This window comes from Nocardia sp. NPDC055050 (genome assembly GCF_053608345.1).
On record NZ_JBSGVG010000001.1, the window covers coordinates 171,876 to 229,546 of the forward strand.

49 protein-coding genes and 1 pseudogene (2 of these 50 cut by a window edge) are annotated in these 57,671 nt (G+C 67.9%); 24 read left to right on the forward strand and 26 right to left on the reverse strand.

What is annotated here, in order from left to right; genetic code table 11:
• A protein-coding gene (locus ACWGCN_RS00790) for an FAD-binding and (Fe-S)-binding domain-containing protein (RefSeq protein ID WP_452459678.1) crosses the window boundary here: on the reverse strand, positions 1–1,960 show its 5' portion. 854 nt of this gene lie to the left of the window's left edge; 1,960 of the gene's 2,814 nt are visible here — the first part of the coding sequence; it begins with the start codon at positions 1,958–1,960; its stop codon lies off the left edge, out of view.
• Positions 1,961–2,119: 159 nt separating this feature from the next.
• On the opposite strand from ACWGCN_RS00790, the gene ACWGCN_RS00795 reads away from it, so the two are divergent.
• Positions 2,120–4,003 (forward strand): ABC transporter ATP-binding protein, encoded by a 1,884-nt coding sequence (locus ACWGCN_RS00795; protein ID WP_452459677.1) that lies wholly within the window; start codon positions 2,120–2,122, stop codon positions 4,001–4,003.
• Between the two features lie 44 nt (positions 4,004–4,047).
• Here the strand turns inward: ACWGCN_RS00795 and ACWGCN_RS00800 are convergent, their stop codons facing one another.
• Positions 4,048–4,761, reverse strand: coding sequence for a GntR family transcriptional regulator (locus ACWGCN_RS00800; RefSeq protein ID WP_452459676.1), 714 nt, complete (start codon positions 4,759–4,761; stop codon positions 4,048–4,050).
• A gap of 287 nt (positions 4,762–5,048) precedes the next feature.
• Between ACWGCN_RS00800 and ACWGCN_RS00805 the strand changes: the two genes are divergently transcribed.
• The 7 genes from ACWGCN_RS00805 to ACWGCN_RS00835 are packed head-to-tail and all read left to right on the forward strand — an operon-like array spanning position 5,049 to position 13,190.
• The gene (locus tag ACWGCN_RS00805; RefSeq protein ID WP_378989299.1) at positions 5,049–5,969 is read left to right on the forward strand and encodes an ABC transporter permease; all 921 of its coding nucleotides are present in this window, start codon (positions 5,049–5,051) and stop codon (positions 5,967–5,969) included.
• Positions 5,966–6,838, forward strand: coding sequence for an ABC transporter permease (locus ACWGCN_RS00810; protein WP_452459675.1), 873 nt, complete (start codon positions 5,966–5,968; stop codon positions 6,836–6,838). Before ACWGCN_RS00805 ends, ACWGCN_RS00810 begins: the two co-directional genes overlap by 4 nt.
• The gene (locus ACWGCN_RS00815; protein ID WP_379314663.1) at positions 6,835–7,833 is read left to right on the forward strand and encodes an ABC transporter ATP-binding protein; all 999 of its coding nucleotides are present in this window, start codon (positions 6,835–6,837) and stop codon (positions 7,831–7,833) included. Before ACWGCN_RS00810 ends, ACWGCN_RS00815 begins: the two co-directional genes overlap by 4 nt.
• Entirely contained in the window at positions 7,830–8,822 is a 993-nt protein-coding gene (locus ACWGCN_RS00820) for an ABC transporter ATP-binding protein (RefSeq protein WP_452459674.1), read from the forward strand. The genes ACWGCN_RS00815 and ACWGCN_RS00820 overlap by 4 nt, the downstream gene beginning before the upstream one ends.
• A gap of 7 nt (positions 8,823–8,829) precedes the next feature.
• Positions 8,830–10,359, forward strand: coding sequence for an ABC transporter substrate-binding protein (locus ACWGCN_RS00825; RefSeq protein ID WP_452459673.1), 1,530 nt, complete (start codon positions 8,830–8,832; stop codon positions 10,357–10,359).
• A gap of 4 nt (positions 10,360–10,363) precedes the next feature.
• Positions 10,364–11,617 carry an amidohydrolase family protein gene (locus ACWGCN_RS00830; RefSeq protein ID WP_452459672.1) on the forward strand — a complete coding sequence of 418 codons (1,254 nt, stop codon included), beginning with the start codon at positions 10,364–10,366 and terminating at the stop codon, positions 11,615–11,617.
• Position 11,618: 1 nt separating this feature from the next.
• Positions 11,619–13,190: a chlorohydrolase family protein gene (locus tag ACWGCN_RS00835; protein ID WP_452459671.1), complete on the forward strand. Its 1,572-nt coding sequence runs from the start codon at positions 11,619–11,621 to the stop codon at positions 13,188–13,190.
• On the opposite strand, the gene ACWGCN_RS00840 is transcribed toward ACWGCN_RS00835, so the two are convergent.
• Genes ACWGCN_RS00840 through ACWGCN_RS00850 form a run of 3 tightly spaced genes read right to left on the reverse strand, consistent with a single transcriptional unit; the run spans position 13,144 to position 16,747 of the window.
• Entirely contained in the window at positions 13,144–14,586 is a 1,443-nt protein-coding gene (locus tag ACWGCN_RS00840) for an amidase (RefSeq protein ID WP_452459670.1), read from the reverse strand. The genes ACWGCN_RS00835 and ACWGCN_RS00840 overlap by 47 nt on opposite strands.
• Positions 14,587–14,639: 53 nt before the next feature.
• The gene (locus ACWGCN_RS00845; RefSeq protein WP_452459669.1) at positions 14,640–15,635 is read right to left on the reverse strand and encodes an acrylyl-CoA reductase family protein; all 996 of its coding nucleotides are present in this window, start codon (positions 15,633–15,635) and stop codon (positions 14,640–14,642) included.
• A gap of 44 nt (positions 15,636–15,679) precedes the next feature.
• Entirely contained in the window at positions 15,680–16,747 is a 1,068-nt protein-coding gene (locus tag ACWGCN_RS00850; RefSeq protein WP_452459668.1) for a DNA polymerase IV, read from the reverse strand.
• A gap of 72 nt (positions 16,748–16,819) precedes the next feature.
• Here ACWGCN_RS00850 and ACWGCN_RS00855 point away from each other — a divergent pair, with 72 nt between their 5' ends.
• Together ACWGCN_RS00855 and ACWGCN_RS00860 are read left to right on the forward strand one after the other, a co-directional pair.
• On the forward strand, positions 16,820–17,383 hold the full coding sequence (locus ACWGCN_RS00855; protein ID WP_452449700.1) for a TetR/AcrR family transcriptional regulator: 564 nt from the start codon (positions 16,820–16,822) through the stop codon (positions 17,381–17,383).
• Positions 17,384–17,424: 41 nt separating this feature from the next.
• A pseudogene (locus ACWGCN_RS00860) lies at positions 17,425–17,832 on the forward strand (PaaI family thioesterase); the annotation flags it as partial.
• Positions 17,833–18,054: 222 nt separating this feature from the next.
• Here ACWGCN_RS00860 and lon read toward each other — a convergent pair.
• Positions 18,055–20,541, reverse strand: coding sequence for an endopeptidase La (gene lon, locus ACWGCN_RS00865; RefSeq protein WP_378989310.1), 2,487 nt, complete (start codon positions 20,539–20,541; stop codon positions 18,055–18,057).
• A gap of 188 nt (positions 20,542–20,729) precedes the next feature.
• Here lon and ACWGCN_RS00870 point away from each other — a divergent pair, with 188 nt between their 5' ends.
• Both ACWGCN_RS00870 and ACWGCN_RS00875 read left to right on the forward strand, forming a co-directional pair.
• Positions 20,730–21,137 (forward strand): YciI family protein, encoded by a 408-nt coding sequence (locus tag ACWGCN_RS00870; RefSeq protein WP_378989311.1) that lies wholly within the window; start codon positions 20,730–20,732, stop codon positions 21,135–21,137.
• The gene (locus ACWGCN_RS00875; protein WP_452459667.1) at positions 21,134–22,276 is read left to right on the forward strand and encodes an RNA polymerase sigma factor; all 1,143 of its coding nucleotides are present in this window, start codon (positions 21,134–21,136) and stop codon (positions 22,274–22,276) included. Before ACWGCN_RS00870 ends, ACWGCN_RS00875 begins: the two co-directional genes overlap by 4 nt.
• A 100-nt stretch (positions 22,277–22,376) precedes the next feature.
• On the opposite strand, the gene ACWGCN_RS00880 is transcribed toward ACWGCN_RS00875, so the two are convergent.
• From ACWGCN_RS00880 to ACWGCN_RS00890, 3 genes are read right to left on the reverse strand one after another with little or no spacing between them, the layout of a single operon-like run.
• Positions 22,377–23,450: a DUF3068 domain-containing protein gene (locus ACWGCN_RS00880; protein ID WP_378989313.1), complete on the reverse strand. Its 1,074-nt coding sequence runs from the start codon at positions 23,448–23,450 to the stop codon at positions 22,377–22,379.
• On the reverse strand, positions 23,447–23,617 hold the full coding sequence (locus ACWGCN_RS00885) for a DUF2613 domain-containing protein (protein ID WP_082844323.1): 171 nt from the start codon (positions 23,615–23,617) through the stop codon (positions 23,447–23,449). Before ACWGCN_RS00885 ends, ACWGCN_RS00880 begins: the two co-directional genes overlap by 4 nt.
• A gap of 30 nt (positions 23,618–23,647) precedes the next feature.
• The gene (locus ACWGCN_RS00890) at positions 23,648–24,427 is read right to left on the reverse strand and encodes an Rv1157c family protein (RefSeq protein WP_378989314.1); all 780 of its coding nucleotides are present in this window, start codon (positions 24,425–24,427) and stop codon (positions 23,648–23,650) included.
• A gap of 83 nt (positions 24,428–24,510) precedes the next feature.
• Here ACWGCN_RS00890 and ACWGCN_RS00895 point away from each other — a divergent pair, with 83 nt between their 5' ends.
• Positions 24,511–25,128, forward strand: a complete 618-nt coding sequence (locus ACWGCN_RS00895) for a TetR/AcrR family transcriptional regulator (protein ID WP_378989315.1) — start codon at positions 24,511–24,513, stop codon at positions 25,126–25,128.
• 317 nt (positions 25,129–25,445) lie between these two features.
• Here the strand turns inward: ACWGCN_RS00895 and ACWGCN_RS00900 are convergent, their stop codons facing one another.
• From ACWGCN_RS00900 to ACWGCN_RS00915, 4 genes are all read right to left on the reverse strand, one after another.
• Positions 25,446–27,167: a protein kinase domain-containing protein gene (locus ACWGCN_RS00900; protein WP_449966655.1), complete on the reverse strand. Its 1,722-nt coding sequence runs from the start codon at positions 27,165–27,167 to the stop codon at positions 25,446–25,448.
• 30 nt (positions 27,168–27,197) lie between these two features.
• Positions 27,198–30,029 (reverse strand): hypothetical protein, encoded by a 2,832-nt coding sequence (locus ACWGCN_RS00905; RefSeq protein WP_452460239.1) that lies wholly within the window; start codon positions 30,027–30,029, stop codon positions 27,198–27,200.
• A complete protein-coding gene (locus tag ACWGCN_RS00910; RefSeq protein WP_452460238.1) occupies positions 30,029–31,825 on the reverse strand; it encodes an HSP90 family protein in 1,797 nt (598 codons plus the stop codon). Before ACWGCN_RS00910 ends, ACWGCN_RS00905 begins: the two co-directional genes overlap by 1 nt.
• A gap of 117 nt (positions 31,826–31,942) precedes the next feature.
• Positions 31,943–34,738, reverse strand: a complete 2,796-nt coding sequence (locus tag ACWGCN_RS00915; protein WP_452460237.1) for an AAA family ATPase — start codon at positions 34,736–34,738, stop codon at positions 31,943–31,945.
• Positions 34,739–34,860: 122 nt separating this feature from the next.
• Here ACWGCN_RS00915 and ACWGCN_RS00920 point away from each other — a divergent pair, with 122 nt between their 5' ends.
• On the forward strand, positions 34,861–35,196 hold the full coding sequence (locus ACWGCN_RS00920) for a hypothetical protein (RefSeq protein ID WP_378989320.1): 336 nt from the start codon (positions 34,861–34,863) through the stop codon (positions 35,194–35,196).
• A 106-nt stretch (positions 35,197–35,302) separates the two neighbouring features.
• On the opposite strand, the gene ACWGCN_RS00925 is transcribed toward ACWGCN_RS00920, so the two are convergent.
• Both ACWGCN_RS00925 and ACWGCN_RS00930 read right to left on the reverse strand, forming a co-directional pair.
• Complete coding sequence (locus ACWGCN_RS00925; RefSeq protein ID WP_452460346.1) at positions 35,303–36,160, reverse strand: hypothetical protein; 858 nt, start codon at positions 36,158–36,160, stop codon at positions 35,303–35,305.
• A gap of 44 nt (positions 36,161–36,204) precedes the next feature.
• Positions 36,205–37,080, reverse strand: coding sequence for a 3-hydroxyacyl-CoA dehydrogenase family protein (locus ACWGCN_RS00930; RefSeq protein WP_378989322.1), 876 nt, complete (start codon positions 37,078–37,080; stop codon positions 36,205–36,207).
• Between ACWGCN_RS00930 and ACWGCN_RS00935 the strand changes: the two genes are divergently transcribed.
• The 7 genes from ACWGCN_RS00935 (at position 37,073) to ACWGCN_RS00965 (ending at position 43,349) form a co-directional block, all read left to right on the forward strand.
• A complete protein-coding gene (locus ACWGCN_RS00935) occupies positions 37,073–37,603 on the forward strand; it encodes a zinc ribbon domain-containing protein (RefSeq protein ID WP_452460347.1) in 531 nt (176 codons plus the stop codon). The genes ACWGCN_RS00930 and ACWGCN_RS00935 overlap by 8 nt on opposite strands.
• A gap of 108 nt (positions 37,604–37,711) precedes the next feature.
• Positions 37,712–39,067: a hypothetical protein gene (locus ACWGCN_RS00940; protein ID WP_378653593.1), complete on the forward strand. Its 1,356-nt coding sequence runs from the start codon at positions 37,712–37,714 to the stop codon at positions 39,065–39,067.
• A 99-nt stretch (positions 39,068–39,166) separates the two neighbouring features.
• Positions 39,167–39,958, forward strand: a complete 792-nt coding sequence (locus ACWGCN_RS00945) for a TIGR03084 family metal-binding protein (protein WP_452460348.1) — start codon at positions 39,167–39,169, stop codon at positions 39,956–39,958.
• Positions 39,959–40,293: 335 nt separating this feature from the next.
• Positions 40,294–40,995: a hypothetical protein gene (locus ACWGCN_RS00950; protein ID WP_452460349.1), complete on the forward strand. Its 702-nt coding sequence runs from the start codon at positions 40,294–40,296 to the stop codon at positions 40,993–40,995.
• Complete coding sequence (lhgO, locus tag ACWGCN_RS00955) at positions 40,992–42,209, forward strand: L-2-hydroxyglutarate oxidase (protein ID WP_452460350.1); 1,218 nt, start codon at positions 40,992–40,994, stop codon at positions 42,207–42,209. The genes ACWGCN_RS00950 and lhgO overlap by 4 nt, the downstream gene beginning before the upstream one ends.
• A gap of 71 nt (positions 42,210–42,280) precedes the next feature.
• The gene (locus tag ACWGCN_RS00960) at positions 42,281–42,754 is read left to right on the forward strand and encodes an SRPBCC family protein (RefSeq protein ID WP_378989329.1); all 474 of its coding nucleotides are present in this window, start codon (positions 42,281–42,283) and stop codon (positions 42,752–42,754) included.
• Between the two features lie 10 nt (positions 42,755–42,764).
• The gene (locus tag ACWGCN_RS00965) at positions 42,765–43,349 is read left to right on the forward strand and encodes a ribonuclease H family protein (RefSeq protein WP_378989330.1); all 585 of its coding nucleotides are present in this window, start codon (positions 42,765–42,767) and stop codon (positions 43,347–43,349) included.
• A gap of 92 nt (positions 43,350–43,441) precedes the next feature.
• Here ACWGCN_RS00965 and ACWGCN_RS00970 read toward each other — a convergent pair whose 3' ends face one another.
• From ACWGCN_RS00970 to ACWGCN_RS01010, 9 genes are all read right to left on the reverse strand, one after another.
• The gene (locus ACWGCN_RS00970; RefSeq protein ID WP_378989331.1) at positions 43,442–44,200 is read right to left on the reverse strand and encodes a hypothetical protein; all 759 of its coding nucleotides are present in this window, start codon (positions 44,198–44,200) and stop codon (positions 43,442–43,444) included.
• Positions 44,201–44,329: 129 nt separating this feature from the next.
• Positions 44,330–45,508 (reverse strand): MlaD family protein, encoded by a 1,179-nt coding sequence (locus ACWGCN_RS00975; RefSeq protein WP_452458672.1) that lies wholly within the window; start codon positions 45,506–45,508, stop codon positions 44,330–44,332.
• The gene (locus tag ACWGCN_RS00980; RefSeq protein WP_378989334.1) at positions 45,505–46,593 is read right to left on the reverse strand and encodes an MCE family protein; all 1,089 of its coding nucleotides are present in this window, start codon (positions 46,591–46,593) and stop codon (positions 45,505–45,507) included. The genes ACWGCN_RS00975 and ACWGCN_RS00980 overlap by 4 nt, the downstream gene beginning before the upstream one ends.
• A gap of 8 nt (positions 46,594–46,601) precedes the next feature.
• Positions 46,602–47,705 (reverse strand): MCE family protein, encoded by a 1,104-nt coding sequence (locus ACWGCN_RS00985; protein ID WP_378989335.1) that lies wholly within the window; start codon positions 47,703–47,705, stop codon positions 46,602–46,604.
• Positions 47,702–48,697 (reverse strand): MCE family protein, encoded by a 996-nt coding sequence (locus ACWGCN_RS00990; protein ID WP_378989337.1) that lies wholly within the window; start codon positions 48,695–48,697, stop codon positions 47,702–47,704. The genes ACWGCN_RS00985 and ACWGCN_RS00990 overlap by 4 nt, the downstream gene beginning before the upstream one ends.
• On the reverse strand, positions 48,694–49,719 hold the full coding sequence (locus tag ACWGCN_RS00995; protein WP_452449722.1) for an MCE family protein: 1,026 nt from the start codon (positions 49,717–49,719) through the stop codon (positions 48,694–48,696). Before ACWGCN_RS00995 ends, ACWGCN_RS00990 begins: the two co-directional genes overlap by 4 nt.
• Positions 49,716–51,215, reverse strand: coding sequence for an MlaD family protein (locus ACWGCN_RS01000; RefSeq protein ID WP_379314141.1), 1,500 nt, complete (start codon positions 51,213–51,215; stop codon positions 49,716–49,718). Before ACWGCN_RS01000 ends, ACWGCN_RS00995 begins: the two co-directional genes overlap by 4 nt.
• A 7-nt stretch (positions 51,216–51,222) precedes the next feature.
• On the reverse strand, positions 51,223–52,086 hold the full coding sequence (locus tag ACWGCN_RS01005; RefSeq protein WP_378989340.1) for an MlaE family ABC transporter permease: 864 nt from the start codon (positions 52,084–52,086) through the stop codon (positions 51,223–51,225).
• A gap of 3 nt (positions 52,087–52,089) precedes the next feature.
• A complete protein-coding gene (locus ACWGCN_RS01010; protein WP_266294734.1) occupies positions 52,090–52,944 on the reverse strand; it encodes an MlaE family ABC transporter permease in 855 nt (284 codons plus the stop codon).
• Positions 52,945–53,433: 489 nt separating this feature from the next.
• Here ACWGCN_RS01010 and ACWGCN_RS01015 point away from each other — a divergent pair, with 489 nt between their 5' ends.
• Positions 53,434–54,102: a S1 family peptidase gene (locus tag ACWGCN_RS01015; protein ID WP_378989341.1), complete on the forward strand. Its 669-nt coding sequence runs from the start codon at positions 53,434–53,436 to the stop codon at positions 54,100–54,102.
• Between the two features lie 63 nt (positions 54,103–54,165).
• On the opposite strand, the gene ACWGCN_RS01020 is transcribed toward ACWGCN_RS01015, so the two are convergent.
• A complete protein-coding gene (locus ACWGCN_RS01020) occupies positions 54,166–55,614 on the reverse strand; it encodes an MFS transporter (protein ID WP_452458671.1) in 1,449 nt (482 codons plus the stop codon).
• A 38-nt stretch (positions 55,615–55,652) separates the two neighbouring features.
• Complete coding sequence (gene lppU, locus ACWGCN_RS01025) at positions 55,653–56,285, reverse strand: LppU family putative lipoprotein (RefSeq protein WP_378989343.1); 633 nt, start codon at positions 56,283–56,285, stop codon at positions 55,653–55,655.
• A 171-nt stretch (positions 56,286–56,456) separates the two neighbouring features.
• On the opposite strand from lppU, the gene ACWGCN_RS01030 reads away from it, so the two are divergent.
• Both ACWGCN_RS01030 and ACWGCN_RS01035 read left to right on the forward strand, forming a co-directional pair.
• Positions 56,457–57,635 carry a serine hydrolase domain-containing protein gene (locus ACWGCN_RS01030; RefSeq protein WP_452458674.1) on the forward strand — a complete coding sequence of 393 codons (1,179 nt, stop codon included), beginning with the start codon at positions 56,457–56,459 and terminating at the stop codon, positions 57,633–57,635.
• Positions 57,636–57,643: 8 nt separating this feature from the next.
• Positions 57,644–57,671, forward strand: partial view of a cytochrome P450 gene (locus ACWGCN_RS01035; RefSeq protein ID WP_452458670.1) — the start only. 1,310 nt of this gene lie beyond the right edge of the window; 28 of the gene's 1,338 nt are visible here — the first part of the coding sequence; the start codon lies at positions 57,644–57,646; its stop codon lies beyond the right edge, outside the window.

Consider the following 57,671-nt stretch of genomic DNA (forward strand, 5'->3'; position numbering starts at 1 on the left):
GGGCCGCGACGGCATTGGCCAGGCGTGGGAAGTGCTGGGCGATGGCGAGCCAGCGCGGGAGCCGGCCGAGCACGTAGTGATCCACCGGCCGTAAGCGTCCGCGGTAGCGCCGATACAGCGCCTCGGATTTGTAAGTGGCCATGTCGACGCCCGCGGGGCAGTCGGCGGCGCAGGCCTTGCACGAGAGGCAGAGATCGAGGGATTGCTCGACTGCCGGTGCACGCCAGTCGAGTTCGCCTCGAACGACTTCCTGGAGAACTCTGGCCCTGGCCCTGGTGGTGTCCTTCTCGTCGGCGGTGGCCAGGTACGAGGGACACATGAAGCCGCCGGAACCGCCGGTGTCCGCGCGGCACTTGCCGATTCCTACACATCTGTGCACAGCTGTGGACAAATCGCCGGAGTCCGCGGACAGGGCGAACCCCCGCGAGGGGACCGGCGTGAGCCCGGCCACCCGCAGGTCGGCGTCGACGGGGCTCGGGGCGACGAGGACGCCGGGGTTGAGCAGGTCGCCGGGATCGAACAGGGACTTGAAGCCCGCGAAGGCCGCGCGAGCGGCCGGTGAGTACATCACTTCGAGCAGCTCGGATCTGGCGCGGCCGTCACCGTGTTCGCCCGAGAGCGATCCACCGTGGCGCACAACGAGTTCGGCGGCGTCGAAGAGGAAGGTGCGAAAACGCCGGGGCGCGTCGGTGATCGGGAAGTCGAGGCGCACGTGGATGCAACCGTCGCCGATGTGTCCGTACAGCAGACCACCCACATCGTATTCGGCGGTGAGCGTCGCGAATTCGCGCAGATACGCCCCCAGATTCTCCGGCGGGACAGCGGCGTCCTCCCACCCGGGCCAGGCGGGCTTCCCGTCGGGGGTTCGTCCCGCCAGACCGGCGCCATCGGCCCGAATACGCCAGAGTGCCGCTGTGGCCACCGGATCGGTGACGATCCGGTGATCATCGGCGTGGCTCGCCGCGCACAGGCGCCGGGCCGCGGCCAGTGCCTCGGCCGGGCTCGCCCCCGCCGTTTCGACGAACAGCCAGCCACGACCTCGTGGCAACTCCGGCACGGTCCCCCGATGCGCGCGGACCACATCGACCAGTCCGGCATCGATGCCTTCGACCGCGATCGGCGCGCAGCTGGTCACCGCGGCGATATCGTCCGCGGCCGAGGCGATGTCGGGGTACCCGAGCACCGTGAGCACCGTCGCGGCGGGCACCGGCGTGAGCGCGACCTCCGCTTCCAGGAGTAGTCCACAGGTGCCTTCGGAACCGGCGAACGCCTTCGCCACCGACGAACCGCGTTCCGGCAGCAGGTGTTCCAGCCCGTAGCCGGATGCCTGCCGATCGAACCGTCCCAGCTCGGTGCGCAATATCGCCAGGTTCGTGGTGGTGAACTTCGCCAGGCCGGGCACCGCGGCCAGGTCGGTACCGAGTGTCCGCCGTTCCCCCGTGCCGTCGAGAACGCGCAGCTCACGCACCGTATCGGAGGTACGACCCCAGGCCAGCGCATGCGGTCCGCACGCGTTGTTGCCGATCATCCCGCCCAGGGTGCACCGGTCCTGCGTCGACGGGTCGGGCCCGAACCGCAACCCGTGCGGCCGCAGCCGCCGTTGCAGATCCGACAGCACCAGCCCCGGCTGCACGATCGCTGTTCGCGCCTCGAGGTCGACCGCGCGCACGGCGTTCATCTGCCTGCTGAAATCCAGCACGATGCCGGGTCCGATGGCGTTGCCCGCGACCGAGGTGCCCGCGCCGCGAGCGGTGATCGACAGCCCGTTCTCGCGGGCGAAGTTCACGGTGGCGGCGACGTCGTCCTCGCCACGGGGAAACACGACCACGGCGGGCCGGACGCGGTAGTTGGAGGCGTCGGCGGAGTACTCGACGCGTCTGCGCACCGACGCGTCGACCGGGCAGCCGGTCCGCGTGCGCAGTGCGTCGGCCAGCTTTTCCGAGCTCCGGTCGTCGTCCACCCGACCAGCCTATTCCGGTCACCTGGTGGTGATCGGAGGCTGGTTTTCGCTGTGCGCTGAACCCGGTGCGTCCGGAAAGTATTTGCAGTCAACCTTTGTTGAGGTTTTAGTGTCGGTGGGCAGGAGTTCAATGGGCGGGGAGCCTCGAGGAGAGTGGCAGTGAGTATCGAATCAGTGGCCTACAGCCAGATGTACCGGCGCGTGAACGCACCGGAGGAACAGCGCCCGTTCAGCATGGTGACAGCACGGCGGATCCTGCGCTTCGCCGAGCATCACCGGCGCCGGATCGGCGGGTTCCTGCTGCTCAGCGTGGTGGCGGCGGTGCTCGGTGTGGCCACCCCGGTGCTGGCGGGGCGGGTTGTCAACGGGATCGTCGACGGTGCGGCGCCGCGCACCGTGGTGCTGCTCGCACTCGCCATCGCGGCCCTGGCCGTCCTCGACGCGGCCCTCGGCATCGCCATCCGCTGGCTGTCCGCAAGGATCGGCGAGGGCCTGATCCTCGATCTGCGCACCGCCGTGTTCGATCACGTGCAGAAGATGCCCGTCGCGTTCTTCACCCGGACCCGCACCGGCGCGCTGGTGAGCCGGCTGAACAGCGATGTGATCGGCGCGCAGCGCGCGTTCAGCGACACTCTGTCCGGCGTGATCACCAACCTCGTCACCCTGGTGCTCACGCTCGCCGTGATGCTCAGCATCTCCTGGCAGATCACCCTGCTCGCCCTTGTCCTTCTCCCCGTCTTCGTGATCCCCGCCCGGCGCGCCGGCAACAAACTCGCCGCCATGCAGCGTGAGGCGGCCCAGCTCAATGCCGCCATGAGCACCCAGATGACCGAGCGTTTCTCCGCACCGGGCGCCACGTTGGTGAAGCTGTTCGGCAGGCCGAAGCAGGAATCGTCGGAGTTCGCGGAGCGCGCCACCCGCGTGCGCGACATCGGCGTACGCACCGCGATGCTGCAGACCACCTTCGTCACCTCGCTCACCCTGGTCTCCGCGCTCGCGCTCGCCCTGGTCTACGGCCTCGGCGGCTGGTACGCGCTGACGGGCAGCCTCGACGCGGGCTCGGTCGTCGCGCTTTCGCTGCTGCTCACCCGCCTCTACACCCCGCTCACCGCGCTGGCCAGCGCCCGCCTGGAGATCATGTCCGCGCTGGTGAGTTTCGAGCGTGTCTTCGAGGTGCTCGACCTGAAGCCGCTGATCGAGGACGCCCCGCACGCCACCTCGGTGCCCGACGGCCCGGTCGCGGTGGAACTGGACGCGGTGAACTTCGGTTACCCGTCGGCCGACAAGGTCTCGCTCGCTTCGCTGGAAGATGTCGCGACACTGGACCGCCGTGGCGGTATCGAGGTGCTGCACGAGGTGTCGCTGCGCGCCGAACCCGGACAGCTCATCGCGCTGGTCGGCTCCTCCGGCGCGGGCAAATCCACTATCGCCCAGCTGGTTTCGCGCCTCTACGACGTCGACTCCGGCGCGGTCCGCCTCAACGGGTCCGACGTGCGCGACCTGACCACCGAATCCATCCAGCGCACCGTCGGCCTGGTCACCCAGGACGGGCACCTCTTCCACGACACCATCCGCGCGAATCTCCTGCTGGCCCGGCCGGAAGCCACCGAAAACGAACTGTGGGACGCCCTCGGTCGCGCCCGGCTCGGCGACCTGGTCGATTCGCTGTCCGACGGTCTGGACACGGTGGTCGGCGAACGCGGTTACCGCCTCTCCGGCGGTGAACGCCAACGCCTCACCATCGCCCGCCTGCTTCTCAAGCAGCCGAGAGTCGTCATCCTCGACGAGGCGACCGCGTCCCTCGACTCCACCTCGGAGGCCGCGGTTCAGGAAGCCCTCACCGAAGCGCTGACCGGCCGCACCGCACTGGTCATCGCCCACCGCCTGTCCACCATCCGCGCCGCCGACCAGATCCTGGTCCTCGAGGACGGCCGCGTCGTCGAGCGTGGCACCCACGCCACCCTCCTCAACGCCGACGGCCGGTACGCCGAGCTCTACCGAACCCAGTTCGCCGACGACCCGGTGGCCCCTGCCACCGTCTGAGCGAACGGTCTGTTCAGCCCAGCTCCCCGATCGCGGGGGCTGGGCTAGCGGTCGTCGCCAGGAGCATGGTCATGGTCGGAATGCCGTAGCGCGGTGACGATCGTGAGGGTGGGGGTGCGACCTGCTTCGGTGTGGCTGAGCATGGCGTATTCGGCCAGGCGTTCGTCGCCCGAGGCGATCGCGTCGATGAGGTGCTGGTGTTCGTCGCGCTGTTCCTCGGTGTTGCGTTCGGTGGTGAGGAAGAACAGCCAGGCCATCCGGGCGAGGATGGTGCGCATCAGCTGAGTGAGCAGCGAGTTGCCGGACAGTTCCACGATGGCGCCGTGCAGCTTCGCGTTCGTCTCGGCGATGCGGAGCGGATCACCAGAATCGGTGGCCTCCTGCGCTTCTCGCAGCGCGGCCCGCAGGGGCGAGCTGTCGTGCCCCTGCCTGATCCGGGCAGCGGCGAGTCGGGCAGCCAGCGGTTCCAAACCGATGCGGACATCGAAGAGTTCTTCCACCGCGGTGGCATCCCAGGACCGCACGACCGCGCTGCGACGCGGCAGCGCGCTGACGATGCCGTCGAATTCGAGTAATGCCAGGGCTTCTCGCACCGGCAGGCGCGAGGTGCCGAGCATGGCGGCCAGGCGCGCCTCCGGCAGTTTCTCGCCTTCGCGGTACTCCCCCGTGATGATCGCGCGGCGCAGATCGTCGTATATCCGTCGCGTCTGCGAAGTGTCGTCGACGACTTCTACCGGCGGACGTAGGTTTCGGGCCACCCGAACAGTCTACGAAGCCGCGCCGATGGTGACGGCCGGCGATCGCGCAGTCTAGCGGCGGACCTACCGAATTCAATCCGGTAGACCAAATATATCTTTGTCCACCTCAGACCACCTGCAAACCAGCCTGCCCCGCGGGTCGCGTATGGCCCTTGACGAAGGCATTCCTGCCGGTTGGCAGCATCGAAATCATTCACGGACCCGAAACTTTCGGAACACAATGGGGATACACGGGAATCCAATTCTGTATACCGAATGACATTCTCGGCACACAGAGAGGATCAGTGTTGGCCGTCTATCTGATCCGCCGCCTCATCCAGGCGGTGATCACCGTGTTCGCCGTCATCTCGCTGGCGTTCCTGCTCGGCAGATCGACCGGAAGTCCCGTGGCCTCTCTCCTGCCGGAAACGGCGAGCGAGGCCGACATCGCGGCGCTGGAAGCCGAACTCGGCTTCGACAAACCGCCACTGACCCAGTACTTCGACTACGTGACCGGCGTACTGTCCGGCGATTTCGGTGACTCGTACCAGCAGACCGGCACCTCGTCGATGACACTGGTCCTGCAACGCCTGCCCGCTTCGCTCCAACTCGGTGTCGCGGGCTTCGCGATCGGTCTCGCACTCGCCTTCGCCGTGGTGCTCGCCATCCACCTGAGCGGCCGCTGGTCGCTACGCGGGGTAGCGCTCGGTGTCGGCGCGGCGCGACTGGCGGTGCCGGACTTCCTGTTCGGGCTGCTGCTGGTGCTGGTGTTCTCGGTGACGCTGGGCTGGTTGCCCTCGCTCGCCGGTGCCGACCCGCTCGCGATCATCATGCCCGCCCTCACCATCGCCACCGCGCAGTTCGTCGTCTACTCACGGCTGCTGGACAATTCACTGGTTGCCGAGAGCTCCCAGGACTATGTGCGCACCGCGTACGCGCGCGGCGAGCGCAGATCCTCGGTGCTCCTGCGCGATGTGCTGCCGAACGCGCTGCTGCCGGTGCTCACCATCTCCGGAATCACGCTCGGCACGCTGCTCGGTGGGCTGGTGATCGTCGAAAACGTCTTCGCCTGGCCCGGTTTGGGCACGTTGATGCTCGACGCGGTGTTCAACCGGGACTTTCCGGTGGTCCAGTCCGGGCTGGTGGTGATCGCGACCATCTTCGTGATCGTCAACTTCGGGATCGACGTCCTCTACGGCGTCATCGATCCGAGAGCGAGAGTCCGATGATCCGTCCCCGCGACTACGCCACGATCGCGGGCGTCGCCATGATCCTCGCAGTCGTGCTGTTCTCCCTGCTGTATCCCCTCTTCCCCGGTTACGACCCCTACGGGCAGGACCTCGCGGCCGCGTTCTCCGCGCCGTTCACCACCGGGAACTACCCGCTCGGAACCGATTCGCTCGGTCGCGATCTGGCGAGCAGGCTGGCGCTGGCCGGACGGATCACACTCGGGTTGGTCCTGGTTATCGTGCTGGTCAACGCGGTGATCGGCATGACGGTCGGCACCGTGTCGGGCTACTTCCGCGGTGTCACCGACAGCGTGCTGATGGGTGTCGCCGATGTGCAGCTCGCGGTCCCGATGACGCTGGTGATCATGGCGGTGTCGGCGATACGCGGGCCGAGTACCGCGCTGATGGCGACGATCCTCGGCGTCACCTTCTGGGTCGGCTATGCCAGGGTGGCGCGCTCGGTCGCGCTCGGGCTGTCCGGTCGCGATTTCGTGATCGCGCCGAAACTGCTCGGCGCGCGCTCTGGCTGGGTGATGCGCAAGCACGTCGTCGGGCACGTCACGGTCCCTGTGCTGATTCTGGCGACCGCCGATCTCGGCAATGTGCTGATCATGATCTCGTCGTTCGACTATCTCGGCCTCGGCGTGCAACCACCTACTCCCAGTTGGGGATTGATGATCACCGACGGACAGAAGTACCTGCGCCAGGCGCCCTATCTGACGATCGTTCCGGCGGTGGCACTGCTGCTGGTGATCGGCGGAACCCTGTTGGCCAGCCGGCGATTCACCGATGAAGGCCAGGGGTTGCGCCGAGTTCGGCGGGCACCACGCGCTCGCCGCGGCGCTCTCGCGAAAGAGGGTGTGGCATGAGCCCATTGCTGGAGATCACCGATCTCACCGTCGGCTACGAGACAGCCGCGGGCGACCGTGTGGTGCTCGTCGACGGGGTGAGCCTGCGCCTGGAGGAGGGCGAGGTGCTCTGTCTCGTCGGCGAATCCGGATCGGGCAAGTCGGTGACGATGCTCGCCGCCCTCGGCCTGCTCCCCCCGGCATTGACGATCTTCTCGGGCAGCGTGCGTTTCCGCGGCGACGAACTCGTCGGCGCCGACGACGAAACCCTGCGCCGCCTGCGGGGCGCCGAACTCGGCATGGTCTTCCAGGACCCGATGACCACCCTCAATCCGGTGCGCCGGGTCGGCACGCAGATCGGTCGCGCGCTGGCGGTGCATCAGCGGCTCGACGCAAGGAAACGCAAGCAGCGCGTAGTCGAACTCCTTGCCTCCGTGGGTATCCCACAACCGGCCGAGCGGGCGCGCGCCTATCCCCACCAGTGGTCGGGTGGTATGCGCCAGCGCGCGGTGATCGCCATGGCGATGGCCAACGATCCGGCGGTGCTCATCGCCGACGAGCCGACCACCGCGCTCGACGTGACCATCCAGGCCCAGCTCATGGAGGTGCTGGCACAGGCTCGCGCCCGCAGCGGCGCGGCGATGGTGTTGATCACCCATGATCTCGGGTTGGTCGCCCAGTACGCCGATCGGGTGGCGATCATGTACGCGGGCCGGGTGGTCGAGACCGGCACGGTGTGGCAGATCTTCGACGACGCCGCCCACCCGTACACCCGTGGCCTGCAGGGCAGTCTGCTCGGGCAGGCGGGCGCGGGCCGCGCCTACGCCATCCCCGGCTCGCCGCCGTCACCGACGAAACGTCCGGCCGGGTGCGGGTTCGCCCCGCGTTGCGAGTTCGCGGGCAAGAGCCGCGAATGCGACACAGCCCCACCACCTCTCGTCGCCACCGGCGACGGTCGCGCGCTCGCTTGCCCGCCCGCGCTCGCCGCCCCTCTCCGAGAGGACATTTCGGCATGACCGTGATCGATACCGCAGAGGAAGTGATCCGGGTCGACGGCCTCGAGGTGAGCTTCACCAGCAGGCGCGGTCTCACCGGCAAGCGCAGACTGCGAGCCCTCGACGGCGTGAGCTTCGGGGTCGTACGCGGTGAAACCTTCGGCTTGGTCGGCGAATCCGGTGGCGGGAAGTCCACGCTGGTCCGCACGATCTTCGGCATCAACACCCCGACCGCGGGTTCGGTGCGCATCCTCGGCCACGACCTGGCCGCCCTGCGACCGGCCGCGCGCAGGGCGCTGCGCAACCGGGTGCAGCTGGTGTTCCAGGACCCGTACTCCTCCCTCGACCCGCGAATGAGCGCGCACGACATCATCGCCGAACCGCTCCGGATCGCGGGCGGTTACTCCCGCGCCCGCGTGCTCGGACTGCTCGACCAGGTCGGGCTCGGACCGGACGCGCTCGACCGGCGCCCGGCCGAGTTCTCCGGCGGACAGCGGCAACGGCTCGGGATCGCCAGGGCGCTCGCGCCGAGGCCGGAGGTGCTGGTGCTCGACGAACCGGTGTCCGCGCTCGACGCCTCGGTACAGGCCCAGGTGATCAACCTGCTCCAAGACCTGCAAGAACAGCTCGGCCTGTCGTATCTGTTCATCGCCCACGATCTCTCGGTCGTGCGGCACCTGTCGGACCGGGTCGCGGTGATGCATCTGGGCAAGCTCGTCGAGATCGGCGCCACCGAGGACGTGTTCACCAGTCCCCGGCATCCGTACACGCGCGCGCTGATCGCCTCGGCTCCCGTTCCCGACCCCCATCAACGCCGCCGCGACACCTCGACGCTGATCCGCGGCGAACTCCCCGATGCCGCGAATCCACCGAGCGGCTGCACCTTCCGCACCCGCTGCCCGTCGGCGACCGGCGAATGCGCCACGCGCATACCGGAACTCGAGCCGCTCGGGCCCGCCGGGCATGTCGCGGCGTGCCTGCATCCACTTCCCCGCTCCACGAAAGATTAGGAAACCCATGAGACCGATCACCCGCAGTGTGGCTACCGGACTCGCGATCCTCGCGTTCTCCACCGTCACCCTGAGTGCCTGCGCACCCGCGGGCACCGACACCGCGTCGACGAAGACCCTCGTGGTCGGCGCGGTCACCGAACCGACGGACGTGCCGGACCCGATCAGCGACGGTTCGCTGGCAGGCTACAACTACTACTTCGCGACCTTCGACCAGCTCGCCCGATTCGACGCGGAAGGCGTGATCGGCCCGAAGCTCGCGACCTCGTGGGAGCACAACGCCGATTTCACCCAGTGGACGTTCACGATTCGTGAGGACGCGAAGTTCCACAACGGCGAACCGGTGAAAGCCTCCGATGTCGCGTTCACCTACAACCAGATCAAGGCGACACCCAACGGCGATCCGGCCACCTATATGGAGATGTTCACCTCCGCCGCCGCCGGTCCCGGCAATACCGTGGTGTTCAGCCTCAACGCCCCTTTCTCCGCGTGGCCGACCATCACCACCGGCGTCTCGATCGTGCCCGAAAGTGTTTACACCAAGCTCGGTTCCGCGGGATTCGCGGCCGCACCGGTCGGCTCGGGGCCGTTCGTGTTCGACCACTACACGCGCGGCGTCGAATACGTCGTCAAGCGCAATCCGAACTACTGGGGCGACAAGGCCGCACTGGAGACCGTGACCTTCAAGACGGTGGCCGACGCCGACGCCCGACTCAACGGTGTTCAGTCCGGCGGTCTCGATGTGGCCTTGATCGCGCCCAATCAGGTTGCCGCCGTGGATGGTTCGAAGAGTGTGCACATCGAGTCGCGGGTCTCCAACGGCGTCACCTTCCTCGGCATGAACGCCACGGCGGGTCCGCTGGCCGACCAGCGGGTACGCGAGGCGATCGCACTGTCGATCGACCGGGACGCCATCGTCAAGAGTCTGCTCGCGGGCCGCGCGACGGTCGACAGCCAACTGGTCGCCAAGAACGTCGGCGGCTACGACCCGAAATATGCCGCGCCGGTGCGTGATACGTCCAGGGCCAAGCAGCTGCTGGCCGCGGCGGGCTACAACGGCACGCCGATCCCCTTCCAGTACGCGACGAACGGACGCATCCCGCTGAGCTCGGAGATCGCCCAGTCGATCCAGGCGAACCTTGCCGAAGTCGGCATCACCATCACCCTGCACGGCACCGATCAGAGCAGCCATTCCCAGATGATCTACACGAAGAAGGCCGCCACCGGCATCTACCTCAACACCTACGCACCGTCCACCATGGACGGCGACGCCCCGATCGCCTCGATGTTCGGCGGGCAGTGGAACGACTACGCGATGCTGCCGGAAACCCAGGCCCTGGTCGCCAAGACCCGGACCGTCGCCGGACAGGCCAGGATCGATGTCTACCAAGATCTGTTCACCCTCAACGATTCCAAGGCGCTGCTGCTCGGCCTCTACACCCCCGATGCCAGCTACGCGGTGGACCCGGCGCTGAACTGGAAGCCGCGGGCGGACGGGATGATCACCGTCGACGCCGCGACCTTCGGCAAGGACTGAGCGCGTGGGCGATTCGCTGTTGATCACCGATGTTCGCCCCTGGGGCGGCCCGCCGGTGGACCTGCTGATCGAGAACGGCACGGTGGCCGCGGTATCCGCGGCCACCGGTTCGCCGGTGCCCGCCGGCGAGCTCGTCGACGGCGCGGGCCGGTTGATCCTGCCCGCACTGTCGGATGTGCACCTGCATCTCGACTCGAGCAGGCTCGGGCTGCCGTTCCGTGCCCAGACCGGGATGCCGGGACGGTGGGGCCGGATCATGAACGATCGCGAGCACTGGCGGTCGGCGGAACGTTCCGTGGCCGAACGTGCCTCGTTCACCCTCGCGGTGGCAGTGGCCAACGGGGCCACCAGGATTCGCAGTCACGCCCAGGTGGACGCCGATTCCGGGCTCACCAAGCTCGAAGGCGAACTCGCGGCGCGGGAACGCTACGACAACGTGTGCGACGTGGAGATCGTGGCGTTTCCACAGGTCGGAATCCTGCTCGAGCCCGGCGTCGTCGACCTCATGGACGCGGCACTGTCGGCCGGGGCCGACCTGGTCGGCGGGATGGATCCGTGCGAACTCGACCGCGATCCGGTGCGACATCTCGACGCGGTGTTCGGGCTGGCCGACAAGCATCAGGTCGGCGTCGACATCCACCTGCACGAGGCGGGTGAGCTGGGGCTGTTCACCCTGTCGCTGATCATCGAACGGGTGCGGGCGCTCGGGATGACCGGTCTGGCGACCATCTCCCATGCCCGATGCCTGGCCGGTGGGCTGCCCGCTGTGCCTGCGGCGATCGAGCAGCTGGCGGAGCTCGACATCGCCCTCACCCACGCGGCGGGCGCGCAGGGTTGGGCGTTGCCGTTGCTCGACCTGGCCGCGGCCGGTGTGCGCGTCGGGGTAGGGATGGACGGTCAGCGGGACTACTGGTCGCCCTACGGCAACGGCGACATGCTCGACCGCGCCTGGCAACTGGCGTTCGTCAACGGGTTCGGATCCGACGAGCACGTGGAACACGCCCTCGCCGTGGCCAGTTGGGGTGGTGCGAGCGTGCTCGACCGCAGTCTGCGCCCGCTCGGCCGGAGCGAGCCACATCCAGGTTTCGAGGTCGGTGATCCGGCCGAGTTCTTCCTCGTCGACGCGGCCGGCCCGACTTCGGCTGTGATGGACCGCCCGGCCGAGCGCACTGTAATCCATCGGGGCAGTGTCGTTTCCGTCGATACGGCACTGGACGGATTCGAGATTCCCGGTCGTTGGGGCAGGGGGAGGAGCTGAGATGCGGCGCGGTATTCGAGCACGCCATGTGCTCGCGTCGGGGATCGTCGGCGGCCACGTGATGCTCACCGATGGCGAAGTGGTGGTGGAGGATTCGCGCATCGTCGCGGCCGGTCCGCGCGGTCTGGAGACCGTCGACGAGGTGATCGAGCTCGGGGACGCGGTCTTGATGCCCGGGCTCATCGACCTCGACGCGCTCACCGACATCGACCACACGATCCTGGATTCGTGGCAGTCGCGCGAGCTCGGCCTCGGTCTGCAATGGTCGCGCGAGTACGCCACGCAGCGGCGGCGCGCGGTGTTCGACGCCGAGGAGCGGGCGTTCATCCGTGAGTACGGGTTCGTCCAACTGCTGCTGCACGGGGTGACGACGGCGATGCCGATCGCGTCGGAGGTACACAGCGATTGGGCGGAGACCTACTCCGACGCCGTGGCGATGGCCGAATCCGCACAACGTCTGGGCCTGCGGGTGTACCTCGGGCCCGCGTACCGATCCGGGGTCAACGTGGTCGACGACGACGGCTCGCGGTCCATCTACTGGAACGAAGAACTCGGGCTCGACGGGTTCGAGGGTGCGGCGCGGTTCCTGGAGTGGGCCTCGGCGCAGGACACCGATCTGGTCCACGGGACGCTGCTCCCGTGCCGGATCGAGACGCTGTCCGAGGATCTGCTGCACCGGACCTCCGCGCTGGCCGCGGCGACCGGCGCGCTGGTCCGCCTGCACGCGCTCCAAGGGCTGCACGAACGCGCGTTCGTGATCGAGCGGTTCGGTATGTCACCGCTGGCCGTGCTCGAGCGGACCGGTCTCCTCGGGCCGAATCTGCTCATCCCCCACGGGATCTACATCGACTCGAACCCGCACGTGGATGCCGATACCGATGACGATCTCGGCACGCTCGCGGCGTCGGGAGCATCGATCGTGCACTGCCCGCTCACCTCGGCCAGACACGGATCGGCGCTCGACAGCTTCGATCGGTACCGGGCAGCGGGCGTGCGCATCGCCCTCGGCACCGACTCTTTTCCGCCGGACCTGGTGCGCGGCATCGACATCGGCGTCACCTTGGCCAAGGTGCTGGCATCGCGGCTCGACGCGGCCACCTACGGCGACTACGTCTCGGCGGCGACGCTCGGCGGTGCCGAAGCGCTGCACCGACCGGACCTGGGCACGATCGCGGTGGGGGCGACCGCCGACCTGGTCGCCTTCCGCCTCGACGACCCGCGCGACGGCGTCCTCGACGATCCGATCCGGACCCTGTGCATGAACAGCACCGGGCGCGCGGCGGATTTCTCCATGGTCGCCGGGCGGATCACTCTGCGCGACGGGGTAATTCCCGGCATCGACCTGCCCGCGATGACCCGGCGGGCGCAGTCACTGTTCGACCGGATGCGGGCGGCCTACACCGAGCGCGACTACCTACGCCGTCCCGCCGGCGAACTGTTCCCGGCGTCCTTTCCGGCCGAGCCGTCGATACCGCGCGGCGATGGCGTTGCTCCCGTGCACGTGAGCACACCCGGAGGGGGAGTGGTCAGCCCCGCGGGCGGACCCAGCCGCCGAACGCCTTCTCGAGAGTGAGGGCCGCGGCGATCGAGAGGTGATCGCGGTTGGGTCCCGCGACCACCTGTACCCCGAGTGGCAGACCGTGGGTGCCGCGGCCGAGCGGCACCTGGGTGACGGGGAGCCCGGCGAGGCTGAACGGTGCGACCGTGTTCGTGCGCCACAGGCGGCCGGTGGTGCGGCCGTGACGGGGCGCGACCGTGCTCAGGGTCGGATGCAGGAGCAATCCGTCACCGATGATCTCGGTGATCTCGGCGGCGGTGCGGTGTGCGGAGGCGGTGATGCGCCGGGCCACCCGGGTGGGTAGCCGGGCCGCGATCAGCTCGCCGAGTGCGAGGAGACGGGTGGCGAGGGTGTGGTCGCCGCGCAGGGCGGTGAGTTGACCCGGCGCGAGGATGTCGGCGCCCTCGCCGCGCATGATCTCGGCGAAGCTGATCCCGGTCTCCTCGGCCAGCACGATCGTGGCGAAGAGCCCGATCGTCCGCAGCGAACGCATCGGTACCCGGGTGACCTCGGCGCCCGCCTCGGTGAGCGCGGCGGCGGCGCGGTCGCGCGCGGCCAGTACCTCGCGGCCGAAGCCGGGGGCGAAGGTTCCGTCGAGCAGCACGACGGGCACACCCCGCATCGAGGTGGTCGCCGGATCGCCGAGGGTGGCCGCGCGGACCAGGGGATCGGTCCCGTCGGGACCGGCCATGATCCGCAGCAGCGGCATGAGATCGGCCGCACGGCGGGCGATGACCCCGTTGGAGCACAGGGCGGCCACGCCGAACGGTGGTGGCCACGCACCGGTGGTCGGGAGCAGGCCGGTCGACGGGCGGTGCCCGAAGACGCCGTTGCAGAAGGCGGGAACCCGGATCGAGCCGAGGGTATCGGTGGCCAGGCCGAGCGGGGAGCCGCCGCTGCCGACGGCGGCGCCCTCACCGCCCGACGACCCGCCCGCCGTCCGTGTCCGGTCGTGCACGTTGCTGGTTCGCCCGTAGACCCGGTTCGTCGACTCGAGCCACATGCACCCCTCGGCGGTGTTGGTCAGCCCGAGCACGATCGCACCCGCGTCCAGAACTCGTTGCACCACCGTGGCATTCGCGGTGGGCCGCAGGTGCCGCCGAGCCACGACGCCCGCCGTGTTGGGCAGGCCCGCGACCGCCAAGGACTCCTTGACGGTGATCGGGACGCCGAACAGCGGTGGCAGGTACTCCGGCCCGGTCGCGAGGTGGGCGTCGGCGGCGTCGGCCCGTGCCCGCGCGGTGTCGTAGCAGTCCACCACCACGGCGTTCGTGGCGGGCGCGAAACGTTCCAGCACAGCGATGTGGGCATCGATCACCGCGCGGACGCTGACCTCACGGGCGCGAATGGACGCGGCCAGCGCGATCGCGGACTCGTCGGTGATCGTGGTGCCGTCTGGGCGGAGCATCATGTCGTTACAGTATTACATTATCCGTAACGTCGTCGTGTGGACTTCTGGCGGGCTCAGAACTCGTTGGCCACGCCGATCACGGTGCGCCCGGAGTGGGTGCCGTCCTTGATCGACTGCAGGACGGTGCCGACCTCGGTGATCGGTGCGAAGGACTCGATCGTCGACAGATGCTGGGGGCGAAGCTGTTTGCCCAGTGCCGTCCACAGTGCGCGGCGCTTCTCGATCGGGAGCTGGACCGAGTCGATGCCGAGCAGGCTGACGCCGCGCAGGATGAACGGGAGCACGGTGGTGGGAAGCTCGGCGCCGCCGGTGAGGCCGCTGGCCGCTACCGCCCCGCCGTAACCGATGGCGCTGAGGACGTGGGCCAGCGACGCGCCGCCGACGCTGTCCACCGCCGACGCCCAGTTGGCCTTGTTGAGCGGGCGCGGCTTGGCATCGGGGTCGAGGGGCAGCCGGCCGATGACCTCGTTGGCGCCGAGCTCGGCCAGCAGGTCGTTCGCGTCGGTCTTGCCGGTGGAAGCGATCACCTCGAAGCCGAGGCCGGAGAGGATGTCGATGGCCACGGTGCCGACACCGCCGGTCGCGCCGGTGACCAGGACGGCGCCGTCGTCGGGGGTCAGGCCGTGGTCGAGCAGGGCCTGCACGCTCAGGGCGGCGGTGAAGCCCGCGGTGCCGATGGTGGCGGCGTCGCGGGTGTCGAGGCCGTCGAGCTTCACCACCCATTCGGCAGGCACCTTGGTGTATTCGGCAAAGCCACCGTTGCGCGAAACGCCCAGGTCGTAGCCATGGGCGATGACCTGGTCGCCGGGGGAGAAGTCATAGATCTCCGAGGCGATCACCTCACCGGTGAGGTCGATGCCCGGCACGATCGGATAGTTGCGCACCACCCCACCGCGCGGCGTGATCGCCAGCAGATCTTTGTAGTTCGCGCTCGAGTAATGAACCTTGATCGTCACCTCGCCGCTACCGAGGAAGTCGTCTCCCACCGTTTCACGAGCGAGAACGATCCCACCATCGGATTCACGGGCCACCATCGCAGAAAACTCCATTGCCCGAGCATACGAGTTCGTGAGACCGCGGGGGAGGACCCACGTCAGGGCGGGAGGAGTTCCAGGCGGACGCCGAGGAGGCGGATCGGGCGGTCCAGGTCGAAGCGGTCGATGATCGCCAGGACGGTGTCGGTGATGGTGGTGATGTCGTCGGTGGGGGTGGGGAGTTTTTGCTGTTTGCTGCGGGTATAGAAGGTTTTCGTGCGGACGGTGACCGAGACCCGGGTGCTGACGCGGTGGTGTTCGCGCATCTCCTCGGCGACCTCGGTGGCGATGCGGGCGACCTCGCGGCGGATTTCGCCGGGATCGGTGAGGTCGTGCGGGAAGGTCTCGGACTTGCTGCGGCCCACGGGGATTCGCGGGGTGGTCGAGAGTTCGGTGTCGCCTTTGCCGTGGCCGAGGACCCACAGGTAGGGGCCGGTGCTCGGGCCGAACTCGGCGGCCAGGCGCGCGCGGTCGGCGGACATGAGATCGGCGACCGTGGTGATGCCGAGGTCGGCCAGGCGGTGGGCGATGCGGGCACCGACGCCCCAGAGCGCGTCGGTGGGGCGGTGGCCCATGAGTTCGGTCCAGTTGGCGGCGGTGAGCTCGAAGATGCCGGTGGCGGCGCCGGGGTCGTGCTCGGGTTCGGCGGAGGTCTTGCCGGTGGACTTGGCGAAACCGGTGGCGAGCTTCGCGGTGAGCTTGTTGTCGCCGATGCCGACCGCGCACGTGAGGCCGAGTTCGATGATGGCGGTGCGGATTTCGGCGGCCAGCTGCCACGGATCGCCGTCGGTGGCGACGAACGCCTCGTCCATCCCCCACACCTCGACCGCGCCGGCCACCCGGCCCAGCGTCGCCATGATCTCTTCGGAGGCCACCTCGTAGGCGGCCATGTCGACCGGCAGGAAAACGCCCTCCGGGCACTTGCGCTGCGCCATTCTCAACGCCATCCCCGCACGCACGCCGTAGGCCCGCGCGGGATAAGAAGCGCAGGTCACGACCTTGCGGGGCTGCGCGGGATCGCCCTCGCCGCCGACGATCACCGGCCGGCCGCGCAGCTCAGGGCGACGCCGGAATTCCACCGCCGCCTGGAACTGGTCGAGATCCACATGCAGGAGCCACCGGGGCACAGTTCCGTCTTACCGCATCGCACCGACAGATCGGCTCTTGCCACGTCAGCCGGACAGAACTAAATTCTGTATATGGAGATGCGAGATCGGTTGTTGCTCGCCGCGGAGCGGCAGTTCGCCGAACACGGCGTGCTCGATGCCACGCTGAGCGATATCCGCGCCGCCGCCGATGCCAGCGTCGGCGCGCTGTACCACCACTTTCCGGACAAGTCCGACCTCTATCGGCAGGTCTGGGTGGCCGCGCTCACCGACTACCAGCAACACTTCTGGAATGCCGTCGCCGACAGTCCCGACGCGCGGACCGGCGTCGAGGCCGGGGTGCGCGCGCACCTGCACTGGGTGCACGAATATCAATATCGCGCAACGGTTCTCACGGGTTCGCGGCCGCCCGGGGCCCGCGAGAGCGAGCGCAATGTGGAGTTCCTCACGGCCGTCCGGCGGTGGTGGCGCACGCATGCGGGATACGGCGCGGTGCGTGACCTGGAACTCGATCTTGTCTACGCGCTGTGGCTCGGTGCGGCACAGGAATACTCCCGCCAATGGCTTGGTGGCAATATCCGTACCGCGCCAACCGATGTCGCCCCCGAGCTCGCCGCCGCCGCGTGGGCGACACTGCGGGCCGACGGCACCGAATAGTCACCATGCAGGGCCACGCAACTCGAAGAACGGAACACCCGATGCCGACCGAAGCTTCCACCCTCGACCTCGACCTGGCGCGCCAGGTACTAGCCGCGCAGCCGTTCGCCCGTCTGGTCGGCACCGAGCTCACCGAATTCGGTGAGGGCGCAGCCACTCTCATCATCGACATCCAGCCAGAACACGGCCAGCAGTTCGGCTTCGTGCACGGCGGGGTGCTCGCCTACGCCGCCGACAACGCCCTCACCTTCGCCGCGGGTACCGTCCTGGGCCCCAACGTCCTCACCGGCGGCTTCACCATCACCTACCTGCGCCCTGCCCAGGGCGAGCGCCTGCGCGTGCACGCCACCGTCCTTGGCGCCACCCGCCGCCAGGCCGTCACCCACTGCGACGTCTACGCCGAGACCGAGGGCGAGGAACCTGTCCTCTGCGCGGTCGCCCAGGGCACCACTCGCCGCGTCGAGAAGGACCTCGCCCCCACCACCGAGGAAGACGCGGACGGTTTCGACGACGACGATCTCGACGACGACCTCGACGACCAGGACAACTACGACACCGACCAACTCGCCGTAGTCACCGTCGCGGGCCCGATGCTGCCGCCGACCGTCAGCCGCTAGCCGGACACGTCAACGGGCCGTACACAGCCGTGCACGGCCCGTTGACAGCGGGGATCAGGCGCTGACGGCGAAGGTCTTGCCGTCGGCGGCGGGTTCGGCGATCGGCTCGATCGCGTAGGCCAGGATGTCTGCCACGTCGGCGACGGGGCGGACGTTCAGGGCGGCCAGTACTTCCGCCGGGACTTCGTCCAGGTCCGGTTCGTTGCGGGCCGGGATGAAGACGGTCTTCAGGCCGGCTCGCTGGGCGGCGAGCAGCTTCTGCTTCACGCCGCCGATCGGCAGGACACTGCCGTTCAGGGTGACCTCGCCGGTCATCCCCACATCGCCGCGGACCGGGCGACCGAGGGCCAGCGACACCAGGGCGGTGACCATGGTGACGCCCGCCGAAGGGCCGTCCTTGGGGACCGCACCCGCGGGGAAGTGGATGTGGATGTTGCGGTCGAGGACCTTCGGCTCGATACCGATTTCCTCCAGGTGCGAGCGAACGTAGGTGAGGGCGATCTGAGCCGATTCCTTCATCACGTCACCGAGCTGGCCGGTGAGGGTGAGCGAACGCTCGCCCTCGGCGCCGTTGGCCTCGATGTAGAGGACATCGCCGCCCGCACCGGTCACCGCGAGGCCGGTCGCCACGCCCGGGACGGAGGTGCGCTCCATCGAGTCCGGGGTGAAGCGGGGACGCCCGAGGTAATCGGTGAGGTTGTCGAGGTCGACCACCAGGCTCGTCACCTGACCGACCGGCTGCGGACCGGCCGCGATGTCGATGACGTTGTCGTAGCCGAGTTCGGGGTCGTACCCGAGCACCGCGCCCTCGCCCAGCGCGCCCTTGTCGACGAGCGGGGCGTCCACGGCAGCGTCGCCGACGCTCGCGGGGTCGCCTGTGACCAGGCGAGTTGCCGCTTTGCGCAAGGCTTTTGCCACCAAGCGCTCCATTTGACGCACACCCGCCTCCCGGGTGTAGTTCGCCGCGATCTCGCGCAGGGCCGCGTCGGTGATCGACACTTCTTCCGCGGTCAGCGCGTTGCGCTCCAGCTGGCGGGGAACCAGGAAGTCGCGCGCGATCGCCACCTTGTCGGCCTCGGTGTAGCCGTCGACGGTGATGAGCTCCATACGGTCCAGCAGGGGACCGGGGATGGTGTCCATGACGTTGGCGGTCGCGATGAACAGGACATTCGACAGGTCGAGGTCCAGGTCCAGGTAGTGGTCGCGGAAGGTGTGGTTCTGCGCGGGGTCGAGGACCTCGAGCAGGGCCGCCGCCGGATCACCACGGAAGTCGGAGCCGACCTTGTCGATCTCGTCCAGCAGGACAACGGGATTCATCGAACCCGCCTCCTTCACCGCACGCACGATCCGGCCCGGCAGCGCGCCGACGTAGGTGCGGCGGTGGCCACGGATCTCGGCCTCGTCGCGCACGCCGCCGAGGGCGACGCGAACGAACTTGCGGCCCAGCGCCTTGGCGACCGATTCACCCAGCGAGGTCTTACCGACACCGGGGGGACCCACCAGCACGAGCACCGCGCCGGACCCGCGTCCACCCACGACCTCGAGACCGCGCGCGGCCCGCCGCGAACGCACCGCCAGGTACTCGACCATCCGGTCCTTCACCTCGTCGAGGCCGTGGTGATCGGCGTCGAGCACCGCTCGCGCGGCCGAGACATCGGTGCTGTCCTCGGTTTTCACCGTCCACGGCAGATCGAGCACGGTGTCGAGCCAGGTACGGATCCAGCCGGATTCCGGGCTCTGGTCGCTGGCGCGCTCCAACCGGCCGACCTCGCGCAGCGCCTCCGCGCGCACGTTCTCGGGCAGGTCCGCGTTCTCCACGCGAGTGCGGTAATCGTCGGCGCCGTCGGGTTCGTCCTCGCCGAGTTCCTTGCGGATGGCGTTGAGCTGCTGACGCAGCAGGAACTCGCGCTGACTCTTCTCCATGCCGTCGCGGACGTCTTCGGAGATCTTGTCGGTGACCTCCACCTCGGCGATGTGGTCCTTGATCCAGTCGATCTGCTTGGTCAGCCGCACCGCTACATCGGGGGTCTCGAGCAGTTCGCGCTTCTGGTCGTCGGACAGGTACGGCGCGTAGCCCGCGGTGTCGGCGATGGCCTCTACGTCGTCGAGCTGGTTGACGATGTCGATGATCTGCCAGGCCTCACGCCGCTGCAGCACGGCGACGACCAGCTTCTTGTACTCGGCGGCGAGCTCGGTGGTCCGCTCGTCGGGCTCGACCGCCTCGACGAGTTCGGCCTCCACCCACAGCGCGGCTCCCGGCCCGGTGACACCGTGCCCGATCCGGGCGCGGCGCTCGGCCTTCAACACGGCCGCGGGCGCGCCGCCGCGCATCCGGCCGACCTGTTCGATGGTGGCGACGACGCCGTAGGACGCGTAGCCCTCGTCGAGGCGCGGCGCGACCAGCACCGAACCGGTTTTGGCCGCCTGGGCGGCGTCGATGGCGGCCTGCGCGGATTCGTCCAGTTCGATGGGCACGACCATGCCCGGCAGCACGATCGGATCGGTCAGGAACAGCACCGGCAGGTTCTGAGCTGAAGTCATGTCGACCCTTCCAAAGTTGAGCTTTGCTGACTCAACATGGACCCCCGGCGGTTTGTTCCTGCAGGTGGCGCCGTTCACTCACGGCGAAAATAATCGGCCGGGATTCTTGTGCCGCCGATGTCGAGAACGCGTGGGTGGCTCCGTCCCAGGGGTACAACCCACACAGAACACCAACCGAGGAGAACATCATGGCCAAGTACCTGCTGCTCAAGCACTACCGTGGCGCGCCCGCATCGGTCAACGACGCGCCGATGGATCAGTGGACGGCGGACGAGGTGTCCGCGCATGTGCAGTACATGGTGGATTTCGCCGATCGATTGCGATCGACCGGCGAGTTCGTCGACGGTCAGGCACTGTCCACCCAGGGCACGTGGGTCCGCTCGGACGGCGAGGGTCGCCCGCCGGTCACCGACGGGCCGTTCGCGGAGACCAAGGACCTGATCGCCGGGTGGATGGTCATCGATGTCGAGACCTATGACCGGGCGCTCGAACTCGCCGGGGAGCTGTCGGCGGCACCGGGCGCAGGTGGGAAGCCGGTGCAGGAATGGCTCGAACTGCGGCCGTTCTACACAGAGTTGCCCACGGTGACCGAATGAACGACGCGCTACTGCGCGAACTCGTCCCCGCGGTGATCGCGATCCTCGTCCGCCGCGGGGCCGGGTTCGCGGCGGCCGAGGACGCGGTGCAGGAGGCGCTGATCCGGGCGCTGGAAACCTGGCCCGACGATCCACCGCGCGACGCGAAGGGCTGGCTCGTCGCCGTCGCCTGGCGGAAGTTCATCGATGCGACACGGGCCGAAACATCCAGGCGTGGGCGAGAATTCGCGGTCGAGGCCGAGCCCGAAGCCGGTCCGGTGCCCGCCACGGACGACACGCTGTGGCTGTATTTCCTGTGCGCGCATCCCTCGCTGTCGCCGGGCTCGGCCGTCGCGCTGACCTTGCGCGCGGTCGGCGGCCTGACGACCCGGCAGATCGCGACGGCCTACCTGGTTCCGGAATCGACTATGGCGCAACGGATCAGCCGGGCCAAGAAGCGGATCACGGGCTTACCGCTGGACCGTCCCAGCGATCCGGCAACGGTGCTGCGGGTGCTCTACCTCGTCTTCAACGAGGGCTACAGCGGCGACATCGATCTGGCCGCCGAAGCCATCCGCCTCACCCGTCAGCTCGCCGCCTCGACCGGCGAACCCGAGGTCTCGGGGCTGCTCGCGCTGATGCTGCTGCACCACGCCCGCCGTGCGTCGCGTATCGAGGGCGGGCGCTTGATCTCGCTGGCCGCACAGGACCGATCCCGGTGGGACACACACCTTATCGCCGAGGGCGTGACGATCCTGCAAGCCGCACTGGCGCGTGACCGCCTGGGCGAATACCAGGCCCAAGCCGCGATCGCGGCCCTGCACGCGGACGCCCCGAGCACCGCCGAAACGGACTGGGTGCAGATCGTGGAGTGGTACGACGAACTACTGCTTCTCACCGACAGCCCGGTGGTGCGCCTGAATCGCGCGGTCGCGGTCGGTGAGGCCGACGGCCCCCGAGCAGGGCTGGCCGCCCTCGCGGATCTCGACCCGGAACTACCGCGCCACAGCGCATCCCGGGCCTACCTACTCGAACGAGCGGGCGAACTCGAAGAGGCCGCGACCCTGTACGCCGCAGCGGCCCGCGCGGCCACCACAGTTCTCGAGCGCGACCATCTCACCCGCGAGGCGGCTCGAGTTCGGCAGTTACCGCGACCCTGAATCCGATTGCCGCGCGGTCGCACTGGGCAAACCTGCCCACAAAACAGCTCGGCCTCCCCCGGGTTGAGGACCGGGGGAGGCCGAGTTGTGGACAGGTGGCTTACAGGTTCGAGGAACGAATCCGCTCGGTCGGGGGATCGAACGGACGGCCCGCGGTGGAGCCCGAGCTCAGGAATCCGAGGACCGCGCCGCCGATGAGGAAGATGGCGGCGAGGATGCCCAGGATGATCGGCAGGGTCTTGCCGTACAGGTCGAGCTTGTCGAGGCTCTCCTGGGTGACGGCCATCTGGGCTTCGATGGTCTCTTCGTCGAAGACGAGGTGCGACTTCAGGATGTTGACGTCCACCTGCCCGGCGCTACGGCCGTAGTACATGTGGAGGTTCTCGCCACCCTTGAGAACCGCACCGGTCCTCGGCTCCACCCACACGTCGCGGGTGTTGGTGTAGAAGCGCGTCATGGTGACCGGCTCGGTGCCCTCGAGGCCCCACTTGGCGGCGGGCAGGGCGAGCTGATGGGACGGGTGCTTGACGACGTCCCACATGTTCGTCACCGGGATGGTCTGCCGGAAGTGGTAGACCGGCACGCCGTTGATCTCCGACTCGTCGATGAAATCGATGTCGTAGGTAGCGCGGGCGTTGAGGTCGAAGTACGGGTACGACTTCTTCTCGGTGCCGATCGGGAAGCGGTACTGCAGGCCGCGCCGCTGCGACTCGGTGGGGATCGCGGCGCCCGACTTGGGGTCCTGAGCCACGGCGATCGAACCGTTGGGCGAGGCGTCGATCGGCGCGCCGGTGACGCGGTCGATGGTGACGCGGTCGACCGAGGCGGTGAGCAGGCCGTCCTTGGGGTCCTGGTCGTCGCGACGCAGGGTCTGGCCGGCCTGGACGGTCATCTCGTCGGCGTCCGAGGGCTCCTCGACCGTCAGGAAGCGCTGGGAGACGAGCGGCACATTGGTGTTCACCTTGGCAGCGCCCTCGGTCGCGGTGAGCGACTTCGCGTCCAGCACGAGGCTTTCCTCGCCGGGCACGCTCTTGGCGACCGTGGTGATACGCAGGTCGAGCGGGGTCTTGGCGACCTTGCCGACCGTGTAGGTGGGAATCATGACCGCGGCCGCGAGCAGCAGCGCGCCGAGACCGACGAGGATGCAGGCGATGAGCCTGCGTACGTTGCTCATCGCGAGCCGTACTGCACGTTGCCGAGCAGCGACGAGCCCGGGTCACCGGACTCCTCGGGCGCGGGGATCGAATTCTGTTGCGCGCCCGCGGTGATGCCGAGTACGGCAATCACCCCGATGACCGCGCCGGCCAGGCCGCTGACCAGGCCGGGGACGACAAACTTCATAGATCGAACTCCAATTGCGTGGTGCGAGACTCAGCCGACGGAGAAGAAACCGAGGGTCGGGGCGAACGAGCAGGTGCGGTCACCATCGGCGGTGGCCGTGGTGAGCGAACCGGTGATCACTGCCGCGACCCGGCCGGGACCGGTGTCGGCGATAGCGGTGAGAGTGGCCGGGCCGTCGGCGTTGATGCCCGCCTCGGTGGTGAGCGGCTGGGTACCGGTGCGACGGTTGTCGAGGTTGACCCACTGCACCGTCATCGGCGGATTCTGCACGACGGTGGCGGTCTTCGTGCCGAGCGCGGTGAAGACGAAGCCGGTCTGGCCCGCGGCCGGTCCGGGCGGCGGCAGCGTCGCCGGGCCGGGGACCGCCAGCGCGGTGCCGACGGAATCCGACGTCGGGCCGATGCAGCCCTTGCCGATGGTCGGGTAGAGGAACTGCGCGATGCGCGGACCGTCCGAAGGCGGCAATTCGGGACCGCCGCCGCCACTGCCGTCGAGGAAGGTGATGACCTTTTCGAGGGTGGCCTTGACCTGCGCCGGGATGCCGGGCGTGGCCAGCAGCACGCGAGCCTGGGCCAGGATCGCGGCCTGTCCGCCGTCGGCGATGGGGCCGGGGGCCGAAATCGCGCCTACGATCGTCGGAGCCAGCGCCGCGAGTGTCCCGGAGGGGACGTTCTCGGCGATGGCGGGGACGCTCGGCTGCGTCGCGGCGGACTGCGGGGCAGCCATCGTGGGCGTGGGTGCCACGAGTGCCGCACCCGCCGCTAGTACGAGGGCGGACAATGCGGTCCGCGATGCTCGGGTGCTCAGCACTGGTCGGCCGTCCTTTGTTCGGTGGATAGATGAAGCGACCCGGAAAGGTCAGTGTTATCCCGGGTTTCAGATACTTTGGAGAGGTGACTACAGCGGACAGGCGGTATGGGGGTCGTACGGTCGTCGCGCGAAAAGCCGAACGACGACTGCGATTCCTGGAAGCAGCGACGCAGATCTTCGCGGAACGTGGCTACGCCACGTGCTCGCTCGCCGAGGTGTGCGCGGCGGCCGGGCTGTCCAAGCGGCAGTTCTACGAGGAGTTCGAAACTCGTGAAGACGTGCTGGTAGCGGCCTACGACCGGATCCAGGACGACGCGGCGGCCGCGGTCGGCACCGCGCTGGTCGCGCTCGGCTCGACCGATCCGCAGCTCGCGTTGCGAGCCGGCTTCGGCGCGTACCTGGAGTCGCTCGGCTCCGACCCGTATCGCGCGCAGGTGGCGCTGATCGAGGTGGTCGGGGTGAGCGATCGGATGGAGACCCATCGCCGGACCCGCAGGCACGCCTGGTCGGCACTGATCGAGGGCGCGCTGGAGCGGGTGGGGGTGCGCCTGCGCGGTGATGCCGAGCTGACCACCGCGCTGATCACGGGCGCGGTCACCGGCGTGGCGCACGAATGGTTGCTGCGCAAGTCGCGTCCGCCCGTCGACGAGCTGGTCGATCTGCTCACCGGCGCCGCTCTGGCACTGGTCACGTTCGACTGACATCAAGGCAGCCTTCGGGACGGTGGCAACCTTGCTCACCTGCCGCCCGCTCAATCGACTCCCTTTCCAGACATTGTGAGACCGACTGGCTTCACAGTGTGGGCGAGAGTTTGACATATTAGTGACCCAGATCGCAACGGCAGAGTTTGCGAGACCGACGCTACCTGCGGGTATGGATTGACGGTGCTGCCCGTCAGCGGCGCGACACCGCGTTTCACGTAGAGGTTTGCTACTGGACGAACGACCGGGTGCACCTGCGCCGAGGGCATCGCGGGCTATCCGGTAGCAACCTGTTCCAGTTCGGTCGGAGCCCATTGTCAGCCCTTCCGCAGGGTGCCGGCGATGGTGCCGCCGAGGACACCAGGGGTTCGATAGGCCAGCGTGCCGTCGGGTTGCAGAGTGACCGTCGAGGTAGCGCCCTCGTCGAAGCATCCGCTACCGGCGGTGAGCCTGGCCCGGAAGGTGAGGCGCTGCGCGGTGGCCTCGGTGAGGGTTTCCGCACGGCCGCAGCGGTCGCGGGAGAGGGCGCCGGTGTTGGCCGAGGTCGCGAGTTCCTGACCGACCGCACCGGCGGCGATGGTGAGTTCGATGTCGAACTGAACCGGGCCGTCGGCGGCACGGCCCTTCCAGGTGCCGACGAACTCGGCCGGGACGGAGTCCGTGCCCGATCCGGTGGCGGTCGAGCTGGGTGCGGTCTCGGTCGAGCTCGAAGCGACGGAGGTCGAGGCGACGGAGGTCGAGGCGGCGGAGGTGCTCGATCCGGTGCCGCCGGTGGACCCGGCATTCAGTTGGGTCCCGATCAGATAGGCGCCACCCGCGACCGCCACCGCCACCGTCGCGGACGCGGCGATCAACAGAGTCCGGGTTCGTCGCGACGCGGTGGCACGTGCCGGCGCGGGCGGCGGGCGACCGGTGAACGTGTCGGCGGAATTGTGCGCGACCACAAAGGGCGGCGGGGTGAATTCGCCGGGCACTCCATAGGGAGTCGGCGGCGATCCGCTGATGACGGTCGGTCCGTGCGGTCTCGAGGAGCCGGTCGGAGAGACCTGCGCGGGGTTCGCGGCCGGCAGGTTCGGTACCGAAGTGCCGGTCGACCAGCCTGGTGCGGAAATCGCGGCGGCATCGAGAGGCGATGCGCCGGATGGGTCGGCAGGATCGAAATCCAGGTCGAGTAGCCGGACGGCGCTGGTACTGATGTGCGCGACTACTTGTGGCGGCAGCCAATCGGTTCGTTCGGCAGTGCCGAGGTGGGCCAGTTCCGAAAGGACTTGTTCCGGGGTCGGTCTGGCAGCGGGGTCTTTGGCCAAACAGGACGAGACGAGCGGTCGCAGGGCGGAAGGAAGAGCCTCGAGACGGGGTTCCTCGTACACGATGCGCCAGAGCATCTGCATCACCTCGGCCGTACCGAAGGGGCCGTGACCCGCGGCGGCGAAGGTGAGGACGCCGCCGAGGGCGAAGACATCGCAGGCCGGACTGAGGGTTTCGCCGCTCACCTGCTCGGGACACATGAAACCCGGTGAGCCGAGAAACTTTCCGGTGGTAGTGAGGGCGGAATCCGCGATCACCCTGGCAATGCCGAAATCGATCACCTTGGGGCCGTCGATCGCGAGCATCACGTTCGACGGCTTCAGGTCGCGGTGCACGATGCCTGCCGCGTGCACCGCCACGAGCGCTTCGGCGAGCCCGTGTGCCAACGCCGGCAGCGCGGGCTCGGCGAACGGCCCGAACCGGTTGACCGCGTCGGTCAACGAGATCCCGGCGACATAGCCGGTGGCCAGCCACGGCGCCCGCGCATCGACATCGGCGTCGAGCACCGGCGCGGTGTAGGCCCCGCCGACGCGCTGAGCCGCCGCGACCTCACGACGGAACCTCGCACGGAACTCCGCATCGATCAGATCCGGGCGGATCACCTTCACGGCGACCGTGCGCCCGCCCGGGTTCCGGCCCAGATACACCTTGCCCATACCCCCGGCACCCAGCACGCCCAGCAGTCGGTAGTCGCCGATCCGCCGAGGATCGTTCGGGTCGAGCGGTTGCATCGCGGGTGGTTCCTTCGGATCAGGTGCGCGTCAGGCGAGCTGGGCTCGGGTGTCGGCCAGCAGTTCCGACAGCATCGGCTTGGCCGCGTGGTCGTCGGCCAATTCCGCGACGGCCTCGGTGAGGATCTTCTCGGCTTCGGTGGGGCGGTTCAGCTCGATCAGGAGTACGGCGCGCTCGTAGTCGGAACGGGTGGCCTGGTCGCCTGCGTCGATGGCGCGGAAACCCGCGGCGGCGGCGTCTGCGCGCGGGAGGGCGTCGTCGGGGCGTTGCGCGCGACGCAGGATCCGGGCGGCGTTGTGGTTGTGCCGGGCCGTGTGCCAGGTGAGCAGTTCGGTGTCCGGGTGGGCGGTGGCGAGCTTCGCGATCGCTTCGTCGGAGGCCGCGATGGCCGTGATCGCGGCGGCGTAGTCGCCGGTCCAGTGCAGCGACAGCGCGGCGCTGTAGCGGCAGTAGGCGACGCGCACCGGATCACCGAATCTCTCGGCGACCTCGGCGGCCAGCACGTAGCGCTCGGCGGCCTCGGCATCGCGATCGAGCACGTCGAGCAGATCGGCGGTCTCGACGAGGGCATGGGATTCGCCGCCGAGATTGCCGGTGGCGCGGTCGAATTCGATGATCTCGTCGAGGACGGTGAGTGCCGGTTCGTCCTCGTCCAGCCGGCGATGCAGATCGACCAGCAGGAAGCGGCAGGTCCTGGCCTGCTCGAGGGCCCCGGCGCGCTCCAGCCCGGCGATCGCCTCTTCGGCCTGGTCGGCGGCGTCGAGCAACTGGCCGACGGCGCGGTAGGCGACAGCCAGATCCCATTGCGCGTACGGCACCTGCGGACTACCCGCCGCGATACCGATCGCGATGGCGGTCAACAGCTCGCTGACTGCCTCCTCGTGCCTGTTCAGGTGGATGAGCAGGGCACCGCGCCGGGCGTGCACGATGAGGCGCACGCTGTCGGGGAGGTCGGCGTCGACCAGCCGAACCGCCTCATCGATCATTTCCAGCGCCGCGACCGAATCGCCCGCGTCGAGGTGAATTCCGGAAAGGTACTGGGCCACATCGGCGACCCGCCACGCCTGACCGGCCCGGCGATACGCCGCGACGGCTTCCTGTCCAGCCGCGACCGCGTCGGCGAGTTCAGTGTTGTTCTGATGCAGATACATTCGGTGCCGGGCGACATTACCGAGCAGGATGTCCTCGCCCGCCTCGGCGGCGTCGGCCGCGGCCCGGTCGAGCAACGCGGGTAGCTCGGCGGCGTCCTCCTCGGACAGCTCGCCGCGATCGAACAGTGCGAACATGCCGCCGGAAAGCCTCAGTGTCGCAGCCGCTCTCGTCTGCGGTTCCGGCGAATTCGCCAGGTGCGACAGGGAACCCCGCAGCAGCCCGACAGCTTCCGCCACGTCGCCGTGCCTACTGAGGAGCAGGCCGAGCCGACCCAGGTCGGTTTGACGGCGATCTTGCTCGCCGGTCGCGGCGAAATACGCTGCCGCCCGGCGTAACAGTGATTCGGCGTGATCGTGATCGGTCGTCTGCAAGGCTGCGCCGGCCAGCACGGAGGCGCGTCGCCCGGCCAGACTCGGATCGCCCGGCTCCGGCTCGGCCGCCAACCGCTGCGCCAAAGCCCGTATTTCGGCGGCGGCGTGCTGCGTGGTCGCCTGTTCCGCGCGTTCGATCAGTTCGAGGGTGGTGAGCTCGGGGATCTCGACCGCCGCAGCCGCCGGACCCCGCTCGACCGGCACCCGGTGCGCGGCGGCCGCGGACAGCGGCAGGTAGTCGACGATCGGGCGGCTCGCCAGCTTCTGGTGGACCGACGCCGTGTGGTGATCGGTCCCGTTGCGGTGGTCGAAGCGAGCGGCGATGGCCAGTGCCTCGTCGGTGAGCTCCACGTACATTGCGCGCGCGGTCAATTCGGCGGCGGGACGATCGGCGGCGGCCGGGCGGCAGAGCAACGTATCACCGTTGCCCGCATCGACGAGGGTGCGCAGGAGCAGCGCCGCGCAGGTCAGGAAGGCTAGCGCGTCCTTCGGGCTCGGCGCGCGATCGAGCCAGGAGAAATGGCGGTCGAGCAGTTCCAAGCCGCGCACCTGATTGCCCGACAGCGCGCAGAACTCGAGGTGGTCGCCGATCGCGGCGAGGTCCTGCGGCTTGGTGCGCAGCAGGCGGTAGGAGCGGCGGTGCGCGCTGCGCGCCTCGTCGAGCTGGCCGGTGCGCAGGTAGGGCAGCAGCAGTTCGGTCAGAATGAGCTGCGGTTGCTCCGAACAGCCGAGTTCGCCGGCGAGGACCGGAGCGGCCAGCTCGACGGCTTCGATGTCGCGGCCCTGGCTCGCCAGCCAGGCGACCCGGTTGGTGGGGTCACAGCCTTCACAATCGGAGTTCTCGTCACGCGGTGTGGTGCACCACCTTTCGTACCACTCGGCGGCCGCGTCGAGGTCGCCGATGTGGACCGCCACCCGATGCCTACGGCCGTACACCGCGTTCAGGCTCTGACCCTCGACCCGATAGCGGCGTTCCATCTGATCGAGGGCGGCCAGCGCCCGATCCATCGGTACCTCGGGGAATTTCGTCATCGCGCCCACCGCGGTCTTGAACTTCCACCGCAGCGACGGCGCCACCCACGACTCGTGGGCGCCGGGGTCGCGATCGTATTCGGCCAGGCAGCGGGCGAACGGGACGAACAGTTTGGCCGGGCTCATCCCGTGTCCGTACGCGTCGACCATCGCCATGCGAACGTGGAACGCGAGCTCGGTGTGCGCGCCCGCCTCGGCGTGCCGCAGCACCTGTTCCAGCAGTGCGTCTTTGGCGTCACCGTAGGGCATGTCGTAGGCCTGGAACAGCAGCCGTTGCAGGTCGTCGGGGGTATTGGCGTCGGACATCAGAGCTCTCCCCGGGGATCGTGAACCGCCCAGTCGAGCAACCCGACGAATGATTTGTTCAGCAGCGCGGTGTCGACCGGCCGCATCGGATGCTGGCCCAGCAGCAGCGCCTGACTGTAGAGCGCCTCGACCGCCGTGGTGACCAAACGGGCATCGGCGAGCCCGGTGATGCGGCGTACCAGCGGATTCCGGTGGTTGAGCACGAGCTGCGGACGGTCGCCCGCCTGGTCGGTATCGAAAGCACCGAGAACATCGGCCCACAGTTCGTCGGCGACCTCGCGGGTGGCGCGCAGTTCGGCGCGATGCTGGGCATCGCGGTCGAGCAGATACAGCGCGGCCAGCGACGGCGGATCGAAAGTGCGCAGTACCACTTCGCATTCGAGGCGATCGAGCACGCGCTGGGCGGTGGTCAGGAAGGGCCGAAGCGCCAGCTCGGTCGCCGGATCGACGAGGTCGAAATGGGTGGCCAGTTCGGCGGGATCCAAACGGCGCACCCGGATCTCGGGATCGATCGCGGGCAAGCGCTCGAGAATGTCGGTGATATAGGAGTAGCCGCCGTTCACCAGGCCGATGCCCGCGGCACTCGCCACCGCGGCCAGCTGCCGGAACTCCTCCACCGACGGGGTGTAGCGGACCTCGCCGAAGCGGCGGCGGAATTCGGCGAGCGGGATCTGGCCCGCGTTGGTCTCCACCGGCAACCAGCGGTCGACCAGGCGCAACATGTCGTCGTCGTGCAGGGCGAGGGCCTTCACGCCGAGATCGTGAATACGCAGGAAACGGTGCAGCGCGGACGGATCGGAGGTGGACAGTTCCACCAGCCAGTCCCTGATCCGGCCGCCGAGCGCTTCCCTCGTGCTCTCCAGCAGGTCGTCCTCGTAGAGGGCTTCGCGGCTCGCGGTGGGGCGCAGCTCGGTGGTGTCGACCACACAGCGGACGAAGAAGGCCCAGTCGGGCAGCAGGCCGGTGACGCTCTCCGCCAACAGCATTCGCTTCAGATACACGCGGTGTCCGGCCTTCGCCGCCGGGTTGACCGGCTGCGGGAGCACGAAAGCCACACCGCTGACACCGGATTCGGCGCACGCGAGATCGAAGGTGGCGAACGGGGTGAAGCCGAAGGTGTCCTCGGCGTACGCGGCGAGCGCGTTCGTGCGGTCCGAAGGAGTGGGGTGGGTTGCGCGCCAAGGAACTTCGGGCTCGGTGATCGGCTCACCGTCGACGGTGACCTCGAACGGCAGCAGGCTACCGAACAGCCGCGCCAGCTCGACGACGGTCGTCGGAGTGAGCCACTGCTCGGCGCCGCGGCGCGGCGCGAGGATCACGGTGGTGCCGGGTTCGTCGCGTTCCCGCGCGGCGGGCTCGACGCGGTAGCGGCCGTCGGCGAAACCGGTCCAGCGCACGGTCGGGCCGCCGCGCGCGGACCGGGTGAGAACCTCCGCCTCGTCCGCGACCAGGAAGCACGACAGCAGGCCGATACCGAACTGGCCGAGGAACTCGTGCCGGGCGAAGCCGAGGTCGTCGCGCTTGCCGCTGCGGCCGATCGTGGCGAGGAAGGTGTGCACCTCGGCCTCGGTCAGGCCGACACCGCTGTCATGGACACGGATGGTGCCGTCCCCGGTGCGGGCGGGCGTCTCGATCCTGACCTGCGCGCGAGCCTGTGGGTCGAGGGCGTGGCGGGCGGTGATGGCGTCGACCGCGTTCTGCAGCAACTCGCGGACGTAGACCCGTGGGCTGCCGTACAGGTGATGGCTGAGCAGGTCGACGATGCCCCGCAAGTCGACCTGGAATACCTGCTCCACCGGGGTTCCCTCCCAAAACGCTGACCATCCGCTGGGTCACTGTAACTGGATCTCCGTTGGCTGGCGGCGCAGTTCTTCGCGCTCGACTCCGCCGAGAACGCAGCGGCCGGGGTTCGGTCAGTGGGGACCGCGGGTGAGCTCGGTGCGGTTGGTGACGGCGAGTTTGGCGAGGATGTTGCGGACGTGGGTTTCCACCGTGCGCTCGGAAAGGACCAGGCGGGTCGCGATTTCCCGATTGGTGAGGCCGGTGGCGACGAGGCCGTGCACTTCGCGTTCGCGGCGGGTCAGTGGGTCGGCGGTGCGGGTGGCCGTGGTGATGTCGGCGAGCAGGGTGTCGGCCGCGCGCAGACGGTGTGGCATGTCGAGGCGGCGGAAGGCAGCGGCGGCCCGGTCGGCTGCTTCGCGGGCGGCGGGGAGGTCGCCGCGGGCGAAGAGGGTGCGGGCCAGGCCGAGGTGGCCGAGGGCGACGAAGGGGCGCGCCCCGATCTCGGCGTCCATCGTCAGGCCCAGCTGGTAGAGGTCCACGGCGGCGTCGAGGTGGCCTGCGACGCGGGCGTTGTCGGCGCGGATGCGGGCGATCGAACCCACACAGATGAGCGCGCCCGTGCCGTCGGCGGCGTAGTGGTGTTCGCGGCCCCGCAAGGCCCGGAAGACGCGGTCGGCAGTCTCGGCGTCGTCCAGGAATTCGGCCACGATGCCCACCGAATACACCGTGCCGGACCAGCGCGGGCCGATCTCGAGGGTGTCGGGCAGCAGGCGGAACGGCGCGAACAGGGCCTTCGCCTCCTCGAGATCGCCTGCCATCGCGTGCAGCATCGGGGCGAACAGCTGGGCGATCGTGATCTTCGGGGCGAAGGCCAGCGAAGCGAGCGCCGCGGTGAGCTCGTCGCGGTCGATGTGACCGACGATCACGGCATACATGCCACGGAAGGCATGGTGCAGGCCGGCGAGGGAGTAGTCGCCGATGCCGACCGCCAGTTCGTGGGCGGCGGTGTCGGATGCCAGGGCGGCGGGGAAGTCGCCGACCAGGGCCGCGCGGGTGGCCCGCAGGCGCAACAGGTGCCAGCGGGCGAGCGGGAGGCGGCGGCGGTCGGCGAGGAGTTCGATGTGGTCGAGGGCGTTGTCGAAGGCAGGCAGGTCGCCGCGTTGCAGGGATGCGTCAGCTGTCCACACGTATCCCCAGAGTTGTGCCAGCGGCTGCTCGGCGTCGGCCGCGATCTCGATTGCCCTCGCCGCGAGCACCGTTCGCTCCGCCAGGAAGTCCACAGCCGCAAGCGAGAGATGGCGGGCGTGGATCGCGTCGAGGACGACGTCGGGATCGGTGGACCGTTCGGCGGCGCGCATGGCCCGGTCGGAGAGTTCCCTGGCCCGCGCACCCGCGCCGCGGTCGGCGGCCGACAGGGCACGCTGGGCGAGGATGCGGGCGACGAGGTCGGGATGCTTGTCGGTTTCGAGCAGGCGTAATGCCTTGCTGCAGAGGGCATCCAGTTGCGTCATCACGGTCGGGGTGGTGACGCCCTGCACCACCAAGCCTGCTTCCGCGAGCAGGTCGGGGCGGTCTGCTCGTTCGGCCGACGCGCCCGCCTCGACACAGTGGTCGAGGCTGGTGGCCACCCAACCGGCGGCGAACTCGTCGCGCGCCAGCTCGATCAGCAGCTCGGCACGCTCGGCATCGGAGGCGGTGCCGCCCGCGGCATCGATGGCCCACTGCCCGAATCGGATCGCCTCGGCGTAGGCGGCACTCGCGCGGGCCGATCGTGCGGCCCGACGGGACCAATGGCGACCGGACGGGGAGTCCGCACAGCCGCTCGCCTGCCGCCAGTGGGTCGCGATCGCCCCTGCCACCGCCGAATCCGGACCACCTCGCCCACTCAGCACCTCGGCGGCCGCGCGGTGACAGGCCGCTCGCCGCGAAGGGGCGAGGTCGGCGTACACCGCATCGCGCACCAAAGCGTGCGTGAAACCCGTGGTGTCGTCGGCGAAACGACGGACGATACCGGCCGCGGTTGCCGCATCGAGCGCCTTCGCCACCGGATCGGAGACCGGAACGGGCTCCGACGGCAGCACCGATCCGTAGACCTGCGCCAGCAATTCGGTATCGATACGTTCACCGAGCACGCTCGCGGCACCGAGAACCTCGAGGTGGGTGGGGTCGATACGGTCGAGCTGGGCGAGGATCAGGCGGCGGATTCCGGGGACCGACAGGAGCGGGTCGTCGCCGGCGCCCATGTCGGCATCGATGACCAGGCGGACCAGCAGGGGAGTGCCGCCGGTGCGTTCGTGCACGCGGTGCGCGAGATCCGGAGTGAGGCCGCGCTGTTCGAGCCAGTAGCGGACCTCGTGTTCGGAAAGACCTGGTACGGACAGGGATTGGAAGTGGGGTAGGCGTAGCCAGGCGGGCTGGTCGGCGAGCAGGGTTTCACCCATCGGTTCGCGAGCGGTGCCGACGATGAGCACCTTGGTGCGCGGCGTTTCGGTCGCCACGTGGGTGAGCAGCGCCAGCGACGTGGGATCGGACCAGTGCAGATCCTCGAGCACCAGCAGCAAACCCGAGGGCGCGGCGGCCGCGACGAGGACATCGGCGACCTCGGTGAACATCCGGAAGCGCTGGGCGGCGGGTCCGCCACCGGGTTCGGTGACGGTGTCGAGGGCGGCGGCCAGTTCGGGGAGCTCGCGCGCGGCCCGGCGCCACGGCCACAGCGGCGGCATCCCCGCGTCGTCGAGGGCACTGCCACGGGCAACCCGCAATCCCGCCTCGGCGGCCAGCGAGCCGACCTGCTCGGCCAACCACGATTTGCCGATCCCCGCTGTGCCGCTGACCAGCACGAATCGGCCCGCACCCGAGGCCGCGGCCACCACCGCGGCGCGCAGGCGGGCGATCTCCTCATGCCGTCCGACGGCCGGAGTCTGCACCGCCCCAGTATCTCGCGCGGGCGCGAGTTCAGTACTGCGAATACGTACCGGCACTGATCCGCGCGATGCCGTTCGGCGCGACGCTTGATCTATCCGATTCCCCCAGTTCAGGAGATGAAATCATGTACGCACATGTCATCTGGTTCGACCAGCCACGCACGGCGACCGAACTCGCCGCCGTCGACTTCGCCAACGCCAACCGCATCGAGCCCGCCGTCGCGGGAGTGCCTGGGCTGCTCGACTTCTACGAACTGCGGCGCGCCGACGGCTCCGGCATGGTGATCGGCATCGCCGAGACCGAGGACGCCCTGCACGCGGTGCGCGAGGCGATCCTGGCCACCGAACTGCTGCCGGGGGAGGACCCCGCCCTGCTGCCCGGCCCCGACCGGGTGGAGATCTGCCCGGTGCTCACCCACCGCGACCGAGCTGCCATCTACGCCAGGGCGGACGAGTCATGAACCTGATCATGCTGGGCAGCCGGATGCCGGTGGGCCGGTGTGTCGGCCTCGCCGTGCAAGCCGTGCTGCGGTCGGCGGTTCCCGCCCGCGAGCGGGAACCGCGGCGCTACAGGTCGGCCAGGGTGATACCGGTGAGCGGGCTGCCGATGCGGACCAGGTCGGTATCGGTACCGGTGCCGATGTCGACCAGGCGGATCGTGCCGCCGAGATCGCTCACATAGAAGCGGGAATCGAAACCGGTGACGCCGATCGCCTCGCGGTAGCCGGTGGAGATGATCGCCGGGGTCCCGACCTCCGGCTGGACCTTGGCCTCGTACAGCGCGTTGCCGCGGGGGGCGGCACCGCGGTCGGTCCAGACGAGATCGCCGAGACCGTGGAGTTCGACATCGATCGGCTCGGGCAGATTCTCCCAGAGCAGCTCGATATCGGTGCGGGCGGCAGGATCCGCGCCGGGGGGCAGATCCATCCGAGTGCGGAAGATCCGGCCCTCGCCGCCCTTGGCCGCGCCCTTCTGCGTCCAGTAGAGCAGGCGGCGGTCGAGGTCGAGGCAGATGCCGACGCACCAGTTGCGCGGGAGGGAGGCGTCGGCATCGCCCTCGCCGGTCACCACGAGGGCGTGCAGGTCGTCACCGTTCAGATCACAGGTGAGAACCTGCATGCCCTCGCGATCACACCAATACAGCCTGCCCCCTTCGACATCGGCGGCGAGCTGTTTGCCGGTGGTGAAGGCGCCGATCGGGACGATCGTGGTGCGGTTGCCGCCGTCGAGGTCGACCCGTTCGATGGAACCGTTGCGGGAGAAGAACTCCGGTTCGACGCCCGGCTCCGGACGCGCGTCGGGGGTGCCCATGTTGGTCCAATAGATATGGCCACGCAATTTGTCGACGACGACACCGTCGGGAAAACGATCGAGGCCGTCGACCACGGTGCGCACGTGTTTGCCGTCGAGCGAAATAGCGTGCATCGCAGCTGCTTCGAGATCTAGAGCGACTATCTCGGTCATGGGGCTCAGCCCTGCTTCGGCTTCGGGTAGTCGTCGTAGAAACCCGCACCCGTCTTCACCCCGAGTTTGCCCGCGTCGACATATTTCTTGAGCAGCTCGACCGGGCCCTTCGGCAGGTTCGGGTTCTCCTGCTCGTAGTGCTCCTCGATATCGAGCACCACATCCAGACCCACCTGGTCCATCATCCGGAACGGACCCGCCTTGGTACCGAAATTCCGCATGAACATCTCGTCGACATCATGGGGAATCGACACACCCTCGTGCACCACCTCGAGCGACTCGCGCTTGATGGCGGCCCAGATGCGGTTGAAGATGAAGCCGGTCGACTCCTTGCGCACCAGGTACGGGTGCAGGCCGTACTCCGGGAAGGTCTTCAGGACGAAGTCGAGGACGTCCTGCGAGGTCTGGCCGTCCGACATCACGTCGAGCACCGTCGACTGCGGCGGCATATAGAAGTGGGTGTTGAGCATCCGGTCGTTGGTCGTCAAACCCTCGGTGAACAACCGGCTCGCGTACGACGACGAGTTCGAGGCGACGATCGCGTCGGCATCAGCATCGGCGTCGAGCTGGGCGAAGACCTTCTTCTTCAGGTCGAGGATCTCCGGCACCGCCTCGACCACCAGCCACGCGCCCTTCACACCGATCGCCTGATCGGGCACATACTCCGCGGTGCCCGGCTTGCCGTCGGGCACGGTATCGGCCACCTCGGGCAGCTGTTTCTCCACGAAAGCCACGGCCGCGTTGCCGACCTCGCCATCGGGATCGATGATGCGCACCTCACCGCCCCTGGTGGCGAACATCAGGGCGATCCTTCTACCCAAGGTGCCACCACCGATCACCGCGACCGGACGCTCGAAATGATTCTTCGGAACATTGCTCACAGCGACTCCCTCTGCACAGGCGACGGGGGAAGAACTCAGTGACGCAGACAACAGCCATGCCAGCCTAGCTCCGACGTGCGACAGCGCGGTTGTCCCACGCACGCCTCGCGTTGACTCCCCTCGCGACCCGGGCCGCATCAGCGATGTCGGGTGGGTCGACTTCGCCCGACTTTTGACCTACAAACAGGCATGGCGTAGCGGCACGGTCGCCACCGCGGATCGTTGGTACCCGTCGAGTAAGCGGTGCTCGGCCTGCGCGACAATCAATCCCGCCCTGAAGTTGGCCGATCGAGTGTTTATCTGCGGGTGTGGGTTTCGTGCCGACCGTGACCACAACGCGGCGATCAACCTTGCTTGCTGGCCCACGATTCACCAAGACGCTCCACGATCCCCGGACCCCCGAGCAAGAGGCCGGGTTACCGAAGTCCGCCGACGGGAAGGCGCTGACCGATACCCTTCGGGTGTCGGTGTAACCGACCCGGGAGAAGCGGAAACCGACGTTCACGCCGCATTCGTGGCCTGAACCGAGGACGCCCGAGAAGGGCGGTGTCTGGCCCCATCGGGTGCCCAGACATGCTGTTATCCTCACGTTCTTCACGTATTTCGCGCGTCAGCACTAGGGGGCTCCTCGATGACCACACTGGCCTCCGGACTCTTCATCGATTGGGAAGAGCTGACGGGGCAGTCGAAGTTCGTCGTCGAGCTGATCAGTTTCCCGATCTTCAGCGCGCTCGCCGGTTGGCTCACCAACTGGACCGGCGTGCTGATGCTGTTCTGGCCGCTGTACTTCAAGGGCTTCCGGGTGCCGATGCTGCACGTGCTGTACCCGTACCTACCGCGGCGCGTGCAGGTGCTGCCCACGTTTTCCGGTGACGGGCGCATGCTCGGTTTCCAGGGCTTCATCCCGGCACGCGCGGAGAAGATGGCGAGCATCTGCGTCGATTCGGCGCTGTTGCGGATCGGCAGCCCACGCGACTTCATCCATGAACTCGATCTCGACGGGATCGGCGACTATCTCGCCGAACGGGCGCGCGATCAGGTGCAGCCGATCGTCGACGAGATCATGTACCGGGAGAACCCCGATCTGTGGCGCTCGCTGCCCAGACCCGTGAAACAGGCCATCTACCAGCGGGTCGACCGGCAGCTGCCCGCGCTGTGCCGGCGCGCGTTCGAGAGCCTCGGCGACAATATCGACCAGCTGCTCGACGTGAAGAACTTCGTGATCCGGTACCTGGAGAAGAACCCGGCCATCCTGAAGGACCTGACCACCACCATCGCCGCGCCCGAACTCAAGTTCATGGCGCGGATCGGTCTGCTCGGCGCGCCCTTCGGCTTGATTCTGGCGCTCTACCTGCATGTGCACTCGAAGATCCCGTACTTCGGCGCGATCCCGGCCTGGGTGATCGTGCTGTTCGCGTCGGCCATGATCGGCGTGACGGTGAACGTGATCGCGATCAAGATGGTGTTCGAACCCGGCGATCCGCAGCCGCGCTACAAGTATCTGTGGCGTCAGGCGCTGCTGGCCAAGCGTCAGCCCCAGGCCGCCACCGACCTCGCCCACATCCTGGCGTACCAGGTGCTGACCGTGGAGAACCTCTCCGTCGAGCTCTTGGAAGGGCCGAACGGGGACAAGACGCGTCAGCTCATCGAGCGGGTGGTGTCGGAGGAGATCCACAAACAGCTCGGCGCGACCGCGTTCATGGTGCGAGCCGCACTCGGCAAGAAACAGTTCGAGAATCTGGCGGTCTCGGGCGCGGGCGCCGGGCTGGTTTCGGCGCGCACGATGATCGAGGACGAGCAGTTCGTGCTGGAACAGGCGAAGAAGATCGACGACTTCGCGGCGCGCAAGCTGCGGACATTGACGCCCGGCGAGTTCATGGAGATGTTCTACGCGTCGGTCGAACAGGACGCGTGGTTGCTGTATCTGCACGGTGGGGCGCTGGGCATCGGTGTCGGCGCGCTTCACCTGCTGACCTTCGGCTGGTAATAACAAGCACGCGTGCTTGCATTTTTTGACGGTCGCTGCGACTCTTGGTGACGACGGCGCACCGGCACCGGGTCGCGCCATGATCGGCAAGGGAACTCCATGGCTGACCTCGCAGCGCTGCTCGACGATTACGCCGCCGAATGCGCGGATCTGGAAAACCTGGTCGCACCGCTGACCCCCGAGCAGTGGCAGACGCCGACACCCGCGCCACGCTGGGACATCGCCACCCAGATCGCCCACCTGACCTGGACCGACGAGGTATCGCTGATCGCCGCCACCGACGCCGAGGGCTTCGCGGCCTTCCTCGCCGAAGCTGCCCCGCGCGGCCTGACCATCGTCGACGACGGCGCCGAGGAAATCGCCCAGACCCCACCCGCCGACCTGCTGGTTCGCTGGCAGACCGGACGCGAGCAGTTGATCGCCGCGCTGGCCGCCGTCCCCGCGGGCACCAAGCTGCCGTGGTTCGGCCCGCCGATGAGCGCCGCGTCGATGATCTCGGCCCGCATCATGGAAACCTGGGCCCACGGGCAGGACGTCGCCGACGCGCTCGACGTCACCCGCATCCCCACCGCCCGCCTGCGCACAGTGGCCCACATCAGCGTCCGCGCCAGGAACTACGCCTACCTGGTCAACGGCGAATCCGGCCCCACCGATGAATTCCGCGTGGAACTGACCGCCCCCGACAGCACTCTGTGGACCTGGGGCCCCGAAGACGCACCCCAGTGCGTCACCGGCCCCGCCATCGATTTCTGCCTCGTGGCGACCCAGCGCCGCCACCGCGAAGACACCGCCCTGACCACCGAGGGCCCGGACGCCGACCACTGGCTCGGCATCGCCCAGGCCTTCGCCGGCCCGCCCGGACCAGGCCGCCACGCAGGCCAGTTCGCCTGAAAGTCAGCATGAGAACAGGCGAGCGCCTTCCCGGAGCGCCATTCGTGCCGACTGCCCCGGACTTCGTTGGCCGGGGGTGACCACCGTGGCAGTCGTGAATGACGCTCGCCTGCTCCCTTCAGATACCCGATACCGGGTGTGAGAAACACTTGCCCAGCCGAAAACCCGCCCCGACTAGGACTGATACGTCGCCGTTTCGGATGTGGCTCTGATCTCAGCAGTGGGAGGCGCTCACCGCGCGCGGTACTCGGTACCGTAGGTATCAGCACGTGGCTTTCAACGATGCGGGCCCGCTCTACTCGGGTATACCCACAGCCACAGGAGGGAACCGCATCGTGACCGCACATCGGCCTGCTCAGATCGTACGCCTGTCCGCGATCATCTTCTCCGGCGCCGCCAGCCTCTGCCTCACCGTGGCCGCGGGCGCCTACATCGTCAATCACATGCCGGAACTGGCACCGCCGCCCACCGAATTCGCGGGACCGGCCGCGACGCCGAATCCCGGCCACCACCGCCCCTTCTCGATCGAGGACTCCGCACCCCGCGTCGGCGGTGTGGAGCTGGCCATGTCCTTCAGCGCGCCGACGCTGTCCACGGAGCGCTCCGACCCCGCCGCCACGCGCACGCCGATCACCGCGCAGCAGTCCGGAGTCGGTGCGCGACCGGGTAATTCACCGCTGACCGGGCGGGTCGGGATCGGCGGCACCTATGTCGGCGCGCAGGTGACACCGCCGCGCAGCGATACCGTGGCGTTCACCGTCGACACCAACCTCGTCACGGTGGCGGCGAAATACCTCGGCCTGGCGGTGGATCCGGCCGCGGTCACCGCGCTGCACACCGAATTCGACGCGCGCCGTGGCGAGTTGGTTTTCGTGCTGTCGGATCCCGGCCTCGGCAGCCACACGTTGCGGGTCGAGGGCACAGGCACCGAACCGGCCGAGACCCCCGGCACCGCCGCGACATCGTCCGAAGACGAGGGCGACGCCGAGACACCGCGATCCGCGACCGGGGAACTGCCGACTACCGTCGGCGTGTGACTCCTCGCGGCACCTCGAACGGTGCGTACGACTTCTGTGTGGTCGGCGGCGGCATCGTCGGCGTGGCCACCGCGCATCGGTTGCTGACCCAGTATCCCGAGGCGAGCCTGGTGCTCATCGAGAAGGAAGACACGCTCGGTGCGCATCAGACCGGGCACAACAGCGGCGTCATCCACTCCGGGATCTATTACCCCCCGGACAGTTTGAAGGCACGGCTGTGCCGGGCCGGTGCGCGATGGACGAAGGAATTCGCCGCGGCCCACGACATTCCGTTCCGTGAATGCGGAAAGTTGCTGGTAGCCACCGATTCCGCCGAACACGCGCGGATGCTGGCGCTGTACGAGCGTTCGATCGCCAACGGCGTGGAGGTCGAGGCGATCGACGCGGCCGAACTGCGGCGGCGCGAACCACGGATCGCCGGGGTCGGCGCGCTGTTCGTGCCCGCCACCGGCATCATCGACTACACGTTGGTCACCGCCGCGCTCGCCGCCGAGGTCGAGTCGATGGGCGGCAGGATTCTGCTCGGCACCGCAGTCGAGGCGATCACCGAGAGTGTCTCCGCCGTCACGGTTTCGGGTCCGGGTGGTTCGGTCACCGCGGGCACACTGATCGTGTGCGCGGGCCTGCAGGCCGACCGGATGGCACGAAAGGCCGGGATAGAAACGGACTTTCGGATCGTTCCGTTCCGTGGCGAGTACTACCGGCTCCCCGCCGAGCGATCGGATCTGGTACGCACGCTGATCTATCCGGTGCCCGACCCCGCGCTGCCGTTCCTCGGCGTGCACCTGAGTCCCACCATCGACGGCGAACTCACCGTCGGCCCCAACGCGGTGCTCGGGCTGTCGCGGGAGGGGTATCGCAAGGGCAGCGTGAACCGACGTGACGCCATCGACGTGCTGAGTTTCGCCGGCGTGCGCCGGGTGGCCCGCGACCATCTCGCCACCGGGATCCGCGAGCTCCGCAATTCGGTGTTCAAGCGCGGCTACCTCGCCGAATGCCGCAAATATTGCCCCGAACTCAGCACCGACGACCTGCTCCCGCACCGTGCGGGCATCCGGGCCCAGGCGGTGCTGCGTGACGGCACGCTGGTGCACGACTTCCTCATCGAACGCACGCCGCGCTCCATCCACGTGCTCAACGCACCGTCCCCGGCCGCCACGTCGGCGATGCCGATTGCGGAATACCTGGTCGAACAACTCCATTCCGCTAAATAAAGAGGATATTTGTAGTACTTTTGGCTCCTGTACGCGTGGGCGAGGAAACCCATCCGGAGCAGGGAGGGCCGATGGGCCACATCAGGTTTGCGAGTGACGTCGGCGCACCGGTCGATGCCGCCTTCGCCTACACCGAGGATTTCCGCCACGCGCCGCAGTGGCTGGTCGGCGTCACCGACGTCGCGCCGCTGGGCGAACCGGATCAGGGCTTGGGCGCCGCGTTCGCGGTGAAAGTCCGGTTGTTCGGAGTGATCCCGCTGCGTTCATCGGTGGAGATCACCGAATATCGGCGCAATGCCGTCATCGGGTATACCCTGCGTGGGCGGGTATACGGAACCGTTACCCTGCGATTCGATCCACTCGGCTACGAACGGTCGGTGCTGACCTCCGAAGCCGACTATCCACCACCACGCGGCATGTTCGGCCGCCTGTGCCACGGCCTCGTCGACGCGGCCGCGAAATCGGCACTGCGCCGAACGGAATCGCGGTTGCGAAGGGAGATAGAGGCATTCCACGGTACCGATCTTGTCGGCCGCATCGCCTAGGGTGGCGGTCATGATCATCGTGAGCACCGACGGGTCCTGCCTGCGCAATCCCGGTGGTGCCATCGGCTGGGCATGGGTGAATCATTCCGGGCCCGCCGACAGTGGTGGCGCGGCCAGCGGCACCAACCAGATCGCCGAACTGCGCGGGGTACTGGAAGCCATCCTCGCCCACCCCGGCGCCGAACCGATGCTCATCGAGAGCGACTCCCAGTACGCCATCAAGTGCGCCTCGGAATGGATCACCAGCTGGCGACGCAACGGCTGGCGCACCTCCACCGGCGGCGCGGTGAAGAACGTCGAGATCATCAAGCAGATCGACCGGGCCATCACCGGCCGCGAAGGACCGGTGCGGTTCCGCTGGGTGCGCGGCCACGTGGGCAACTACTTCAACGAACAAGCCGACAAACTGGCGGGCGAAGCGGCACGAGCAGTCCGCGAGAACCCGGCTCTCGGCCGCGAGTCAGCCCCGGTCGCGCCGGAACCGGCAAGGATTCGGCGCCGGGAACCCGCGGCGCCTGTCCCCACGAACTCGGTCTCCACAGGGAAGTCGGTCGCAGCTGAAGTGCCGGTAGCAGGGACTCTGACCCTGTTCTAGGTGCGGTGCGACCGGAGTGGGACCGCACAGCGAAACGCCGCGGGCGATGAATCTGCCCGCGGCGTTTCGATTGGCTCGGTTTCCCCGTGCGCTCAGTTCCCGGGTGTCGGGACAGGCGCGGGAGCCGGAGACGGAACGGCCTGACCGGGCGCCGTACCACCGGCGGCCTCGCCGCCGCCGTTCTTGAGCAACGGCGAGTCCAGCTTGCTGACCAGCCACTTGTCGCCCGAGTGCTCGAGGCTCATCTCGATCGCGAACATCATCCGGTCGGGTTGGGTCTGGGTGAAGTTGGTGCGGTACTGGGTCATGGTGACCATGGCCTTGACATCGTCGGTGCTGCCCGAGATGTAGGCGCACTGCACGTCTTCACCGGTCGACTTGACCTGGGCCTGCACCATGGCGCCCTTGAGCGCATCGCTGGCGTCGCTGAACTCCTTGAGGTAGTCGCCGGTGGCGCCCGCCTTCATCGACGCGATGTAGCCGTCGAGATCCTTGGAGTAGTCGTAGTTGGCCAGGATGGCGCCGTAATCACAGGCGGCCTTGGTGGACTCGGCGATCGCGTCGAGCTTCTCGGCCTTGTTGCTGTTCTGCAGGAAGAACACCACGCCCGCGGTGATCGCGCCGACCGCGACCACACCGGCCACACCTGCGGCGATCCAGCCCTTCGAGCTCGATGCCGCGCTCGGGGCAGCGGCCGGAGCCGGCGCCTCGGTCACGGTCTGTGCCTGCACAGTCGGCTGATCGACCTCGGGAGTCGCCGCCGCACCCTTCACAGTGTCGTCGGCCTTCGCCAGATCGGGCTTGTCTGCTGCGGCAGCATCGGACTTACTCTGGGCATCGTCGCTGGTCATCGAATCAATCCTGCTCTTTCCCGGCGCACATATCGCACCGATTTCCGATCGTGGTCCGTGAGCCGGGCCACACGTTCTTCCCCGCGAGTATGCCCGGTCAAGCTGTGAACAGCCTGGCCGGGCACCATCTCACTTGGCGGGAATGGGTGTCCGCTCGTTCGGGTCGACACCGGGCGGCATCTGCGCGCCGTTGTTGGGCACGTTCGGCCGCGGGGCGTTGGCCGAACCACGGATCTGCAGGTCAGAGGTCGGGTTGGTGCAGTAGTTCCACTTCGGAATGCTGCCGTCCTGTACCTCTTCGTTGCGCCGGTACGCGGTGTCGTAGTTACACGTCGGGCGCGGCCAGATGTCGATGATGGTGTGGAACTCGCCGTCGTGCGCCGGAGCGCTGATCGACCCGAGCCCCAGTGCCAGCGACGGAAACAGCAGCCGCAGCGCGGGCGTACGCAGCTGCGCGGCCTTGGTGATCGCCACAAAGTTGGCCGCCAGCGAACTGATCGGATCGGCGGTCGCGTCGAGCACCGCGCCGAGCGTTTCGAACTGCGCAGGCGCGTTGTCGAGCACGCTCTGCAGCTCGGCGTTGGCGTTGTTGAACTGCGTGAGCAGCGCACCCGAATTCTGGGTGAGCGTCTGCAGATCGGGCTGGGCGTGCGAGGTGGTCTCGGCGATCACCCGCAGGTTGGCGATGAGGTTCACCGTCTGCGGAAGCAGGTTGTCCAGACCCGCGACCACCAGGCTGACGCCGTTGATCAGGCCGCGCAGCTGATCGGGACCGGCACCGAGCGCGATGTCGAGCTCGTCGAGGATCACGTCGAACTGCTTCGGATTCACCTGGGCGATCAGCGCGCTGGTGTCGTCGAGCACAGCCCACACCGGAACCGGCGTCTGGATCTGCTCCGGGCTGTACTTGATCACCGCGCCGTCCCGGAGGAACGGACCGACATCGCTCTTCGGACGGAAGTCGATGTACTGCTCGCCCGCGGCCGAGAGCGCCGCCACCTGGATCATGGTGTCGACCGGGATCTTGAAATCCTTGTCGATCCGGGTCTTGGCGGCGATCGCCTCGCCGTCGTTGATCAGCTCGATCGAGGTGACCTTGCCGATCCGGAACCCGCGCATGGTCACGTCGTTGCCCGGCTGCAGACCGCCGGAGCGATCCAGGTTCACGGTGACGTCGTACTCGGACCGCAGCGGGTTGACCCGCATCACGTTGACCAGCAGGTACGACCCACCGAGCAACAGCACGACTACGAGCGCGCTGTTCGCCAGCAAGATCTTGCTGCTCGCGAACTTCTTCAGCCTGCTCATCGGTGGCCTCCCACTCGGCCCTGAACGATCTGCAGCACCTGGATGAAGCTGCCGACGAAATCGTTCACATCTTTCAAGTCCCAGAGCTTGCTGTTCGCCGGGTCGGTCAACAGGCCCACATCGAGGTTGGTCAGCGTCGCGTACGGCGCCAGGCTCTTGCCCTTGAACGTTTGGTTGGCGCCGGGTCGGATCGCGTGCAACTGATCCATCACATACCCGAAGTCGCTGCCGGTCGCGGCCAGCGCGTTCATCAGGTTGTCGAGATTGGTGAGCAGCTCGGACAGCTGGTCACCGGTGGTGTTGGAGTAGTCGCCGATGGCGGCGGTGGCCGTGGCGAGCTTGCTGAGCAGGTCGCCGATCGCCCGGTTGTTCTCGGCGATCGCGCCGATGGCCTGGGGCAGTGTGTCGGCCACCTGGCCGAGCTGACCCTTGTTGGCCTCGATGGTGTTGGCGAGGGTGTTGAACTCCGTCAGCACCGAGTCGACCTTGGTGCTGTTGGCGTTCAGTTCGCCGATGACACCGGTCATCTCGTAGATCAGATGGCCGAGTTCGGTGCCGTGCCCGTTGAGAATCGAGCCGAGTTCGGTGCCGAGCCGGCTCAGGCTGGCGACACCGCCGCCGTTGAACAGCATCGACACCGAGACCAGCAGCTCTTCCACCGTGGCGCCGGCCGAGGTGGCTTCCAGGGTGAACGTGTCGCCCGCGGCCATATCGGGCGCGCCCGCCGCGTTCTTCGGGCTGCTCAGCGCGATGAAGACGTCACCGAGGGGAGTGGCCTGGCGCAACTCCGCCGTACTGCCCTTCGGCAGCTTGAAATCGGTGTTGATCTCCATGTCGATCAGAGCTTCGAAGTTCTTGGTCGTGATCGCCGACACGACGCCGACATCGGAACCACCGACCTTCACCTTGGCCTGATCGGGCAGGTTCAGCGCGTTCTCGAACTTCGCGTGCAGGGTGTAGGTGTCGCCGCCGGTGCCCGGTTTGGGCAGCGGCAGGTCCTCTACAGTGAAGCCACAGCCGGTCGTGATCGTGACCGTGGCCAGTGCGGCCGCGGAGAGCAGCGCGCGGCGGGCCTTCATCGTCATTCGTCGGTTCATTTCGTCAGTCCGAGCAGTGCGGCGGTGAGCCCGTAGTCGGGGCCGAAGTCCTGGACGTTGCCGGTGGTGCGGCACCCATCGGGCCGCATCTGGATCCGCTCACAGAACGCGCTGACGATCTCGCCAGAGAGAGCGGTACCGATCAGCGCCTGCAGGCGGACGAAGCCCTTTTCCTTGTTGATCGCGCCGTCGATGTTCTGCATGAGCAGCGGCACCACGTCGACGATCTCGACCATCGCACCGGAGTTGGCGCGCAACTGGTTGGTCACGGTGGTCAGGCCGGTCAGCGAGGCGGCCAGTTCTTCCTGATGCCCGGCGAAGGTCGTCGAGGTGTTGTTCAGGAACTGGTTGAGCTGATCGAGGGTGGCCTGCAGACCGGGCGCTTGGTCGGCGAGCAGCCCCGACATGGCGGTCACCCGGTCGCTGAAGTCGCGCACCGACTGATCGTTGTCGGCCAGCATCGTCGTGAGCTCGTTGAGCTTGATGATGATGTTGGCGATGGCGTCCTTGTTGTCGACACCGACCTTCAAAGCACCCGAGAGCGCGTCGAGGGTCTCGCGGATCTTCTGACCGTTGCCGTTGAGCACCGGGTAGAGCACCCGGCCCGACAGCGGGCCCAGACCCTCCTGGCCGGGTTCGGGCTTCAGCGAGGCGGCGAACTGGTCGATGGTCTTGATCATCGTGTCCAGCTCGACCGGGGTCCTGGTGCGTGCCTTGGGCAGGTGATCGCCGGACTTCATTGTCTCACCGCCGGTGAACGGCGGGCTCACCTCGATGTGGCGATCGGTGACGATCGAGGGCGAAATGATCGCCGCGATCGCGTCTTTCGGGACCTTGACGCCGGCGTCGATGGTCATGTGGACCTCGACATAGGTGCCCTTGGGCACGATCTTGTCGACCTTGCCCACCGCGAGACCGAGGACCATGATCTCGTTGCCCTCGTACATGCCGGCGATGTTCTCGAAGTCGGCGGTGATCTTGGTCGAGCGGCCGAGCGCGTCGTCGAACTGGCTCGGCATCAGCGAGCAGCTGCCGAGGGCCAGCGCGGTGGTGGCGATCATCATGGTCCGCGCGATGCGGAGCCTGTTGGTCAGTTTCATCCTTGGCACCCCTGGATCACCTGAACGAAGCACAGCCAGTTGTCCGGGAACAACCACGGCAGTGCGACCGAGCCGTAGTTACCGTTGCCGAGCGCGTTGTTGAAGTAGCGCGCCGTGGGCTGACCGATCTGCAGCAGCTTGTCGAGATTGTCCTTGTTCTTCTGCAGACCCTCGGCCATGGTGTTGAGCTGGCTGATGGTGCCGCCGAACTGGTCGCCGTTCTGGGCGCCGATCTCCTCCAGCTGACGGGTCAGCGTGGCGACGTTGTCCAGCAGCTGGCGCAGCAGGCTCTGCCGTTCCATCACCCGGTTGGCGATGGCCTCGCCCTGGGTGATCACGAGCAGGATCGAGTTGCGGTTGTCGGCGAGCAGCTGGGTGACCCGGTTGAGGTCCTTGATCAGACTGTCGACCTCACCCTTGCGCTGGTCGACGACCTTCGCGACCGCACCGACACTGTCGAGCGCCTGGGCGACCAGCTCCGGCGAATCGCCGAGCTGGGAGTTGATGGTGTTGAGCGAGGCGGCGAGCTTCTTGGTGTCGAGCGCCTCGAACTTCGGCGTACCGACCTGCACCACATCGGCGATGTTGTACGGCACGTCGGTGTTGCTGCGCGGGATCGTCTTGTTCTTCAGACCCGATCCGTCGCCGGGCTGCAGGTCGACGTAGCGCGCGCCGAGCAGGGTCGCCATCTTGATCGCGGCGTGCGCGTCGGGACCGAGCTTCAGCGAGCTGTCCACGTCGAGGGTGATCACCACGTGATCGCCCTCGATCTTGGCGCCGGAGACCGTGCCGACCTGCACACCCGAGACAGCGACCTTGTCACCGGTTTTGATGCCCGCGGCCTGCACGAATTCGGCGTCGATGGACTGTTTTCCGAGCCCGATGAACTGGAAGATGCTCGAACCGACCAGCAGCAGCACGATGCACAGCGCACCGACCACCCCCAGCCAGAAGTTGCGGTTGCCGACGAAGGCTGACTTGATCTTGCTCATCTGCACACCTCGGAATGGCCGGTGCCACCGATCTGGCTGACCAGGCCGCGCGGGAACAGAACCCCGTACAGCGAGATGTCCAGACCACACAGGTAGGCGTTGGCGTGGGTGCCTTCCGATGTCATCCGGCCGAGGTCGGCGAGCATCGAAGGCATGTCGATCGCGACCTGGTCGAGCTTGGCACCGTTGGCCAGCAGCAGATTCAGCGCCGCGGTGGTCGAGTTCTGGGTCGCAGCCAGCTTCGGCTGGATCTTGGTCATCATCCCGACCAGCGCGGTCGTGGAATCGGCGAGGGTGACCGTGGACGCCTGCAGCGACTGACCCTGGTCGTAGAGTCCGCCGATCAGTGCCCTGGTCTGGGTAATCAGGGTCTCCAATTCATCCCCTCGCTTCGCCAACCCGGCCATCACACCGGACAGGTTGGTGATCACGTCGGACAGGATCGCGTCGCGACGCTGGAAATCGGTGGCCAGCTGGGCCGCCTGAACGATGAACGCCGACAGCGAGACCCCATCGCCCTGCAGCGCCTGGATCAGGGTCTCCGACATCGCGTTGACCTCGGCGGGCTCGAGCGCCTGGAACAGCGGCTGGAAACCGTTGAGCAGGGCCGAGATGTCGAACGAGGGCTCGGTGCGGTCGAGCGGAATGGTGGAGCCGCTCTTGAGCGGCTCCGGGCTCGGCGTCGCGCCCGGGGTCAGCGCCACGTAGCGCTGACCGATCAGGTTCTGGTACCTGACCAGCGCCTTGGTGTCGTTGAACAGGGTCTGGTCGCTCTGCACGATGAACGACACCTTGGCGTCGTTCTTGCCGTCGAGCTCGATGGTTTCGACCTTGCCGACGCGCACGCCGGCCATCCGGACATCGTCGCCGGGCCGCAGCCCGAGGACGTCGGTGAAGATCGCGGTGTACTTGCGGGTGTCACCGTCGACCGTGCGGGCCAGTGTGTTCCACACGACCACGGTGACCAGCAGTGAGACGAGCGCGAAGATACTGAACCCGATCAGTGGCTTGCGGATACTCATGCGCCACCCCCGTTTTCGGACACTTGCAGGGTTCCGCCCTTCAAAATCGGACCGAGCAGCAGATATTCGGACGCGTTCGGCTTGCGACCGAGCAGCTGAGTCATCGCCGCGTCACCGGAGTAGGAGATCGGTGTCGCGGTGGGCACGCTCGCCGGAGCGGGCGCCGCGGCCGGAGCGGCCGCGGGAGCGGGCGCGCCGCCCAGCACACCGGGCAGGCCCGGAATCTGGATCGACGGGACGAGGCCCTCGAGCGGGGTGCCCTGGAACGGCTTGATCTCGGTGCCGTTGGCCGTGTGCATCGGCGCGACACCGGGACTGGTGAGACCCGGGATGTCGGGCATGCCCGGGATCGACACCAGCGGCGGCAGGCCCGCGGCCGTGTCGAGCCTGCGCGGACGCAGGTTGTCCGGGATCGCCGGCAGCGAGGCCTCGGCCGGTGCGGTGAAGCAGCTCGGTCCGAGCAGGTCGCCGTAGCGCGGGCAGTCGGCGACGGTGTTGGGCTGGTACGGCGTGAAGGTCAGGCCGGCGTTCCACACCATCTGCTTGCCGCTCGGGCCACCGTGGAAGGTGGTGTTGAGCTGGGCCAGCGAGGGACCGAAGACCTGGAAGGTCCTGGTGATCGACGCGGGGTCGGCGGCCAGCGCACCCAGGGTGGCGTTCATGCCGACCGTGACTTCCTTGCCCACATCGGGATTCGACGCGAACAGGTCGTTCACCCGGTCGGTGGTGGCGCTCGCACCGGCCAGCAGCGCGATCAGCTGTTCGCGCTTGGTGGCGATGGTGTTCGCGGTCTGCACCGAGGAGCCGAGCACGTCGAGCAGTTCCGGCGCCGACTGGTTCAGCGCGTGCGCGGAGTTGGAAAAGTTGTCCAGCATGCCGCCCACGTTCGGGCCCGCGTCGGCGACCGTGGTCAGCCAGTGGTCGAGGCGCTGAATGGTCGAGCCGGGGACCCGGCCGCTGCCGTCGAGTGCCTGGGTGAGCGTGCCGAGCACGCGACCGAACTGCACCGGATCGACCTCGTCGAGGATGTCGCGCACCGTGGTGAGCGTGTCCTGCAGCGCGATAGTGCCCTGGCTGCGGTCCTCGGGGATCTGCGAGCCCTCCTTCAGGTGCTGGCTGTTCGCACCGTTGTAGACCAGCTCCACGGAGGTGACCGCGAACAGGTTGGAGGGCACCACGCGGGCGGTGACGGTGTTGGGGATGCCGTCGGCGAACTCGGGCTTGAGCTCGATGTTCACCTTCTGCTCGGCGTCCTTGCCGATCTCGACGTTCTTCACCACGCCCACGAGCACGCCGCGGAACTTCACGTCGGCGTCCGACGGCAGGCCGTCACCGGTGGTCGACAGGTTCGCGACCACGTTGACCTTGGGAACGAAGTAGCCCTGGTAGCGGGCCGTGAGGAAAGCCAGGATGACGCCGAAGACAATCAGACCGGCCGCGCCGGCCACATACAGCTGCTTCATGGTGGGACCGCGCCCACTCGGATCGATGATCATCGCGCCCTTACCCCGAGATCCTGATGCCGGGGTTGATGCCCCAGATCGCCAACGTCATGACGAGGTCGGCGAACACGACCAGGATGATGCACATCTTGATCGCGCGGCCTGCCGCCACACCGACGCCTTCGGGACCGCCCGAGGCGAAGAAGCCGTAGTAGCACTGGATGAACGTCGTGATCATGACGAAGATGATCGCCTTGAGCAGGGAGTAGAGCACGTCCGTCGGCACCAGGAATTGGAAGAAGTAGTGCGAGTAGGTACCCGACGCCGTACCGCCGATCAATTGCACGGTGACCGAGCAGGCCAGGTAGGCCATGGTCAAACCGAGGGCGTACAGCGGCACGATCGCCATCACCGCGGCCATCATCCGGGTGCTCACCAGGTAGGGCAGCGGGCGAATCGCCACCGACTCGAGCGCGTCGATCTCCTCGGAGATGCGCATGGCGCCCAGCTGTGCGGTGAATCGACAGCCCGCCTGGGCCGCGAAGGCCAGGGCCGCCAGCAGCGGGCCGAGCTCGCGGGTGGTGGCGAAGGCGGAGATCGCGCCCGTGATGGGGCTCAATCCGAGCAGGTTCAGCGAGGTGTGGCCCTGAATGGCCACCGTCATGCCGCCGAAGGCACTGATGATCAGGATGACGCCGATGGTGCCGCCACCGACGACGATGTTGCCGTTACCCCAGGTGACGTCGGAGAGCAGACGCCAGACCTCCTTCGGGTACTGCTTGAAGGCCAGCGGGATGGACCCGACCGAACGCAGGAAGAAGAAGACCTGGTGGCCGAGGCGGGCGAGCAGGTCGCCGGGCGCCTTGCTGGCCTTCTGCAGCGACCGGATCGGTCGCAGTAGCGGAGGTACGTATGTGGATGACATGGCTCAGACCACCTGTGGGGGGAAGACGGCGGCGTAGATCTGGGTGATCGCCACGTTGACACCGAGCAGCATGACGGTGGAGCTGACCACCGCGGAGTTCACCGCGTTGGCGACACCACCGGGACCACCGCGAGCGTTCAGGCCGCAGTCGCAGGCGATGATCGAGGCGATCAGACCGAACAGGACCGACTTCAACAGCGCCACCGCGAGGTCGCGGGTGACCGCGAACGAGGCGAAGGTGCTCATGTAGGAGCCGGGCGTACCGCCCTGGGCGAAGATGTTGAACATGTAGCCGGTGAGGAAGCCGACGAAGACGACGAAGCCGCAGAGCAGGAAGCTGACCAGCATCGCGGCGCCCAGGCGGGGAGCCACCAGGCGGCGCAGCGGGTCGACACCCATGACCTTCATCGCGTCGATCTCTTCACGGATGGTGCGGGAACCGAGGTCGGCGCAGATGGCCGAACCGACGGCACCGGCGATCATCAGCGCGGTGACCAGCGGGGCGCCCTGCTGGATGATGCCGAGCCCGTTGGCCGCACCGATGAACGAGGTGGCACCGACCTGGCCCGCGACCGCGCCGACCTGGATCGAGACGATCACCGCGATCGGGATGGCGACCAGCAGCGTCGGCGCCGCGGCGACACTGGCCATGAAGGCGGACTGCCGGACGAACTCGTCGAAAGGAAAACGCCGACGGAAGATCGCGACGATCAACTCCGTGATCGCTTCGATACCCATCGTGATCTGTCGACCGAAGGTTTCCAGCGACTTCTTCGGATGGTCGTCCCAAAGGCCCTTCGTCCAGTCGACAGCCTCGCTGACTCGTGAACGTGTGGGCGGACTCTCGGTCGACTGCACTGCATAACCCCTCTCGACGCCGGGCCCTCAACGCCCCGGCGACTTGTTTGCTTGACGCACCTTACTACGGAGTAGCGCAGAACACATCACCGACATGTGAGCGCTGTCATAGATAGAGGTCACTGTCCGAAACGGCTATGAGACCGGCCATGCCGGACCCTACCGCCCGTAATTCCGGGATTCCAGGGATTACCCGCGAAGTCCTTTTCCAGCATGGTTTCCCAGTACCAGCGGTCGCGGTAAAGGAATATTGCGGAATTTTGTCATTCATAACGAAGTCCTCGTCGAATTATCCGAACACATCACGCGAGAAACACGAACGACGCGCCGCGCCGCGATTGCAATAGGGAATCGCTATGACAACCAACTCGGGAAGACCAGCACGACACGGCGGCAAACGCACCGGTCCGGAGGCGCGCCCGGGACCGAATACAGGCACGATAGACAGACCGTATTGATACTGTGCGAACTTCCGACATCTGGAGGGACATGTTCAGCAAACTCGCCAAGGTGGCCAACACCGCCTTCGCCCTCGCCCTCGGTGCAGCTCTGCTGAGCACCGGTGCGGCCAACGCGCAAGCAGGCCCCCCGGTGATCGGCGGCGGCTCCGGCATCGTGATCGACAACGCGTTCGAGTGCACCGTCACCACGGTGGGGCACGACGGCGCGGGCAGGCTGGTCGGACTGACCGCGGGCCACTGCGGCGACGCGGGCGCTCCGGTCAGCGCCGAGGTGGATCGAGGCTACGGCGAGATCGGCCGTTTCGTGTACAGCAACTCCGAACTCGACTACGCGGTCATCGAGTTCACGCCGGGCCGGATCATCCCGGTCAACCGGATCGGCAACGTCACCATCACCGGCGTCGGCGGACCGGCGCAGTTCCCGACGATCGTCTGTAAGGAAGGCCGGACCACCGGCAATACCTGCGGCATCACCTGGGGCGACGTGTTCGCGACCAATACCGAGACCTGGTCGCAGATGTGCGTGGTCGAGGGCGATTCCGGCGCGCCGGTCGTCGTCGGCTCGACACTGGTGGGCATGGTCAACGCCTATCTGGCGCTGGCCTGCTTCGGGCCGGAGGTCGGGACGAACATGAACTCGATCATGGCCGACATCAACGCCCGCGGCGGCGTGGGTTCGGGGTATCACCCGATCTAGTCCCTTGCCCGTACTCCCCGGATGTCGAGCGGGTCGCGTGGTTGTCCACGCGGCCCGCTCTTGCTATGTGGCAAGCGATTTCGGTGCGAGCGCGGGTCCGTCGGCGCCGGCGCAGTGCGGCAGGCAGTCGACGCGTTCGGGCTGCGGAGGCTGACGCGGCACGCGGAGCAGGACCGCCGCGACACCCCCGCCGAGCAGCAGCAGCACCGCGCACCAGCGCATCGCGGTGTCGAAGCCGGCGGCGAAGGCGACCGGGTCGCCGAACGCGCCGGACAACCCGGCCAGCCCTGGCAACGCCGCCACGGCGAGTAGCTGTGCCGTTCGCGCCACGGCGTTGTTCACCCCGGAGGCGATGCCGGCCTCGCCCTCGCGCACCGCGGCGAGCACCGCGCCGGTCAATGGCGCTACCAGCACCGACAGTCCGAGCCCGAAGACGAACACGCCGGGCAGCACATCGGTGAGATAGTCCGCGCCCGGTCCGATCCGCTGCAACGCGAACACCCCGCCCGCGGCCAGCAGCGGACCGAACGTCATCGGAATCCGCGGCCCGTGCTGTTGCGCCCATCGGCCCGCGGGCGCCGAGAGCACCAGCATCAGCAGGGTGACGGGCAGTCCGGCGGCGCCCGACGCCATCGGCGAGTACCCGGCCACCAGCTGCAATTGCAGCACCAGCAGGAAGAAGACGCCGCCGAGCGCGGCGTACACGAACAACGTCACCAGGTTCGCCACCGTGAACACCCGCGACCGGAACAGCGACGGCGGTACCAGCGGATTCGGGCTGCGCAGTTCCACCAGTACGAAACACGCCAGCGCGGCCAGCCCGACCGCCACCAGCACCACCCGGGAATCGATGAGTCCCAGTGTGAGCGCACCGAGCGCGAGCGCGACGATCACCGCGCCCGGTATGTCGATCCGCGCGGGCGCCTCCAGATCACGGCTCTCCGGGACATATTTGAGCGTGACGACGGCGACCACCAGCGCGAGCGGCACATTGAGCAGGAAGATCGCCCGCCAGCCGACCAGATCGATCAAGCCACCACCGAGCAGTGGCCCGAACGCACCGGCCACCCCGCCGAGACCGGACCACAGTCCGATCGCACTGCCCTGATCACCTTTGTCGATCGACGCCGAGATCAGCGCCAGGCTTCCCGGCGTGAGCAACGCGCCCGCCACGCCCTGGAGCAAGCGCGCGGCCACGAGCATCTCGATGTTCACCGCGGCCGCGCACAGCAGCGAGGTGATCGCGAATCCGACGATGCCCCAGACGAAGACGCGCCGACGGCCGAGCCGGTCGCCGAGCGAACCGCCGAGCAGGATGAAGGAGGCCAGGGTGAGCGTGTAACCGTTCACGGTCCACTGCAACCCGGCGACATCGGTGTGCAGCGATTCGCCGATCCGCGGCAGCGCGACGGAGACGACGGTGGCGTCCAGCGACGCCATCGACGAGCCGAGGATGGTGGCGAGCAGAATCCACCGGCCCGTGGCCGAGTTCAGCCGAACCGTCTGTGGCACTACTCCAAACTAGCCGCCACCCACGTCTTTCGTCGGGACTACAGGCTCTCCACGCAGACGACGACGTGGCGCTCGGCGTACTTGAAGCCGGAATCGGCGGCATCGGGGCAGTCGTCGACGCTGTCGGAGTTCTTGTTGATCGTGATGACCTTGACCGGTTCGGTCCCGCCCTCGCCGCACTCGATGCGCTTGGGTTCGTCGCCGCCCACGTCGATGCAGCCGCCGACGACCCAGTCGATGTCGAGGCACAGCGCGCCGGTCTCGATGCCGTTGAGCGTCTCGGCGTAGAAGTTGTCGCGGTCGCCGACGCAGCCGTTGCTGGTCTTGGCCTTGCCGATGACCTTGTAGTTCGACGAACGGCTACCGCACGCGGCCTTCTCGATGGTCGCGTCGTTGACCGTGCCGCCGAGCGCGACGCAGTCGCCGACGTTGGCCTGGAAGTCGGTCTTGCCGCCCTTGCTCGATGTCGGCGCGGGCTTGCTGGCGGTGGGTTTGCCGGTGGTCGACTTGCCCGGCTTGGTGGTCGGCGTCGCGGTGCTGGTCGCGGGGACGACATCGATCGCCGGCTGAGCGTGGCCGTCGATGGTGCCTCCGCAACCGGTCGAGACGAACGCGGTCACGGTGATGGCGATCGCGCCGACGAGCCGGCCGATTGGCAAATCTGCAAACACCCATTGTGAATACACCACCGGAGCCACCCCCGTCGACTCCAACCGGCGGGTCTGTCCCTGCGATACCCTTGGGATTCCGGTCGCCGTGTGCGGCGCGGGGCCCCCGATCGCGTGTATCAGGAGGTATCCATCGTGTCAGCACCGGTCGACGACTTCGCGGCGCCACGGCAAATGGTGGTCGATCCGCGCTTTATCCGGCTCGCGGATCATTTCTTCGGGATGTTCACCCAGCCCAGTCGTGGCGGCGGGGCGCTGGCCATCTACCTGGACGGACGCCCGGTCGTCGATATCTGGGCGGGCTGGGCGGCCAAGGATCAGCGCTGGACCGGCGAGAACATCGCGCTCACCTTCTCCACCGGCAAGGGTGTCGCCGCCACCGTGCTGCATCGGCTGGCCGAGCGCGGGCTCATCGATTACGAGGAGCCGGTGGCCACCTACTGGCCGGAGTTCGGGTCGCACGGCAAGGACGACATCACCGTGCGCGATGTGCTGTCCCATCGCGCGGGCCTGCACCGCGTACGCGGGCTGGTGCCGGGTCGCGAGGGCATTCTCGACTACGACGCGGTGGTGTCCGCCCTCGCCGAGAGCCCCGCCGACCCGCGCCGCATCCGCACCTCGGGCTATCACGCGATCACTTTCGGCTGGTTGGTCGCCGAGATCGTGCAGCGGGTCACCGGCGATCCGTTCACGGCGGTATTACGCCGAGAAGTGGCCCAGCCCTTGGGAATCGACGAGTTCTGGTTTCAGGTACCGCCGGGCGAGCGGCATCGGATCGCGAAGATCTTTCCGCATCTGGCGCCACCGGGGATCCGCTGGAACACCGCGTCGTCGGTGCTGTCGTGGGTGCGACCCGCGCGTGGTCTGGCCGAGGCGGGTATGCCGGAGAGCTTCGACGAACTGGTCCGCGATCCACGGGTGCACGACGCGGTGATGCCCGGCTGGAACGGCGTGTTCTCGGCGCGGGCGCTGGCCAGGATGTACGGGGCCCTCGCCAACGGTGGGCAGGTGGGCGACGTGCGGTTCCTGCGCCCGGAGACGATCGAGACGATCAACCGCACCCAGCAGACCAGCAGCCGCGACTATGTCCTCGGACTGCCGCTGCGGTTCACCCTCGGCTACCACCGGCCGGTACTGATGACCAAGCAGCAACCACGACATGCCTTCGGCCACTACGGAGTCGGCGGTTCCGGTGCCTATGCCGATCCCGATCTGGGGATGTCGATCGCGTTCGTCACCAATCGGCTGGGCGGGGCCGTGACGGCGCTCGGTGACGCGCGGTTGGCCAAGCTGGCGGCGATGGCGCAGGGGACGGTGCGGGGCGATCGAACCTCTCGAAGAGATGCCACGTAGTACCAGGTATGAGTTCGCCGAGCCCCGCGCCCACCG

Coding starts and splice junctions, on each gene's coding strand:
- ACWGCN_RS00810 (WP_452459675.1), top strand. CDS start 5,966: ATGATCCGTCCCCGCGACTACGCCACGATCGCGGGCGTCGCCATGATC.
- ACWGCN_RS00815 (WP_379314663.1), top strand. CDS start 6,835: ATGAGCCCATTGCTGGAGATCACCGATCTCACCGTCGGCTACGAGACA.
- ACWGCN_RS00820 (WP_452459674.1), top strand. CDS start 7,830: ATGACCGTGATCGATACCGCAGAGGAAGTGATCCGGGTCGACGGCCTC.
- ACWGCN_RS00825 (WP_452459673.1), top strand. CDS start 8,830: ATGAGACCGATCACCCGCAGTGTGGCTACCGGACTCGCGATCCTCGCG.
- ACWGCN_RS00835 (WP_452459671.1), top strand. CDS start 11,619: ATGCGGCGCGGTATTCGAGCACGCCATGTGCTCGCGTCGGGGATCGTC.
- ACWGCN_RS00840 (WP_452459670.1), bottom strand. CDS start 14,586: ATGATGCTCCGCCCAGACGGCACCACGATCACCGACGAGTCCGCGATC.
- ACWGCN_RS00845 (WP_452459669.1), bottom strand. CDS start 15,635: ATGGAGTTTTCTGCGATGGTGGCCCGTGAATCCGATGGTGGGATCGTT.
- ACWGCN_RS00855 (WP_452449700.1), top strand. CDS start 16,820: ATGGAGATGCGAGATCGGTTGTTGCTCGCCGCGGAGCGGCAGTTCGCC.
- lon (WP_378989310.1), bottom strand. CDS start 20,541: ATGACTTCAGCTCAGAACCTGCCGGTGCTGTTCCTGACCGATCCGATC.
- ACWGCN_RS00870 (WP_378989311.1), top strand. CDS start 20,730: ATGGCCAAGTACCTGCTGCTCAAGCACTACCGTGGCGCGCCCGCATCG.
- ACWGCN_RS00875 (WP_452459667.1), top strand. CDS start 21,134: ATGAACGACGCGCTACTGCGCGAACTCGTCCCCGCGGTGATCGCGATC.
- ACWGCN_RS00880 (WP_378989313.1), bottom strand. CDS start 23,450: ATGAGCAACGTACGCAGGCTCATCGCCTGCATCCTCGTCGGTCTCGGC.
- ACWGCN_RS00885 (WP_082844323.1), bottom strand. CDS start 23,617: ATGAAGTTTGTCGTCCCCGGCCTGGTCAGCGGCCTGGCCGGCGCGGTC.
- ACWGCN_RS00900 (WP_449966655.1), bottom strand. CDS start 27,167: ATGCAACCGCTCGACCCGAACGATCCTCGGCGGATCGGCGACTACCGA.
- ACWGCN_RS00905 (WP_452460239.1), bottom strand. CDS start 30,029: ATGTCCGACGCCAATACCCCCGACGACCTGCAACGGCTGCTGTTCCAG.
- ACWGCN_RS00920 (WP_378989320.1), top strand. CDS start 34,861: ATGTACGCACATGTCATCTGGTTCGACCAGCCACGCACGGCGACCGAA.
- ACWGCN_RS00925 (WP_452460346.1), bottom strand. CDS start 36,160: ATGCACGCTATTTCGCTCGACGGCAAACACGTGCGCACCGTGGTCGAC.
- ACWGCN_RS00940 (WP_378653593.1), top strand. CDS start 37,712: ATGACCACACTGGCCTCCGGACTCTTCATCGATTGGGAAGAGCTGACG.
- ACWGCN_RS00945 (WP_452460348.1), top strand. CDS start 39,167: ATGGCTGACCTCGCAGCGCTGCTCGACGATTACGCCGCCGAATGCGCG.
- ACWGCN_RS00960 (WP_378989329.1), top strand. CDS start 42,281: ATGGGCCACATCAGGTTTGCGAGTGACGTCGGCGCACCGGTCGATGCC.
- ACWGCN_RS00965 (WP_378989330.1), top strand. CDS start 42,765: ATGATCATCGTGAGCACCGACGGGTCCTGCCTGCGCAATCCCGGTGGT.
- ACWGCN_RS00970 (WP_378989331.1), bottom strand. CDS start 44,200: ATGACCAGCGACGATGCCCAGAGTAAGTCCGATGCTGCCGCAGCAGAC.
- ACWGCN_RS00975 (WP_452458672.1), bottom strand. CDS start 45,508: ATGAGCAGGCTGAAGAAGTTCGCGAGCAGCAAGATCTTGCTGGCGAAC.
- ACWGCN_RS00980 (WP_378989334.1), bottom strand. CDS start 46,593: ATGACGATGAAGGCCCGCCGCGCGCTGCTCTCCGCGGCCGCACTGGCC.
- ACWGCN_RS00985 (WP_378989335.1), bottom strand. CDS start 47,705: ATGAAACTGACCAACAGGCTCCGCATCGCGCGGACCATGATGATCGCC.
- ACWGCN_RS00990 (WP_378989337.1), bottom strand. CDS start 48,697: ATGAGCAAGATCAAGTCAGCCTTCGTCGGCAACCGCAACTTCTGGCTG.
- ACWGCN_RS00995 (WP_452449722.1), bottom strand. CDS start 49,719: ATGAGTATCCGCAAGCCACTGATCGGGTTCAGTATCTTCGCGCTCGTC.
- ACWGCN_RS01000 (WP_379314141.1), bottom strand. CDS start 51,215: ATGATCATCGATCCGAGTGGGCGCGGTCCCACCATGAAGCAGCTGTAT.
- ACWGCN_RS01005 (WP_378989340.1), bottom strand. CDS start 52,086: ATGTCATCCACATACGTACCTCCGCTACTGCGACCGATCCGGTCGCTG.
- ACWGCN_RS01015 (WP_378989341.1), top strand. CDS start 53,434: ATGTTCAGCAAACTCGCCAAGGTGGCCAACACCGCCTTCGCCCTCGCC.
- ACWGCN_RS01030 (WP_452458674.1), top strand. CDS start 56,457: ATGGTGGTCGATCCGCGCTTTATCCGGCTCGCGGATCATTTCTTCGGG.